This window comes from Paenibacillus sp. FSL R5-0701 (assembly GCF_037973995.1).
Classification (GTDB): domain Bacteria; phylum Bacillota; class Bacilli; order Paenibacillales; family Paenibacillaceae; genus Paenibacillus.
Genome location: NZ_CP150230.1, coordinates 4,957,522 through 5,015,192 on the forward strand (window position 1 = coordinate 4,957,522; position 57,671 = coordinate 5,015,192).

The following is a 57,671-nucleotide window of genomic DNA, read 5'->3' on the forward strand; positions in this document are numbered from 1 at the left end:
CGTCCTGAATGATCTCCACTGGTATCAGGATTATGGTATTACCCTCCATACAGGAACAACCGTAACCCGAATTGATTCGGATACCCATGAGGTTGTGACGGAGGATGGAACTTGCTTCCCTTATGACAAAATCATCATTGCGACAGGCTCTAACTCCTTTATTCTCCCAGTACCTGGACATGACAAAGAAGGTGTTGTCGGTTTCCGCGATATCGCCGATTGCAATGTCATGCTGGAAGCTGCTAAGCAGTATAAACGAGCGGCCGTTATCGGAGGCGGACTGCTAGGCCTTGAAGCTGCCAAAGGGTTGGTACAACTTGGCATGGAAGTTACCGTAGTGCACTTGATGCAGGATCTGATGGAGCGTCAGCTTGATCCGCAAGCTTCAGCCATGTTGAAGGCGGAACTCGAACGTCAGGGTATCCGGTTCAAAATGGGTGCGCAGACTTCCGAACTGCTGGGCGGCGAACGGGTTGAAGGGATACGTTTTGCAGATGATACGGTTCTGAATGTTGATTTTGTGGTCATGGCTGTAGGCATTAAACCCAATACGGCTGTAGCCCGCGAAAGCGGTATGGAAGTCAACCGGGGTATTGTCGTGGATGACTATATGCAGACTTCACTTGAGAATGTGTACTCGGTCGGGGAATGTACAGAGCACCGCGGGGTATGTTACGGCCTCGTTGCCCCATTGTTCGAACAAGGTATGATTCTGGCGAAACATATCTGCGGGGTTGAAACGGCTCCTTATGAAGGTTCTGTTGTATCTACGAAATTGAAAATTTCGGGTGTAGACGTCTTTTCAACCGGTGAATTCATCGACAGTCCGGAGCACACCGTCATTTCGCACAAAGATGACTGGAAACGGACTTACAAAAAAATTCTGCTTCGTGATAATAAAATGGTCGGCGCCGTGCTCTTCGGTGACATTACGGATTCTGCCGAATTGCAGAAGCTGATTAAACAACAGACCGAAATGACCGAAGAATTGTATGGTTCGCTCATGGGTACAGGCTGCGGTGGTCATAAGAAAGCAACCTCTGTTGAAACGATGCCCGAGGACGAGATCGTCTGTGGATGTAACGGGGTAACCAAAGGAACCATTGTGGATGTCATTACAAACCAGGGCCTTACTACTGTAGATGAAATCAAAGCCTGTACTGGTGCAACCCGCTCTTGCGGTGGTTGTAAACCGGTTGTGGAACAGATTCTGCAATATGTACTTGGAGACAGTTTCAGCAGTGGAGCCAAACAGGGAATATGCGGATGTACTTCCATGGGACGGGATGAGATTGTAGCCGAGATTCGTGCAAAGGGATTACAAACGACCAAAGAGGTCATGAATGTACTGGGTTGGAGTCAACCTGAAGGTTGTTCCAAATGTCGTCCGGCGATCAACTACTACCTTGGCATGATTGCACCAGATACACACGAAGATGAGAAAGAATCCCGTTTTGTTAACGAACGTATGAACGCGAATATTCAAAAGGATGGAACGTATACGGTTGTACCTCGGATGTATGGCGGGGTGACTACACCAGCGGACCTTAAACGAATCGCTGACGTATCAGTCAAATATGATGTGAAAGCAGTCAAAGTGACTGGGGGTCAGCGTCTCGACTTGATTGGTGTTAAAAAAGAAGATCTGACCAAAGTCTGGGCTGAACTGGATATGCCTTCAGGTTATGCTTACGCCAAATCGCTGCGTACGGTCAAAACATGTGTCGGCTCCCAATTCTGCCGATTCGGCACACAGGATTCCATGGCCATGGGCGCTCGCATCGAACGTAAATTCGAACGTCTGGATCTTCCAGCCAAGTTTAAATATGCTGTCAACGGTTGTCCGCGGAACTGTGCAGAAGCATGTACAAAAGATATCGGTATCGTTGGTAACGACGGCGGCTGGGAAATCTTCATCGGCGGTAACGGCGGTATTAAATCAAGACTTGCTGATTCCCTATGTAAAGTGAAAACGGATGAAGAGTTGATTGAACTGTGTGGAGCCATCATGCAATATTACCGCGAGACAGGTAACTATCTGGAACGGACGTCCGAGTGGGTGGAACGCATGGGGCTGGAGCATATTCGTTCGGTGGTTGTAGATAACCTTGAGGAACGTAAAGCGTTGATGCAGCGGATTGAATTTGCACTTGAGCATGTTGAAGAACCTTGGCAAAAAGCGATTCGCAATGAAGAAGGCCAAAGCAAAATGTTCCATGGTATCGAAGTATCGGCTCGTCCATAAGTAAGTTCGCAAGATTAATATTGCCGGAATGTTAAATATAGATAAGGAGTGGTTTAAGATGACGACCAAACAATCAGGCACCTACTTCCCTGCCGGAGTAGTTGAAGAATTCCTGCCACGAATCGGAAGAGTAGTTGAAATTAAGGATCAACAGCTTGCTGTCTTTCGTGCATCGGATGGAACCATCTTCGCTGCGGATAATCACAATCCCCACCCTAAGGGTGGGCCGCTGGCTGAAGGCATCGTGTCCGGGCATTATCTGTACGATCCACTGTATGATTGGAAAATCGACCTGACTACCGGTCTTGTGCAAGCACCGGACAACGGTCAAGTACAGATGTATCCGGTGAAAGTAGAGAACGGCCAAGTCTGGATTGAAATATAGCTCCATTGAAACGTTCAAAGATTGATGCAAAATAATGGGGGAAACCGTGATGTATACACCAAGTGTTGAGGGAATTATTGAAGCTGCGGTTAAAAAACGGGATCAAATGAACGCAAGCCTGCCACGGTATATGGTTGCAGCCTTGATGGCTGGTGCCTATGTAGGACTTGGCATCGTTCTGATCTTCAGTATCGGTGCTCCGCTCCTTGCGGCGCAGTCACCACTGCAAACCATGTTGATGGGCATGTCCTTCGGACTCGCGCTCACGCTGGTCATTTTTGCCGGATCGGAACTTTTTACAGGTAACAATATGTTCTTTACCATGAGTACACTGGCTGGCCGAACCACAGTGAACGAAACGTTGAAGAACTGGGGGCTCGTCTTTGTTGGTAACCTGCTCGGCGCAATTCTATTAAGTCTACTTATAGTCGGTAGCGGCCTGTTTAAAACGGCCACACCGGAACATCTGCTGTTTGTCGTCTCTGCCAAAAAGATGGCGGCGCCCGTATCCGAGTTATTTTTCCGAGGAATTCTCTGTAACTGGCTCGTCTGTCTGGCGATCTGGATGGCCGCTCGCTCCAAAGAAGATATCGCCAAACTTGTTCTTATCTGGTGGTGTCTGTACGCATTTATCGCAAGTGGTTATGAGCACAGTGTTGCCAATATGACTTTGCTGTCTTTATCCTGGTTGCTGCCAAACCACCCGGATACAATCACGATGGCAGGCTGGTTCCACAACATGATTCCGGTAACGCTTGGTAATATTATCGGGGGTGCCCTCTTTGTCGGCATGGCGTACTGGTACACTTCACCGGTACGAAAAAAGGCATAATAGTTGATCTATTGCACTTATCTACGTTAGGTAGCATAACATTTGCACAGATAAAGCCACGATGGATGACGGACTCACGTTCAGTCACCCATCGTGGCTTTCTGGCTTCATTTTACATTCAATGTATACATCGTTAATCCGTGGTTAATATAACTGAAGTATAGTCAGTGTATACGCCCACCTAACTTGTAAAGGATGATCTCTTCTTATGGGAATTCATACGTACTTCAGATCACTGAATGATCTTGAACGCATTATTCGGACCCCTGGCAAATTCAAGTTCGAAGAACATTGTGTATCCGCCCATTCCTGGAAAGTGGTTCAGTACGCCAAAACGTTGGCCGATATTGAAGAACAGCAAGGCGTAAGCATTGATTGGAAGAAGTTATACGAGATTACCAGCAGTCATGATTATGGCGAAATCTTCATCGGTGATATCAAAACACCAGTCAAACATTATTCACTGGAGCTGCGTTCGATGCTGCAAAAGGTGGAAGAAGGCATGGTTGAACATTTTATTAATGAAAATATTCCTGAAGAGTTCCAGCCTATTTTCCGCAGACAGCTGCGTGAGGGCAAAGACCAATCGGTTGAAGGACTGATTCTCGAAGTCGCAGACAAGATGGATCAGGTATATGAAGCCTTTGCTGAGCTCCAACGTGGCAATACGGAGAAAGAATTTATCGTTATGTACCGTTATGCCTTGGTCAAAATCAAAAATATCGACCTCCACTGTGTACAGTATTTCCTGGAACAGATTCTCCCCGACATGATCGAAGAAGGTATCCGCTCCCCGTTTGATATTCGCAAAATAACCGAAGAAGCTCTGGCCCAGTGATCAGCTCAAGTCAACATGGTGCTCATCATCCATGGACAGGGCTTTTTTTCGTTCCTGCAATTGCAGTCGGTACTCGCTAGGGTACATGCCCGTTTTGTTTTTGAAGATCCGGCTGAAATAGTGGGAGTCACTATACCCTACCGCTCCACCAATGGTCTTGATATCCATATTCTCGTGAGTGACGAGCATGCGCTTCGCTTCATTAATCCGCAGACCTGTCATATATTTCAGCGGTGTCTCCCCCGTCACCTTCTTGAAGCACTTTCCCAGATAGTCCACACTAAAATGCATCTGTCCCGCCATGTCCTGGAGTGTAATCTCATGCATGTAATTCTGCTTCAAATACAACTTAACAGCCTCTGCGATATCCTCCGGCTTCACCTGCTCATCCAGCACGGCACTGACATGGGCAAGCGAATCCACAGCGCTCCCAAGCTTCAATTCCATCGCATCCAGCAGTGTCCGAAGCTGATCTTCCGATAATGGTTTGAGCAGATAATCCTCCACCTTGTAACTGATCGCCTGCCGTGCATATTCGAATTCATGATAACCACTCAGAATGACAATTTTCACATGCGGATAGGCAAAATACAGATGTTTGGCAAGTTCCAATCCATTCATTACCGGCATCTGTATATCAGTTACAACCAGATCAGGTACGGAATGTTCAATCAGCTGTAACGCTTCCTGACCGTTCCGCGCTTCACCGATTACCTCGAACCGGGTGTCCAACTCTCTGAATTTGCGCGAGACATTCCGGCGAATCAGGGCTTCATCTTCCACAATAATCGTTCTATATTTGATTGTCATGGGTTCAGTCATGCTCCTTTCGAATGGAACCGCCTATGGTAATCTGGACACCGCCGGAAGGCTTGTTCGTAATCTGCATGTGGGCTGCTGTGCCATACCATAATTTCAATCGGACCCATATATTCTTGAGTCCCATGCCGTTAATTTCGAGGTCAGGCATACGCTCCCACTCCTGTGACTGTTCGATATAATGCATGGTCTTGGCAAGTGCCTCGGGTTCCATGCCAGGCCCGTTGTCTTCTACGTGGATCTGCCAGGTCTGCTGTACCGTATCCAACTCTCCAGTAATATTCAGTTTCCATGGAGGGGTATCACCCAGTCCATATTTCATGGCATTTTCGAGTAGTGGTTGTACCATTAACATTGGAACCTGAATATGTTGCATCTCATCCGGAATATGAAACTCATAGTGTAGATCATCCTCAAACCTAATCTTCATACACTCCAGATATCGCTCACAATAATCCAATTCTTGAGACAGGGGAACCCCATTCTTTCCCGGAGTAGAAATATAACGCAGCATAGACGCAATATTGGCGCAGAACGCGACAATCTGCTCATTCATGCCTTCTTCCGCCATGATGCTGATATTGGTGATGTTGTTATAGAGAAAATGCGGGTTCATCTGGGATTGCAGCGCCAGTAATCTCGCTTCTGTCTCCTGAGATTTCATCGCCAGCCTGTCCTGAAACGATTGCACAAGCTGTTGATTCAGCCGGATAAACGTATCATTCAGCTCATCCATCTCCCGAATAGAACCGGGATGCTCCAGCTTGAACAACTGACCGGAATCCTGACCCGATACCAGATCATTCTCACCCGTTTTCTGAATAATGCGCTGCAAACGATGCAGCGGCAAAGTAACCCTTTTGGAAATCAGATACGAGAGAACCAGAATCAGCACGAGAGTAGCTAACGTGGCACCGATAAACATCACAGCCATCCGGTTGAGACTTGCGAAAAGGGATTGTTTGGACTGCATGACAATAACGGTCCATCCCGTCTCCTGTGACGTCATGTACGTCATCATTTGTTTGGACTGACTCAAAGGATCAGTAATCTCCTGCATCGTATCAGGCGGAAATGAAAGATTTTGAATCAATTCCACATCATCGAAATGGCCTGCTTGAGAAACATCGGCATCCGAAGAAAGTGGATACAACCGTGTATTTTGTTCATCCACTACATAGATCCGAAGATCGTTGTTATTCGCCTGCAATTCATTCAAGTGCTGGAACAGGGTTCCGGCATCCTGCAAAATCTCAACGACACCCTGGCTGACATAATTGCCATCTTTGTATACCCGTGTTAGTGAAATGTAGGGTTGATCCGCTTTCCCCTCACCTGTTGGCATGGGTAAAGCTCCCCCCTCTAACAATTGGATTACCCGCCATCCACTCCGCTCCCAGGTTTCCTTGTACCACGGTCGCTGAGTCAGGTCTACCGACAGTTGACCGTTGAATGCACCCGCTCCCAGCATTTTGCCATTCACATCATAGATATTGGCCTGTTTGGCTGTATTGGAGCTGCTGATGATCGCAAGAATGACATCAATTAATGTGGTTGTATCCTTATACAATGCCGGATCACTCGTCATTGTCTGCTCGCTATTCTCCGCTGGTGCCAAGTAGTGACTGAAGTGTTCTTTGACCAGATTGGAGTACACGATATTCATGGAGAAGTTGTTCATTTTCACCACTTCCTGATCCAAGTTACTGACGATTGATACCCCCAGTTGTCTCTGTTGTTCTTCACTTCGATGACGGATGTCACTCGCGAGAAAAACATACAGGAGTCCTGCCACAATGAGCGAAAAAATAATGAATACCGCAGAGTAATAGGCAAACAGACTTTGCTGAAGCGTTCCAAATCGATATCGCAATCCCCACACACCTCGTCCTATGATGATATCTGTCACACCATTCGAAAATGTCCACCCAACAGAACGCTTTTGTCTATTGAGCACATCCGCTGTTCACAGTAAAGTTATCCACATAAGAATACGCTTACATTAAGCGTTTCGGCAAGTGACAATTTTCTTTATATTCCGGGAGGTTCAATGATGAGAAAACGATTTCTATTTTCGCTTGCAAGTGTGCTCCTGCTCTCCACCCTGCTGCTTGCCGGGTGCAACTCAGGGAAAAGTACGGAAGGTTCGGGTAAAGTGACACTCACGTTTGGAACAAGCCAATCCGGTATTCCACGTACAGGCATCATGCAGACGATGGCCAAGGAATATGAGCAGGAGACGGGTGTCAAAATCGACTTTCAGGTGGTACCTGACGCACAGTGGCGTGACCTGATCAAGGTGAAGCTGGCCTCTGGTGAAGCACCTGACATTTTCAATGTCGATGTGGACCCATTGAGCATGCCGGCTAACGTAAGACCAGAGGAAAATGCCATTGACCTGACCAATGAGGAATTCACAGGTCGGATGTCTGAAGAGATTTTGCCAACCGTCAGTCACAATGACAAGGTCTACGGGGTTTCTTTTGCGCCAACAAAAATCTGGTATGTGTACTATAACAAACGTATCTTTCAAGAGCTCGGTATAGAGCCTCCTACATCCTATGCCGAATTCAAGGTAATCAGCCAGAAAATTAAGGATAAAGACATTATCCCATTCTATCAGGCACCTGCCAGCGGGTGGTATCAGGTTCTGCCTTTGTTCGAAACGGGACCTAACTATGAGCAAACAACAGCAGGAACCTACGAGAAGCTGAACAATAATGAGATGAAAGTCGCAGATATGACGCAACTCAAGACGGTCATTGAACAATTGAAGGAATTTGCGGATCTCGGTTATTTCGGCAAAGACTTCTTGTCCAATACGGTAGAAGCGGGAATTGAAGCGTTTGGTCAGGAGAAGGCAGCGATGTTACTGCGGGTTCCAGGGACGGAAAAGGAAGTCTCCGAAGCGTATCCGACAATGAAAGACAATATGGGGTTCTTCGTCATGCCGTGGGGAGATAATCAGACGATTGGTGTGAATCCGGGCGGTTCAGCTGCGATGTTTGGTAACAAAAACAGTAAACATCCCGAAGAAGTGCTGAAATTCTTCCGCTGGATTACCGAGCATGATCATCTGCAACGTGTGTTCGATGAAGGTGAAGGCAATCTGACGATCTGCTGGCCGGAAATCGAACCAAAACTGACACAGGATTATATTGATTATGAGAAAAATCATGAAAAAGGTACGGTCATGCAGGCCGCTGTGAAATACATTGATCCACAATGGATGGATATTGGCAAAGACTTGTCAGGCATGTTCGCCGGCGCAATGACACCGGATCAGATTCTGCAAAATATTGATAAACGCCGTGCTGAACAAGCCAAAGTGCTGAAAGATGAGAAGTGGCAGTAACCACGCATATTTCAGATAAACACAAACGCACAACAGCGTTACATGCAGCGGGCATTTGCCCGTTTGTGTATTTTGGCAGGAAGGAAAGGTGTTACCGGTTATGAATGCAAACAAAATCTATCCCTGGTATTTCTCATCCGGAGCGATTGTATTATATCTGCTGTTCATCGTTGCTCCCGCCCTGCTGGGCATCTATTATTCCTTCACCGACTGGAACAGTTATAGTTCGGTGAAGAACTTTATCGGTCTGGAGCATTTCCGTACCATTCTCGCGGGTGATCCGACTTATCTTCTTTTTATCAAAAACACAGTCCTCTTCACCCTCGTGACATCCATCGCCAAGACGGTTCTCGGCTTGTTTCTGGCCCTGCTGCTGGTCAGCGGTGTAAAGGCCGCCAATCTGCATCGGATGATCATCTTCTCCCCGCAGGTGCTGTCGTTCCTGATTGTTGGACTTGTGTTCAAAAGTCTGCTCGACCCCAACAACGGGTTCGTTAACGTAACCCTACGTTCCATGGGACTGGACGTTCTCGCCCAGAACTGGCTGGGCTCCCTGACCTGGGCCATGCCATCCATTATGGCAGTGGATACGTGGAAAGGCATGGGGTATATCATGGTGCTGTTCATCGCCGGACTGCTCGCCATCCCCCGCGATTATTACGAGGCAGCGTCCATTGACGGTGCCGGGTTTGGGCAGAAGCTGTTCCGAATCACCATTCCGATGCTGATGCCAACGATCACCATCGCCACGGTACTCAATATTACGTATGGGCTGAGAGTATTCGATGCCGTATACGTGCTAACCAACGGTGGCCCTGGTAACGCAACAGATGTCATTAACACGGCCGTCTATTCCTCTTTTGCCAAAGGATATTGGGGACTCGGAAGTGCGCTATCTACCATTCTGTTTGTCATCATGGCGATCATCTCCTTTTTCATCATTCGTTTGATGAACCGAAAGGTGGAATACTGACATGAAATTGAGAAAAAGACTGGCTTCGATCGGGTTAAATGTACTCGCCTGGCTGCTCAGCATGGTGGTTCTGATTCCTTTTGTCGTCATTGTATTGAATTCATTCAAGTCGGACGCCGAGGCCAAAGTGCTTAAACTGACGTTGCCCGAGAAGTTTATTTTTGAAAATTACAAAATCGTCTATGAACAGGGACACTTGGGCGGTTCTTTTTTCAACAGTCTGCTGCATTCCGGGGCTTCTTCTCTGCTACTGGTATTTGTTGTGGCCTTCTCAGCCTTCACGTTATCACGCAACCATTCGAGGCTCAGCAAGTTCCTGTACTTCTTCCTGATTCTTGGTATCACCCTACCGCTTAACTACATTCCGCTGATGGAAGTCATGAAGTCCATGGGTATGATCAATTCACATGTCGGCATGATTCTGCTCTACACGGCCATGGGGATTCCAATCTCGCTGTTCATTACGTATGCGTTTGTGTCTAACATTCCGAAGGAGCTGGATGAAGCCGCGATCATGGACGGATGTAATGGGATCAAGCTGTTCCTGAGAATCATTGTACCTTTGTTAACCTCGGTGCTGGTAACGGTATTTGTTCTTAATTTCCTGAGTGTCTGGAATGAGTTTACTGCCCCACTCTATATGCTGAATACAGTGGAGATGTGGCCGATGACGCTGGCTGTATATAACTTCTTTGGACAATTCAGTGCCCAGTGGAATCTGGTTAGTGCCGATATCGTGCTCACATCATTGCCTGTGTTGATTGTGTTCCTCATAGGGCAAAAGTATATTGTGGGAGGACTAACTTCAGGAGCAGTTAAAGGGTAAGCTCCACCGACAATCCAAATTCACAAACGTATCTTGTCTAAGTACATCTGCCGACTCCTCAGCCCAAAAAGCCCTTGTCTGCTCATCGTGTGAATAACTTCTTCGTACACAAGAAGTATTGCACGCTGCTGCGGACAAGGGCTTACGCTGTTGGATTCGAATTAATCGTGCGCCAACCCGCCAACATCGGATGGGGCCGCTATATCTGGGCTCTGCTCCAGAGATTTGATCATTTTCAAGCGGGATGTGATTATTGCGATCAGAATAACAAACAGACCCGCGATGATAAACAGAAAGGCAATACCTCTGCCTGGCCCAGTTCCAATAATTTGACCAACAGACGAAGCCAGTGCTCCCCCCTCCATCAGCAACGGATTAAATACATGGTCGGCCAGAAATCCAGCCAAACTGTACGCAATAATAAACCCGAGTTGTGACAGAATACCAATGATTCCCCATACCCTGCCCTGCTTATCGTTGGCGATATTGTTTCGCACCAGCACATCTGCGCTCATATTGACAAACGGCAGTGATGACAGGAACAGGAAACCTGCGAAGATTATAAAATAAATGTTGGTGGATATCCCCAGAAGCGAGAAGGACAAACCGCACAAAATTAGACCCATCACAAGCACACTTGCGTATCTCTTTGTAATTGTAAATATGCCGATGCATAAGCTGCTAATCAGCATGCCGATGGCGCTAACAGACTGAAATGTTCCAAGTGTCTTTGCATCCGTGAATGACAGAAGCATCGGACCAATGAGTGTCTCCAGGAATCCCAGATAAAAGGTGACAAGAGAAATAATCACCACCAGCAACAATACTCCCTTGTTGGTTACAACTTCCCTCCAGCCCTCTTGAATATCGGTGATCCAGTTTTTTCCTTCTCGATCCTCTCGCTCCACCTTCATGCTCTTCCGAATAACCAGCACAGCCAGAATGGCAACCAGGAATGTCAGAATATTAATGACCAGAATGACTTCAATGGTTGTTATACTAAGCAGAATACCCGCAATGATGGGTGAAAACAGGAACTTCGAGGATTCAGCCAGTTGTACAAGACCGCTTCCTTTTGAGAATTGATCCTTATCCAGCAGGTCCGTAGCAGAAGCCTTATATGCCGGGCTCTGCAACGCGGAAAACACCGAACTAAAGGCCACTCCCACATAGATATGCCATAATTGGATATCACCTGTGAGCATAATGGACAGAATGAAAATCAAACCGGCTGCCGACCCCAGATCGCCGATAATCATCATCGTTCGACGGTCGAATCGGTCTGCCAGTACCCCTCCAATAGGTCGAAGCAGGATATTCGGCAGAAACGTGAATAAGGTGATCAATGCAACACTTGTTGCCGTATTCGTTTTTTCGAAGGCATACACCCCCAGGGAGAAGGCTGTAAGTCCAATTCCAATCATGGAGATGAGCTGACCGAACCATACTACCAGAAACTTTTTAAATGATTTTTGAACGGTATGTTCCATGGATGATACTCCTTTCTCGGCTAAGCTTGATTCGGAAAATAAAGACGAGTGACGTAGGCGAAGCTTCCTTGTTCTGCTCCCAGCACACGTTCCATAATATGTGTGAATGCTTCAACCTTTTTTTGGAGTTCTTCCTCCTCCCATTGAAAGATGCCTCGATCCAGCAAAAATTGTGAAGATACGAGCAGGAATTCGATGGATTCCTTTGGGTTAGGCGTATGAAATACCCCCTCCTGAATGCCCTGCTCTACCACCTCGGCCAAGATGGGACTTAATCGAATTACCGTCTCTACAAGACTCTTTTGGTGCATCTCCACATTATGAACACTGTGCAATTGCTCGATGAGATCATGTTTTCTGCCGTCAGGCTGATTCTGCGCCATCATGATGCGAAAAATTTTGTCATGGGCGTTTAGTTTGGGATCGGACACCACGTGCCTGGCCGATGCCTCCCCGCTCAGAATAAAACGCATGACGATGGCGTTCATAACCTCTTCCTTGGACTGAAAATAATAATAAAATGTACCCTTGGCAATGTTGCACGCCTGAAGGATATCCATAACCGTAGCTTTGGTATATCCTTTTGTCACAAACAGAATCTCGGCGGCATCCAAAATCTCATTCCTGCGTTCTTCCGGGTTTTTTATCAGTCTCATATCCTGGCCTCCGATACGTTCGACCGACTGTCGGTCTATTGTAGTCATGAGGTTCTTTTTTTAGAACCCCATTTCAGTCAACCATTGCGCCAAATGGCTTTCCCTTGTTTTTAGATCCTGACGCTCTCTTGCATATTTCCCAATATTTCTGTCTGCAACCAGCTTACCGTCCATCATAAACAGTACACGTTCCGATCTGGCAGCGACTTTCACATCATGGGTCACCAGCAGAATGGTTGTACCCGTTGCATTGATATCGCCCAGAATATCCATGATCTCATACGTTGATTTGGAATTCAGCGCCCCCGTTGGTTCATCGCCGAATAAAATATCTGGATTATTGATCAGCGCACGGCAGATGGCAATCCGTTGAAGCTGTCCGCCTGAGGCTTGGGTGATGTTATGCCCAGCAAGCTCATCAATCCCCATTTTTTTCATTAATGACATCGCCCGTGTATTAATCGTTTCTCTGCTGCTATTCTTGGCCAGATACGCGGAAAGTACAATATTGTCTAACAGATTCAGATTCTTGAGCAGATGAATATTTTGAAAGATGAATCCCATCTTGGTCAAACGTAGACTTGCCAGATCCCTCTCCTCAAACGCCGATATTTTTTTGCCATTAAAATAGACACTTCCAGCACTAATCTGATCCATGCCACTTATGTTGTACAGTAAGGTAGACTTGCCTGAGCCAGATGGCCCCATGATGGATACAAATTCTCCCTTTTTTAATTGAAGGTTGATATCTTTCAAGATGTTATGTTCTTCATTCTCGCCGATCGCTACGGATTTATTCACGTCTTTAGCCTCAAGTATAGTTGTCATCGTTGATCCTCCCTATTCGACAATCATTTTGGATATGCTTGTTTCCTTGATTGATTGGATGCTAATCCATGCTGTCAGTACAATCGTGCCCGCAAGTAACAATGGACACAAAATATATGCCTGTAACGGGTTAACAACAAAAACAATATTGGAAGCACCGAACGTCGACATAATGGCACTAACCAGCAATGGACCCAACGTATTGGACAATATCGTTCCAGTAACAACCCCTAAGATTAATATGAGAAGTGACATTACGACATACTTGAACTTGATTTTAGACAAGGCAAACCCAAGGCTTCTCAGTACAGCAATGTCGTTGTTGTCCTTGGCTACTAACATCTGAAGGAACAGTGCTGTAATTAAAATAGATATGAAGACACCGATGACCAAGGCCAGCATCGTCACCAATTTCAATTGTTGGATGGTTCCGCCTAACGTTTGATCCAAATAACCTTGAAGATCGGTTACTTTGGCTGGCGAGAAAGCCGTCTCATATTCAGCAATTTTGGTAGCCATGTCCCCACGATTATTCAGATCCAGACTAACCACGTACCACAACACACTATCCTTGTTGTAGGGCAATAAGGCCTTCGCCGTTTTCCCACCATTTGTAACATCCTGGTATATTCCGCTGACCGTCATCATCTGGTCCTTGCCATTAACCAGCAAAGTAAGTTGCTCACCAGTCTTCAGGCGCAGCTCGCTACTGTTTGCATCAGATAACGCAATTTCATTCTCGGTTGTTGGCGCATTACCGCTAACATAAGACAATGGGAAAATACTGAAATCCCCAGTTTCCACACTCAGATTGTCGTAACTTCCTTCCGCATTTTTAATCTTGAACTGGCTTGTTACCAATGGGGAATACGTTTTGATGTCTTTATCATTTTGGATCTGGGCAACCAGATTATCGTAACGCTGCTCCACATCGTCTGTGTGCCTCAAGTCAATGCGAATATCACTTTGTCCAACACCCATATAAGAGATAAAACTTGGCGCCTGCAAAGTGTTCAGGAAGTTGACCGGCACAATCATAATAAATGAACTGACTACAAAGACGAACAACAATAATCGGAACATCTTGATTCGCTGTATCACTTCCTTCAGACCAAGAAAGACAGGTACGGAAGACCAGCGGTTGCGGGACAAACTAAGCCGGTTTCGAATGATCTGTGTTTCTCCCAGGCTCCCGGTACGGAGAGCATCCACCGCGGAGATGGAACGAAAACGCCGCAGTACCGTTCGACAGAACAGAACAACCATGGCAAATATTATTCCAGCGGCTAATAACGGAATCGCGAAATGCAACAGGGTTGCAGGTGCTTTTCCCATGTACAACATGATGTTGGAAACAAATAGTCTGTTAACGCCAAGTGATGCAATGTAACCAAGCACGGATGCAAATCCGGCCATAAATACATACTTCATCAGATACAGTCTCTTAATATCCTTCTCTGCGATACCTATCGCTTTCATGACACTAATCTCACGATAATCCTCTTCGATGGTCGCAAGCATTGTGAATCGGATGCAGAGCATCGCAATCAGAATCAGCACAAGACTGACCAAAATAATAACGGCTGCAATAACTCCGTCGGTCATCGCATTCAATACCTGGAACAGCCCATAGGTTACGACTGGACCCGCGTTGGGAAGTCCGGCATTTTGGTAAGCCTGGGTAAATTCACTCGTCAGTCCGGGATCGGTCAACCGGAATTCGATGAGATACTCCATCTCTCCGATGCCCTGCTTCAATTCCTGTAAATTCCCATCACTCACAATAAAACGTTTGGAGTGCACAACCGATGGATTCATCTGAGCATCACGGACAAAATCAACGATGGTGTAAGAACGCTCAAATTGACCATTATCGATCCGAACCTGGTCGCCCACGCTCAATTTTTTTTGCTGCATGTAATATACCGGAACCGCGATCTCGCCATCGTTCACCTGAATAATCTCACTGTCCAGATTCAACAAATAGTCGAAACCCTGATTCTGTGTAACAAAGTCAATGTCCATAACGCTGTTCTTTTCGGACTCTGCTCCGAGAAACAGATTAGAGCCGTCAATGTTGACCATTTCCACAATCTGATGTTGCTGGACCATGGCATTTTCTTCAGCCCATGTGTTTACTTTGGCCTGATCGATTTCTCCGGCATGCATTTGTACAAAGTGTGGTGTTTTGGATTCAGAGAACAGATATTGGATGGAACTTGTCAGTTCCATAATCATTCGTGACCCCGAAGATACCAGCAAGGCGGCCAGCAGTACAAAAATAAATAACGCAGCCGTAATCCCTTTTTTTCTCGTTATATCGTTTCTCAGCATTCGTAGCAGCATAAACGAACATGGCTCCTCTCATCTACAAGTTGTTCCTATTTATCTGGAGTCATAAAGCTTGTCAGACAATGCGCCACCGTTGAAGGTTGATGCATCATGAACATGTGAGCACCCTCTTTGATGGTTTGAAGCTTCATGGATGTGCCAAAATATCGGCCCCATCTCAACGCGGATTGAAGGGTAACGGTACGATCCCGTTCTCCCCACAGATACAACACCGGCAATGAGAGCGGCTCATATTCAAGCGTTGCTGCAGATTCCAGCATCCTGAAATCCGCCCGGATGACGGGCAGAAAATAATTCAATAATTCTTTTTCATGTATCAGTTCTTGCGGGAGAGCTTCATAGGAAAACAGATGATCAATCAGATTTTCGTCTGACATCCGATCATAATTCTGCATCCCGCATTCGTCAGGCGTGTTGCAGGCTGATAACACAAGCCGCAGCGTTTTAGCTACATCTGGACGTTCCTGATATAAGCGCTGCGCAACGAAGTAGGCTGTAATCCCTCCCAGACTATGTCCAAATAACAGACTGCCAGGCTGTATAACATCCAGCAGCTTGCTGGTATACAGTTCTACGAGTTGCTGCATATGCTCCAGGGGTGTTTCGGTGTTCAGACCATGACCCGGGGACGTAAACGCCCAAATTTCCGTGTCAGGAAGGTACGGCACTAGGGGCTGAAAACTGTTGGAGTTGCCACCGAGATAAGGAAAACAGACCATCTGTCTGTTTCCCTCCCCCTTTTGTAGCTGCTCCAAGTAGATCGGTTCCATCACTTATCCACCACCATAACCAGGCTTACTTTCTTTCCAGAACATATGCAGGGAATGTCTGAAGTGAAGTATCCACATTTTTACGCTTGAAGATGACATGTATGACAATAGCCGATATTGCAAAAAAGAAGAATTGCATAATTTGAACTTGCGGATTAAAGTAGTACAAATCAATTTGACTTCCTGTGGCTACAAGCCAGAATGCAAGCAGATAAAACAGAAGTGTACCTTTGGTTGCATTGAAGATATAACTTTGGAACACGATAAATGCCATAAGCTGAACAACATAGTATATGTAAGTGGTTGAGGTGCCAAAAGAGGAAATCAAGTATCCCGGAAGCACCCATAATCCGAACAACAGGCCGGTAATCAGACCACTTGTTATATTATTTTTTAACTTCCCTTGCAAGAATGGAAGCAAAAATCCGATCCAGCCAAACAGCCCACCAATCAGCCCCGTCTCCTTGATCAGATTCACAATCCCCAACCAGATCATTTCAGGTACACTATATGTCAACTCAGGGACCGGTATGCCGAATAACAAGGAACCAAAGTGCATTGTTGATGCAAAGATGATGGAAATGCCAATAATGAGCGGTATCCAGAACAGGTCCTGTCTGCGCGGAACCAGCTTCATAAACATTCCTTTTAATGCTTCCGTTCCGCCCATCACATAACATGTAATTAATCCGGCAATGGAAGGTGAATACAGAGCAACGATCGCAAGTGGATGCATCAAGGTTAACTCACCTGTTATGGGTACAATAAAATCCGCAAAGAACAAGAACAAACTTGCGATTCCATAACATGTGCCAAAGGAAATTCCCAAAAACAAATACATATATTTGTTGGACGGGCTGGTTGCCGGACTTGTGACTGTACGAATGGATGCCTGATTAGCTGTAATCATAGTGCCGCCTCCTTCTCAGTCAACTTTCTCTCAATAAGATCATGCAAACGGTTAATCGTGCAGAAATTAGCCAAATCCAGATCTTCATTTGCTATCTCAATCTGGAATCTACGCTCTACAAAGTCCACCAAACGCATCGCAAAGAGCGAATTGACGAACCGCTGCTCAAAATAATTGTCATTATCATTAATTTGAGTGTCTTCATGATCCATGGTGAGGTTGTTCCCGATAAACTCCCGAATTTCCTGACGATAATCCACTGCCCTTCCCCCTTGTTATTGATGTTGCCCCTCGGGCACCAAAACCTCAATGTAATCTGGAAACTCTACAGCCTGTTGCAAATCATGATAAAACAGTACTCTTCCTTCCTGATCTGCAGATTGCTGCTTGAAACCGGCAAAGCGGTAGCTGATATTCATCATCCGGTTCCTTCCGGTATCCCTGAAGTCCGCAAGCATCTGTTTGCCCTGCTTCTGAGCTTCACGCATGATATACGTTAGCAGTACACTCCCTGCTCCCCTGGACAAATGGCATCCATACCGATATTAATGTTCTGCTGAATCCGCTGAACAGAGACGGACTTCGCATCCCAATGGATCTCGGGATACAGAAAATATTCGGCGATGCCCAGTTCGTTCAGTTTCGCCCAAGCCAGCTCTGCATCATTTTTACTGGCAACAGGATGCAAAATACCTCGCTGGTCCAGTTTTTCAATCACCTCCTTTAAGCCCGGCTTCAGTTGCACATCTGAAGATTCAAGCAAACCCCCATCCCATATGGTGTGGTCCAGATCCCAAACGATACATTTGATATCCTTGAGCTTTTCCTTGGTCATGCCACCCTTCATCTTAGTAGGCATAGAATCCTTGACCCGTCTTCCGCCCCCACTGTCCTGCATCAACCATTTTCTGCAACATCGGACAGCATCGGAATTTGGGGTCCTGATAGCTGTCGTACAATACTTTCAATGAATGCACGACCGTATCCAGACCAATCAGATCCGCCGTCTCCAGCGGCCCCATCTGATAATTGAAGCCCTTCTTCATAATGGCGTCCACCTGCTCGGGTGTAGCGATTCCATCCTGTACAATGTACGCCGCTTCATTCATTAACAAGTGCGAGAGGCGATTAGAAACAAACCCGGGCAGATCCTCTATGACAACTGGACTTTTATCAAGAGTTTCCAAAAACGCTACCATCTCATGTTCCGTACCCTGTGTTGTATGATGTCCTTTGATCACCTCCACCATGGATTTAACGGGAACCGGATTCATCAGATGCACTCCAATGACTCGACCTGGGTCAGGCAAAAATGAAGCGAGCTTTGTCACGGAAATACAGCTTGTATTTAGCGCAAATAAAGCATCCGGACGAACCTTGTGGGATAGTCGTGCGTAAACTTCCTTTTTCAACTCCAGGTTCTCGGTTACATTTTCAATAATGATACTTGCCTCTTCCACACCTTCATCTTGTGTCTGGAACGAGATTCGTTCCATGATTTGATCCAGGGGCACCTGACCGTACCCTTGCTTCAGAAAGCAAGCTGAACGATATTCACGACGTATAACATCAGGGGCATGTTCGATGACCGACGCCGAAATATCCTGCAAAATCACACGATAACCAGCCCTCGCGACATCCAGTGCTGTGGCGCATCCCATCACCCCTGCGCCAATGATTGCAATGAGTCGATTATGCATACCTAATCACCTCCTTATTGAGCTACCATCAGATCAGCTCGTCGTAGATCTCTTTCATTTCTGCAAGTGCTGCAGGGACACGCTCACTGAACCAGGCAACATCCTGCATATCAAGCAAGATATTCGGATACATCCGCGAGAGCGTAGATACCAGAATACCGTGCTCAGCAAGTTTGCTATTTAACAAAATATCAAAAGACATCAATTCAAACGTATAATCAGCCGTATCCGTAAGCGGCTCTGTGCAGCAGTGATAAGAAGCACAGCCAGACGGACCCTGAACAATTAAAGGCAGACCTACCTTCACTGCTTCCTGACAGAGTATGTCATGCATCATCTCAGCGTGGCGGTTCATGCTGTGCATCGCCTGTCCTCCATTGCGGCCCAACATTTCCAGCGTAGCTTTTACAGCAGCTGTACCTAATGGATAGCCATTAAACGTACCCGCATGAATTACTTTTTTGTCTACAAGCAACTTCATGATGTCCGCTCTGCCAACCAGGGCTGACACCGGAACTCCGCCACCGGCGATTGCCTTCCCAAGTGTAGTCAGATCAGGCGTTACACCGAATAACTGTTGGGCACCACCGAGCCCCATACGGAAACCTGTTATAATCTCATCGAAAATGAGCACGACCTGGTACTGATCACATAACTGTCTGACTTTTTGCAGATAACCCGGAGCAGGCATGACTCCGCCTCCATTTACACAAACCGGCTCCATGATTACTGCTGCAATGTCGTCTCCATGCTGGCGAAATAGTTCCTCCAGGCGGGGTGCGTCATTCCATGGTAAGAGGTAGGATTGAGATTCCATGGCATCCCTTGCCCTCCCCTTTGTTCCTTTCATGTCACCGGGATAGTCTGAAGGTACAGGCAGACCTGTACGTGCAGTCTTGCCACCCATAATATTGTCCGCATTGCCATGATAATGGCCTTCAAAACGTACAAAGCGATTTTTACCTGTCCACGCCCGGGCAAGACGAAGTGCATTCTGGACAATCTCCGTGCCTGATAACCCAAAACGAATCATCTCTGCTGAAGGTACATATTGATGGATCAGTTCCAGAGCCTCTGCATCCAGATCGCAATGACTTACGGAAAGAACACGGTCAATGGTATCCTTCAGACACTCGTTATACTCCTCGTTGCCGTGACCAACAATGAGGGCACCAAAGCGGGCATATAGATCCAAATACTCGTTGCCGTTCATGTCCGTCACTCTGCTTCGGGAAGCATGCTTGAAATGGAGCGGCGTCTCTTCCCAAGGAAGGTGAAAATTATAGTGCACACCGCCAGGCAGCCATTGTTTCACCCGCTGATTGTACTGCATCATCTCCGTAATCATCCCATATCTCCTCCCCCACTTGTCTGGTTTACTGCTTCATATCGATCCAGTAACCTGGACCGATCTTGCGGATCATCCAGCGAATAGGCTGCAGGCAAGCTCTTATTCTCAGCCAGCATATTTCTTACGCTCTGGCCTGGACCGATATCGATCCATACCGTCGCTCCCAGATTTTGAACGCGTGCCAATGCCTGATTCCAGTGAATGGGTTGCAAAAGCTGGCTGCTCAGCAGCTTAGGAATGTCCTCGGCTCCGCGAATGAACTCACCATGTACTGTTGAGCAGATGGGAAACACCGGTGCAGAGAAGGAAATCCCTGCAAGCATCTCTTCAAGCTCAGGCTGAATGAACTGCATCAACTCGCTATGATAAGGTGCATCTGCCTTCATTGGCATCATGCGAAAAGGAATGAACTCCCCACCGTAGCCATCCACCTGATCATCCAGCAGTTGAAGACCCTTCGCAGTACCTGCGACGACAAACTGTCCTGGTGAATTATAACCGGAGATCGTCACATACTCGTTCTGACGAATATTCTCGACTAATTCTTCAAGCGCTTCTTGGGTTATATCAACAGCAATGCCCGCTCTTCCTTTTTGCTCCTGAATGGAGCGATGCATCAACGCACCACGCTGAGCTGTAAAACGGATTCCATCAGCAAATCGCAATGCTCCCGCCGCTACTAAAGCCGAAATCTCCCCCAAACTGTGACCTACTGCATAATCTGGAGTCATTCCTGTCCGGCGAACAAATGAGTCAAATAAAACGTAGCTTGCTGTCAGTACAGCAGGTTGAGCATATTCAGAGACCGTCAATTGATCCAGGGTCCCTTCCATAACCAGTGCCTTCAAATCAAATCCGATCACCTCGCTCGCTTCCGCAAAGATCTGATTCGCCTCCGGCTCACTGTCCAACAACTCACTGCACATTCCGATATACTGGCTTCCCTGGCCGGGAAATAGCGCACAGAACGTCATACGCTACCGCCACGCTTGTAATAGGCTTTTAATCCGTAATGCGAGATCATCTCCTGCTGCATCTGAGAGGAACCTTCAATAATCTCCAGAATTTTGGCTTCCTTATACAGCCTGGCAACAGGATATTGGTTACTAATTCCGTTCGCACCATGAACCTGTAGCGCATCACTTGCAACTTCAACAGCAACTTTGGACGTAAAATATTTGGCGATCGTTGTCTCCATGGCGGCCTGCGGGTCCTTGGCTTCTCTCAGCTCGGCTGCCCGTAAACATAATGCTCGTGCTGCATGGACTTTTGTCACCGCATCTCCAATCATGCCGCGAATCAGCTGAAAATGACTCAGCTTCTGGTCAAATTGCTTCCGCTTCCTTGAGTAAGTCACCATGGCATCCAGCGCTTCCTGCGCAATCGCCAGCCCTGCCCAGGCAATGCTATATCTGCCTTGGTCCAGCGCCCCGGTTACGATGTACTCAAAACCTTCATTCAGACGTCCAATAATGTGATTCTTTGGTACACGCACCTCATGGAGATCAATCTCAGCTATACCTGTCTCTCCCGCAACCATGACACCTTCAATAGGTTGGGTCTGTACACCCTCAAACTGGCGTTCGACCCAAAAAGCAGTGCTTCGTCCCTGATTCGAGGCAATAATGATAAACACATCTGCCAGATGTCCAAACGTAATCCACTTCTTTTTCCCATTCAAAACATAACAGTCCGATTCTTCTCTCCACTCGGTCTTTACACTTTTGGCATCTGAACCAACTTCCGGTTCAGTCAGGCCAAAGGCAGCAATCCATTCTCCCTTCACCAACTTGGGCAGCCAGGACGATTTTTGCTCAGGCGTTCCGAAACGTACCAAAGTTTCACTTACAAGTGAAGTATGTACCGTTAACAAGCTGCGAACGGCTGGAAGAGCCTTGCCAAATACTTCAGTCAACAGCCCGTACGCCTTAGGGCCGAGACCCATGCCGCCATATTCAGCCGGGATCGAGGCAGCCAAGTAACCTTTTTCAGCCATGGCACGGATCAATGTTCTGGGAATGGCTTGCTGTTCTTGAATCTGTTGAGCATAAGGACGAATTTCACGGGCAGCAAACAATTCAGCTTCATGAATAATCTCTTGCTCTACATCCACTTCAATCATTCGGCAACCCCCTCTTGAAGAAGAGATTCATTCAGATAGGCGGCGAACTCGGCAATTGTTTTGTATTCAAACAACGCAACCGGACTGATGTCAACTTGAAGATGCTTACGCGCACGATTAATGATCTTGAGCGCCTGCACAGATGAGACACCAATTTTCAAAAAATTCATCTCTTCATCGATGTCCTCTGGCTCCTGATTCAACGCTGCAGCAATCTCGCTTTTGAGAAAAAGCTCAATTTCTTCTTTTGTCATATCATGACCTCCGTTCCCTGATTCACATCTATCCAATGTACATACGGCTCGAATGGATGCGCTGGCAGATGTACAATCTGGCCAGAGCCATTCGGATGTAACTGTTCCCAATCCAGCGCAGCACCACGTACATAAAGCTGTCCCAGTAATAAAGCAAGCTGATCCTCCATGGTAAGTGTCGGCTCGGCAGACAGGCGGATGAAGCTCTCCTTGCCACTGTATTCAAGCTGCTGCACTGTCTGATCTGCAGCAATCATAATTACAATGTCGGCGTTTGCCATCTTGCCAGGTGTGTCTTGCAGACTCTCTAACGTCACTCTGTTGTTCACTGGAATGGATTGGCTTGTATGAGCGCTGTGATGTTCCTCGCCATCCAGATGTAAACTGGATACAAGCTTCTCTCCTGCAGCTATTCCTCGAATCTCCTGAATGGAAGGGACCAGACGTACAAGTGTCTCAAGCAAGGTCACCCAGTAGTTCAAGGTTGATACCATATCTTCATTAGAATCGTCTGGCCTAATTACTTGACGTGCATGAGCTTCATCTTCTCTGCCAATCTCATGCCCCCCAACCACAATACTGACACGAGCAGCTCGGTTTCTAGGCTTGAAGCCAAATTCCATCTCTTCGATGTTCCACTCTCCGGTTGAGCTGACAGTCACTGCTGCACGATACCGATAATGTTTTCTATATCTGTTCCGAGTAAAACAAAGATCCTCTGGTGTCAGGTCCGCATGTTTCTTCACATATCGCTCCGTGTTATCAATCAGCTTTTTTAGAGCCTGCTCTGATTTCGCAGAGAACGTTAACAACTGGCCACGTGCCGGGGCAGCTGCACGGACAGGGGCTTTCCATTCCTCCAGCACAATGTGGGCATTCGTACCTCCCAGGCCAAATGAACTGATGCCGGCCTTCCGTGTTTTCCCTACAGGTACATCCCACGATCTATGCTCGCTAACGATATGGAACGGCGATTGCTCCAGTCGGAGGGCCGGATTCGGATTATCCATATGCAGACTTGGTGCCAGTTCCCTATGCTGCATACTGAGCAGAACCTTGGCAAGACTGGCTCCACTGGAGGCTGCAAATAAATGTCCAATATTGGTTTTGACTGAACCTAATCCAATCGAATTGTCGCTTGGATATCCCTTTTCCCGGAACAGTCGGAGCAAGGCATTCACCTCAATTGGATCTCCAATCCTTGTCCCCGATCCATGTGCTTCAATATAAGAGACCTCGCTCGGGTTTAGATTGGCATCGCGATAAGCTGCACGGAGTACCTCATATTGCCCCTGAGGGTTGGGTGCCATAATGCCAAGTGAATATCCGTCGTTATTCACCGCTGTCCCGCGAATCACACCATAAACATGCTTATTGTTGCGAACTGCCTCTGTTAGCGGCTCCAGATATACAACAACAGCACCTTCCCCCAGGACTGAACCATCTGCTTCCCGATCAAATACCTTCGTATGTTGAGTGGAAGAACAGATTCCAGCATTGCGTGATAGTTGATGAACATGCGGTGTAGCCAAAATGTTCGCTCCACCTACAACTGCCCCAGAGATACGCTTGTCCTGAATGGCCGCCACAGCTTGCGTCAGTGCGACCAGAAAAGAAGAACATGCCGTATCTATGGACAGTGCCGGCCCTGTAAAATTGTACATATGTGAAATGGAGGCCGCTGCAATATTGGACATATTGCCTACCATAGCGTGAGAATGAACAGCCTTTCCAAGACTCCGGTTCATATAATCAATAACCAGATCGAAGTATGTGCTTGGATTAATCCCTACATACACACCCACATCACGCTTATCCTCATGGTCCACGAGCATACCCGCATCCTCCAGCGCCTCATGAGCAACTTCCAGCAGCTTGCGATGCTGCGGATCCATAAATGCAGCTTGTTCAGACGGGATTTCAAAGAACTCATGATCAAACGTATCCGGTTGCTTCAGCTCTCCAATCCAGTCATCCCAACCGGGTTGCTTGGAACGTGTTGCACGCTCTAAGCTAACCCGGTCAACACTATCTACCCCGTTAACCAGATTGCTCCAGAACTGCTCTTGGCTGTCGGCATCAGGCAGACGCAGAGACAGCCCGGTAATAGCAATAGCACGATGTACATTCAGGTGATTATCTGTGGTTTCAGCTTGTTCAAAGTCCTTTGTTTCTGCTGGAAGCTCCTGGAGATATTCCACCATTTCACGTACGGTACTGCAAAAAACAAGCAGTTCTTGTCCTAATTCACGCCCCATATGTGCAGACAGCTTGTCTAGTAATTGATAGGAGAGGATGGAATTGCCTCCAAGTGCGAGAAAAGAAGTATCCATCTCAATCTTTCCTGCGGGCAATTGAAGAATTTCGGCCCAGGCTTTACGTACGGTATACTCCAAAGAGGATGCGGAAACCGTCTCGTGTTGTTGTTGAGTGTTTTCGCGAATCAGCTCTTCAATGGCCTCGATGTCCTTGGTAAATACTCCACGCTCATATTCGTTTCTCAGCATGAAGCGCTGGACCTTGCCACTCGTGGTTTTGGGAATAACCTTGATTGGGAGAACATGAGTGATCTCAATACCCAATCCAGCCCTCATACGTTGGATCAGATCCTGTCGTACCTCCAGAAACTGTGGAGCGCTCGATTTGTATTTAACAAATACAAGCAGCTCCTCTACTTGTTTGAGGCTGTTAAAGTGCCCGACTACCGTCAGATTCCCTCTCGGAATGCTGCTATTCTGGTACAAAATTTCTTCAAGATCATGCGCATAATGGTTCTGTCCCCGAATAAACACAATGTCCTTGATCCGTCCGCTTACAACCAGGGAGCCATCAGCCATATAACCCAAGTCTCCAGTGCGAAGCCACCCATCCACATACATTTCACGATTGATCTCCGGGAGACTGTAATATCCGGAGGTTACCGATTCCCCACGGATCTGGATTTCGCCAACGACCCGCTCATCCAGCACTTCACCCTGTTCATCCGCAATCCGGATTTGAATCCCTGTCATGGGATATCCTTCATGAACAAATTCGATCACATCCGAAGTATGGCTATCACTGCTAAGCAGCTGTACTGGCACAGCCAGTCCTTCCTGCACCAGCCGCGAACGCGAAATACGTTCAATTCGCGGCTCTTCCCCCAGTCTGGAGGTACATACACCTACTGTCGCTTCTGCCATGCCATACGCAGGAAACATCATATTGGAACGATAGCCACAAGAGCTGAATTTTTTGACAAATCGCTCGATAACAGACGTTGATATAGGCTCTGCACCATTCAAGGTCATACGCAGTGAAGACAGATCAAGCGTTGAGAGCTTGGAATCCGGGATCTTCTGAACCATCCATTCGAAACCGAAATTGGTACAGCAAAACCATTTTCCCTGATGCTCCGTAATCTTGCGCAAGAACAGATAAGGCGACCGTACGAAGGTATAAGGTGACATCACCATGATGTTGGCTCCACTCAGGACGGGTGTCAGATGCTGTCCAAATATCCCCATATCATGCGTATGCGGCAACCAGGTAAACACATTATCTCCTTCTTCAGCTCCAAGAAAAGTCTTGCATGCAATACTGTTGGCGATAATATTGTGATTTGTTAACTGCACACCTTTGGGAATTCCCGTGCTTCCTGATGAGAATTGCAGGAACACAATGTCATCAGGAGAGGTTGGGCATAGATCAGCCATCTGCTGGCCTGCTTGAAGCTGGTTCACGCTAATCAACATAAGACCTTTGAATACCGGACTTTCCGCAAGCTGTTTATACTTGGGCATGTAGGCTTCCTCGACGATAACGACTGGACGCCCGAGTACCTCCCACACTTTCGTGAATTTCTCCAGACCGGCTGAGCCTGGTTCCCAGGCAGCCGGAGGACTGACAGGGGCGACAATAATGCCCCCCAGCATACAAGCCCAAAATGTACGGTAAAATTCCTGTGACTGGTCAATTTCCAAAATAACAACCTGTCCTTGTTGAATGCCTTGCTCCTGAAGAGACTGCAGGTACTTGCGCGCCTGCATCAGTAATTCAGGATATGATTCAAACTGTTCGTCACCTGAAGAGCTGATATAGGTCATTCCCTTTTCTGGATGAGTATCTGCAATGTAGATTAGCATCTCAGCCACTGTTGAATAATGTTCTGGCACAATCAGCTCGGGTCCTCGCTGTATGGATTTACTGGACATGTTGCACCTCCATTGCCTCATTGTGAACTACCACTCTCACATCGCTACCAAGCTTGTCATCAATCAGCTGTTTCATACGTTTGATATCCAGACCAGCCTGACAGGCCAGATGTACGTACAGACACTCTTCGTCGTAGCGAATAACCCATTCGAATTGGGCGAGTCCCGAATTCGAATCTTGGTCATCCGACGACTGAGACGACATTGGGATCGCTTCGCTGCTGGAGATGAAGCCTTGATAATTAAATAGAATCATCTGATGCGTCTCCTGTTCTGCTTGCCTGTAGGCAGTTCCCAATTGTTCCTGTATGCCATCATATTGTGCCGAGAGGGAAGAATCATGTGTAAGTGCCATAAAGTTAATGCTGTGTTGCTTCGTAAATTCCAGACGTTCCAACAGATCTTCCTGTGTGAATTCACTGTCTACCAGCACTGGAATCAGATCTAGGAATTCTCCCACATAATCATAGTAGGATTCTTCGCCATACTCCCTTCCGTAATGCACCAGGGCTATTGGCAATTGGCTTATGTTCAGATAAGCCGCAATGATGTTGGCAAAAGTTTCAAAGCATGTCCACCAAACATCTGCAGGCTCCTTCCCTGCAAGGGACAACTCGACAGTCATCGCTGAAGGCGACAATCTTTCTGTTTCCTTCAACTTGTTCATGACGATAGTGTTACATGTATTCCATGCCTGAAGTGAAAATTGTTTCTTCAGTTCATCTTCTGATACCCCTATGGGGCCTTGAGACAGAAAATTTACATAATCCTCATAATTTCGTACTTGGTACAGAAGATCACTCTCGATCTCTATACCTTGCGGTCTATATAATGCCTTCGATTCAAGTTGCTGCTTGATGATCTGGGCACTCATACCATCAAACGCAAGGTGATCAAAACTCCAAATCAGCGTATGCTCTGTTGCTCCTGTACGCAAAATACACAGACGCCAAGGTAGTTCATTCAACGTATACGTTTTGTGTAACAGAGACTGAACCAGTTTGTACTCCAACTGCTCAATCGTAGCCGAAGCATAATGACGAATATCAAGATAGGGGATAAGCTGTTGCAGCATGTCCGCCGCTAACGATATATCACATGGATGCCAATACAATTGTTCTTCCTCATATATCATGCTGTGCAGCAACTGATGCCGGGATATCACCCCAAGAATCAGGTGTTTTACAGCTTGTTCATTCAATTCGCCTTCCAGCGTTGTTGTAAATCCGCTTGCTCGTGAAGTCGTAGAAGCATGTGCTTGTTGAATTGGAGATAGTGGGAATTGACCCATAGGGGTCATGCCCGCCATAAAAGATGAAACCTGATTGCAGCTGTTTAAGACATGCAGGACCAGGCTGTCCAGTTGTTTCTCATGAAGTGTTATGTCCTGTGGTATGACTATCGGGGACTGAATATGCAGGCTATCTTCGGACCAAACTGACGCCGGAGGATTAATATCTACCAATTTGGCAAGTCCTCTAACTGTCGGATATTGGAATAATTCGTTCACATTGATGGAAATTCCTTCTTTTGCCAAAATTTGAGTGAATGCAATCGCTTTGAGCGAATGCCCCCCATTTTGAAAGAAGTGATCTTCCACACCAATGCCTGGATTACCCAGGATCTGTCGCATGGCGGCAAGAATGACACGCTCTGTTTTTGCCCGAGGTGAACTCACTTCCAGAGACCTCTGCTGCTCTTCAACCAAATGCTCGGACAATGCTCTTCGGTCCACTTTGCCATTGGCATTAATCGGAAGATGATCCATTCGAATAATTCGTGCAGGCACCATGTACTCTGGCAGCTGCTGATGAAGTTCTCTTCGAATATACTCCACATCTGCTCCAGTATCGGTTGTATAAAAAGCGGCAATGTATAGACTTTCTGATGGTTCTGTAACTGTCATGACAAAGGCATCACGAACTCCCGAAAGACGCTCCATGCAATTGCCTATCTCCGATAACTCAATGCGGAAACCTCTAATCTTGACCTGGAAATCCGAACGTTCAATAAAAATCAGACTGCCGTCAGCCAGACGTTTGACGATGTCACCTGTCCGATACATTCGTTCTCCCTTGCGGAAGGGATCATCAAGAAAGTGTTTTCGGGTAAGATCCTCACGGTTAAGATATCCAATACCTACCGCATCCCCACTGATATACAGTTCACCTGGAACGTTCGGTGGCACAGGCTTCAGCTCATCATCCAGAACATACAAGGCTGTGTTAGACAGGGGATAACCTATAGGCAGCGAGCCAGTATAAGGCTCTATTTGCTGTAATAAGTGGTAGGAGGCAAAAAAGGTCGCTTCCGTTGGCCCATATCCATTTAACAGCCTGCCCGGCCCCACGCATGCAAGCGCTTTGTTGGCATGACTCACCGATGCAGCTTCACCACCAAACATCACTCTACGCACATTCCTCAAGCAATCAGCATCCCAATCCACCAGCATATTAAACAAGGATGTCGGAATATAAAATACTGAAATCCGTTGCTGTCGGATGACATCCGCCAAACGAGCCATATCCAAGATGGTCTCTTTTGAGATTAATACAAGAGTAGCGCCGTTTATTAATGAAGCAAAAATATCGAAAATGGAACCGTCAAACGCATAGTTAGAAATTTGCAGGATACGATCCTCTGGCACGACAGTGACAAAATTGCTATTTTTCATGACTTTGGTCACATTGCGATGACTCATCACAGTCCCTTTTGGAGTTCCTGTTGACCCTGATGTATAAATGATATAAGCCGGGTCAAGAGCAGTCTTGTTCATATGTTCAACGGGCTCCTGCATGTCTCCTGAATCAAATGCTGCCAGTTCATCTGCCGGCACGATACAAGGAACTACAGATTGCCATGTGGAGGCATACGCCGTTTCAGTCAATAACACAGCCGCATCGCAATCTTGCAAAATAAATTCAATTCTCGATGGCGGCGAAGCCGGGTCGATCGGAACATAACTGCACCCCACTTGGAGTGTAGCAAGAATACTGATCATCTGGATCGGTCCACGGTCCAGAATGAGAGCAATACTGGAGCCTGATTTTACCCCTTGTCCAAGCAACCTGAACGCCAGCCACTGAACACGTTCATACAGATCTGCATAGCTCCACTCATCGTCTTCCCAGACCAATGCTGTCTTCTGTGGATGCATATGAACTTGTTCCTCGAATAATTGGGAGATGGTCGCATCTCGCGGATACTGGGCGGCATTATCGTTGACTCCGTACAGCAGCCAGTCCTCTTCCTCCGGTGTAGTGAGCTTAATCTGTCCAATTCGTTCATTATCCCCTGTTGTGATCTGAGACAGGATATACCGGAATTTATCCAGCATCCGTTCCATGGACTCCGCTTTAAACAAATCCGAGCGATAGTCAAGTTCAACCGTGTAACATTGCTTATGCTCGACCAGTGTCCAAGTCAGATCAAATTTGGCATCCACCTTACCTTCGACCCATGGTTCAAGCATCAGTTCCCCGGCTTCAGGATCATCGGTCCCCATATTAATGTAATTTAGAACCACATCAAATAGGGGGTTGCGGCTTAAATCACCGAATAGACCAAGTTGTTCTACCAGTGCTTCATAAGGATAATGCTGATGCTCATAACAGGATAACAGCTTGCCACGCATCTTATTCAAATACGCCTCTGTGGACCATTCTCTGTCCATGCTGGTGCGAATGGCAAGCATGTTCACGAACATACCCATAACGTTATTGAGTTCTGGCTTCTCACGCCCCGCAACCGCTGTACCAACGACCAGATCGTCTTGACCCGTATACTTCCAGATTAATAGATTCAAAGTTGCCATGAACAACATGTAGGGTGTAAGCCCTTGTTGAGTACAGAAATCATTGACCTGTGTACTTAACGACTCACCAAGTTCAATGGAACGTCTGTCTCCTCTGTAGGATGACGCCCCATGTCTTGGGAAGTCTGTAAGCAATTCAACAGGTGCAGGCATGTCCTTGAATTCCCGTATCCAAAACTCGGCGTCTTCAACAGATTGTCCATGTGACGCAGCTTCATCACGCCATTCCGCATAATCCTTATACTGAATATCAAGAGATTGCAATGTTTCTCCTCTGTACATACGAGCGAAATCCTGCATCAGGATAGCAATGGAACTCTGATCCGAAATGATATGATGCATGTCGATGAATAAGATGTGTTCCTCTTGAGAAAGGCGAATCAGCTTAACACGAACCAATGGTGCGCAGGTCAGATCAAAAGGCTTGATCCATTCCATGACCTGCTCTAACCCTGCCGTTTCTAATTCCAGCAACTCCACAACGCTTGGAACCTGATCCTCAACAACCTGGAAAAGCTCACCATCAATCATTTCGAACCTGGTACGGAATGCTTCATGTCTCTCTACCAGTGCATCCATTATTAATCTGAATTGGGCAGGGTCAAGTTTTCCTCTTACCATATAAGAGCTGGCGAGATTGTACGCCGTACTCTCACCTTTCATCCACTCATGTACCACATACATTCTTCGCTGTGCAGAAGTGGTCTTGTATTTCTCTTTCTTAGTAACAGGCAAAATTGAATTCACTGAATCAGAGTCGCTTGTAGCCTGATGTTCAGCAATCCATTGAACCATGTGTTCAAATACAGAATGATTAAAAACCTCTTCCAGCCCCAAATTTAATCCAAACATTTCTTTAATCCTCGACGCCAAGGAAATCGCTTTTAAAGAATGACCTCCAAGTTCAAAGAAATCATCTTCAAGGCTGACTGCTCCATTACCAAGCAACTCCTGCCACAATTGCGACAATATATGCCTTATCTCATCATCAGTCCGTTGAACCCTGACTTTCCCAGCTGGAGATTGGTCTAATGCTGTGATAGAACCCGCTGCAACCTGTGACATACCTGCAAGCTGATACAACGCAACATCATGTTGATGAACAATGGGATCAAAGGAATACGTCGGCAGGGAGATTTTTTGCCTGCGCCCCGTTCCGTTTAACTGTTCCCAATCCAACTCCATGCCAGAGCACCAGCAAAAAGCAAGTACTTTCATTAAATACACGTCTGCCTCAAGCAAACTCTGACGATCTCCAGTAAGAGCAATGACGTTTGGCTCTGATAATGAATCCGGGACTATTTGGTCTGTATCCTGCTGTTGATTCGAAACGATCCACAGCGTATGCCCAGCAGATTCAGAAAGCGTCTTGCGATTTAGCAGCGTAAACAGGAAATTTGGAGATAACAGTGGTGCAATGCTCGACGCAAGGTCTGTTACAGTTGCATCTGTCATCCTTCCTGTCATAGCATCTGACAATGCTCCTTCTTCTAGTGACCAATGCTCCCAATTGTATAGAAGCCCCACGGCATGTACTGGATCAAGTGCATCACTAATGACCAACCCCACCAGTTCGCCAACGCCTTGTCCACAGACAGCATCCGGCTTGATACCAAGCTGCATCACGGTTTGATAAAGAGCATATTGCACAACAAAGCACTGCATGCGCTCAAGCCTTGAATCGGTTAACGATCGCCCTATGCCTTGGCGAATGGCATACTGTTCCTTGGACTCAAAGAGGTTCAGTATCTCTTCAAAGTGCTGTTTAAATATCTCTGAGACCTGGCTGCGATACACAGAAGCATATAGTTCCCGAATCTTGCGAGCTTCCCAACTTGCATTCCCGCTAAGGTAAAACATGACCTTAGGCTTCCCATTCATCACACTTGCCTGTGTCTCGAACTCTATAGACTGCTCACTTGGCGGAATATAACCGTCCACAACGATCAGTGCTTTACGATGAATGAATCTGCTTCTTCCCTTTTGCAGAGTCCACGCAGCATTGGGCAACTGCTCCGGCAATGCATGGATCGCCTGTAGAACCGAATCGTACGTGCGTTCCAGCGCAGATTCACTCTTGGCCGAGAAGGGCAGCAGAAGCAAAGATTCATAACTCGCTTGGCTCTCTTGGACGGGTGGTTGCTCCAGAATGACGTGAGCATTGGTCCCCCCGATCCCAAACGAACTGACACCCGCTCGCAGGATACCCTTCGCCTCTTCTAATGGCTGTGGCTCCTTGTTGATATAGAAGGGACTATGCTCCAGCTCCAACATCGGATTCGTCCGATTCATGTGAATCTGTGGCGGAACCACCCGGTGATAAAGCGTCAGTACGGTTTTAATAAAACCGGCGACACCTGCTGCCGCATCAAGATGTCCAATATTGGCTTTCACAGAACCTAGAGCACAATAATTTCTACGATCTGTTCCCCATGACTGCCTGAGCGCTTCGATTTCAATCGGGTCACCCAATTTGGTTCCTGTTCCATGCGCCTCCAGATAGGAGATCTCTTTTGGAGATACTCCCGAACGATGCAGGGCAGATTGAATAACCTTGACCTGCCCGGCCACACTCGGTGCCGTATATCCAATTTTGTCCATGCCATCATTATTAATCGCTGAACCTTTAATGACTGCATAGATATGATCTCCATCTCTCTGCGCGTCGCGGAGTGACTTGAGCACAACCATTCCGCATCCATTACCAGACACAGTACCAGATGCCTGCTCATCAAACGGTCTGCAATGACCATCCTTGGAATAAATCATGCCTTCATGCCAGTGATAACCTTCTTTGAGCGGATAGGAGATAGAGACACCTCCCGCAAGTGCCACATCACACTCTCCCCGAATCAAAGATTCAGCAGCTTGGTGGATAGCGACCAAAGAAGTCGAACATGCGGTCTGGACTGCCATACTCGGCCCTCTCAGATTTAATTTGTGAGATACTCGGGTTGTAATATAGTCCTTTTCATTTAAAGTCATGGCTTCAAAAGCCTGTAGCAAATTACCGGAACGACCTAGAAATTGCACCATCCATGGTAAGCTCAGTCCACTTCCGGCAAACAATCCTATAGATCCCTCATAACTGTAAGGATCACATCCGGCATGCTCAAGCGCCTCCCATGAGCACTGATGCAGCAGCCGTATTTGCGGATCCATCATATTGGATTCCTGATGCGGATATTCGAAAAATCCGGAGTCAAAATACTCAGTGTCTTGCAGTACACCTTTGGCCCGTACATAATCGGGATGTTTGAAGTCTTCCGGTCGTACACCCGCAGCGGTTAGATCATCTTCATCCAGACGGGTGATACCGTCCTTACCTGCCATTAGGTTATCCCAGAACTCCTCAATATTTCTTGAGCCGGGAAAATGCCCTGCCATGCCAATGACTGCGATATCCGACGAAGAAGGAATTCTGCTACTGTGTTCTGAGGCAAACTGGATACTCTGTTCCGGTCTGCTCTGATCTGGTCTGCTCTGTTCCACTTTGCTGTGTTCAACTGTGCTCATCACATACTCTTTGGGAGCTGTTGTCGGGTCCGGGTTCGTAACAGGATATCCAGCCGAAGCGATATGCCCGCTCTCCTCTTGTTGTGTAACTGTCGGCAGCATCTGCTCAGCCACCAGATGACTGACCAGTGATGCAATGGAGGAATGCTCAAACAATTGCACCAGCGGAACGCTTTTATCCAGATAGGCATTCAGGCGATTATTGATCAGAATAAGCCCCAGCGAGTTGCCTCCGATGTCAAAAAAGTGATCATGGATATTAACCGTATCCAGATTCAATATTTCCTTCCACGCTGCAATAAGCATCTGCTCCAGATCAACTTTTGCCCGCTCGATTCCTTGAATCGATGAGCCATAAACCAGAGCCGGGTTATCCCTCTCTCCCGTTTCAAAATCAGCCAAACGAAGGGCATTGCGATTCAGTTTGCCATTAGGCAGCACAGGCAGATTTTCCAGACGAATCAAGCGAGAAGGCATCATGTACTGTGGAAGCCGCTGCTTTAACCAGCTCCGAAGCTGTACGTCTTCATCTTCCATAACGGACGGTCCAATCCCAGGCTTCAGACTGTAGAAAAGGATTAATTGCAATGAATGTGGCTCGGCCCCTTCTACCTTAACGACAGCTTCTCTTACACGTTCATAATTCATCGCTGCCTGCTCAATCTCGTTCAGTTCAATCCGGTAGCCACGAATTTTCACCTGCTGATCTAACCGTCCCATTAACTCAACATCCCCATCCGGCAGTATACGGGCCAGATCGCCAGTTCGGTACAAACGGCCTCCCAAAACATTGGAGTTTGCAATGAATCGGGCATCGGTCTCAGCAGCGTTGTGCAGATAACCGCGGGATAATCCTTTTCCTGCAATGCACAGCTCTCCATAACTGCCAGGTGGCAGTATTTCACCTTCATCATTCAGAATATAAATCTCTGTATTGGTAATGGGCTTGCCAATGGTAATCGCGGCTGTATCATTCAATTCTTTGGTTGTTGACCAGATTGTAGTTTCCGTTGGTCCATACATGTTAAAGACTCGAGCAGGTGTAAGCCGCTTCAGATCGGTGAGAAGTCCCACAGGGACATTTTCCCCTCCGGTAAGAACACACCGCAGATTGCCCAGCGTCTGAGCGAATTCCGGATTTTCGACAAATGCCTTAATGCGTGAGACCGTGCTAAGAATGTGTGTAACACCATGTTCACGTATTCGACGGGAAGCAAGAGCCGGGTCAAGTTGCTCCTGCTCATTGGCCAGATACAACGAATATCCGGTGCATAATGGTGTCCACACTTCAAATCCGAAAATATCAAAAGATATGGTCGTCACACTGATGATGCGATCTGTCTCATGTGCAAAAATATGTCGGTGCCTGATGTCCTCAACAAAATTGACCATCGCCTCATGAGTAATCATCACCCCTTTGGGACGCCCCGTTGATCCTGAGGTAAAAATCACACAGGACAGGTCCGAAGACAGGAAGCTTCTGTCCGGGTTAACGGATGCGCGCACATCCTGGGAAGTTGAATCATACACAAATCGCTCTCCGCTAAAAGTCACTGTTCCTTCTGCATCAGGCGTACACAGCAATACGTTCATTCGGCTATCTTCGATCATATTCACGATGCGCTGCGGCGGAAAAGCAGGGTCCAGAGGCATATAAGCCGCCCCAGCTTTCAGCACCGCCAACAGCATAATGATCAGCGATTCATCTCGTCTGGATAATATGCCTACAGGTTCATCCCGGCGTACACCTTGATCAATCAGCTTCCAAGCCAGCGTATTAGCTTTTTCATTAAGCTGCCTGTAGGTAAAAGCGGCTCCGGATGATACAAGGAGAGCTTTCTTGTCTGGTGTGAGTTCTGCCTGCAGCTCGAACAGCCGATGCAGACCCACCGCAGGATTGTAATCCAGACGTGGACCAACAAGACGATGGACTGGGTGCTCTTGAGAACGTTCGTTTCTCTCAAACAGTTCGCTCAGATACAGATTGGGCTGTTGTACAACCTCTTGGCAGAGTCCGATAAACTCCTGCATCATCCCTTCAACTGTGTCCCGGCGGAACAGATCCAGCGAGTATTCGATATATCCTTCAATCACCTGCTTCTCCCTGTTTTCTTGACAGGTCAATAACAGATCATAAGTAGAGGTACCCGTCTCCACCGGAAAAGAACTGAATTGCAAACCATGAAGTTCAAGTCCATGCAAATCCATGTTCTGATAATCAAAACAAACATCAAATACCGGACTTCGGTTCAACCCACGTGCCACGCCCAGTTGTGCCACAAGCTCATTAAACGGATACTCCTGATACGCAAAAGCATCCAGTGTATGTTGTTTAAGTTCGCTTAAAAAATCAGTGTATGTACGATCAAACGTTGGAAAATTCCGCATCGCAATCATATTGACAAACATGCCTACCGTCTCTTTCCACTCCTCTTGCATCCTTCCTGCAACAGGCGTTCCTACCACAATGTCCTGCTGACCTGAGCGGTGTGCGAGAAGAAGATTCCACACACTTAGCATTACCATATACATGGATGCTTCCGATGAGGAAGCCAGCTCGTGCAAGTGTTGTGTTAACGAACGATTCAATGTGAAATGGAGACGCCCCCCTTGCATGGATCTCTGTGATGGACGCTCATGGTCAAGCGGAAGCTGCAGCACAGGTAAAGAAGGGCCAAGATGGTCCAGCCAGTACGTTTGATGTGAATTGTATTCATTTGAAGCGAGACGCTGCTGCTGCCATACCGCGTAATCTTTGTACTGCAATCGAACTGCATGCTCTTTGCCAAAATATAAATCATTGAAGTCACGAGTGATGATTTCGACAGATGTACCATCTGCGATAATATGGTGAATATCAAAGAATAACAGGTGCTTGCGCTCGTCTATCTTAATCAGTTCAACCCGCATAAGCGGAGCACTCCCCAGATCAAAAGGACGAATCAATGTCTCGATCATCGCAGGCAACTCTTGCTCATCTGCCACATGCTGCTCTGCATAGCCCATACTTAAGCGAACCGAATGTTGGATGATCTGAACGATCTGACCACCCCGTATCTCAAACGATGTTCTGAGCGCATCATGATGCTGCATCAACTTCTGCAAAGCAGCCTCAACTCTTATACGGTCCAATTCACCTTCAATAATGGTTGCAGACGGTAGGTTGTAGGCCGTATTGCCTGGATCAAGCATCGCTTGTGTGAACATTCGCATCTGTGCAGAAGAGATTGGATACGCATCCATAGTGGGTGCAGATTGAATGGTCTGTTGGTCCACTTTTGGTTTCGCCATGACATAGAGATGCTCCGCCAGTTGAATAGGCGTTGAATGATTGAAAACATCTGCTACCTCAGGCTGAATTCCTAAATGAGACCGGATCCATGCAGACAAGCTGACTGCTTTGAGAGAATCTCCTCCGACCGCAAAGAAATTAACCTCTTCATCTAGATCGTCGATGCCAAAAATCGTTCGATATGCGTCCAGGACAATCTGTTTCAGTTGGTCTGAACCGCCAGTATAAACTGTCCCTTTTATTAGAGTAGAGCCACTTCCCTTACCCTGCTCTGCATGCTGCCTATCATCCCCGGTACCCATTCCTTCCACTGCTGATGAGCCAGAAAGAGAAACACCGACAGGATAGGATTGTTTGTTGAAAACATAAGTAGGCAGAGAGCATTTGCGTCGTACCGTCTGCCCTTTGAGCACCTTCCAGTCCGGTTCAATGCCTTCGCACCATAACTCCGCAAGTCTGCGGTTCACATAGATACTGTCCTGCTCCGTCTCCCTTACGTGACGTAGCATATTCAGTACCGTCTGGGAATCTCTTGATAGACTGTGCTGTCTGGCAAAGGAGCTTAGCGTTCGTCCTGCACCTACTTCAATTAATACAGCCCGTTCATCCTTCAACACTTCAGCCAGGTTTGATTCAAACAACACCGGCTGTAAAATATGACGGGACCAATAGTCAGGTTGTGTGATTTCATCTCCAAGCGCCCATGTTCCACTGGTATTGGACAGTAATGGGATCTGTGGCGTATGAAGTGAATGCTCTGCTAAATAACGTCTAAATTCCTCCGCGGCCTGATTCATCATTGGCGTATGGAATGCATGGGAAGTCTTCACACGAATGCACTTCCAGCCCAGTCCTTCAGCCTTGGCTTCCATCCGTGAAATGGCTTCAGCTGTCCCACCAATCACACTGGAACCTGTAGTATTCACCAGGGCAAGCCACATGTCTTCCTCCAGTTGTGACTTCACCTGCTGTGCATCCGCCATAACGGCAAGCATGACCCCGGGTTGTTGTTGCTGCATCAGACGTCCGCGAAGTCGAACTAACTTGACAGCATCTCCAAGTTCGAATACACCCGCTACCGCCGCGGCAGCCAATTCACCAATGCTATGCCCGATCATGCCATCTGGCTTGATGCCCAGATCCAGCAGCGACTTGGCCAGCGCATAACTTGTCATGAACAGTGCGAATTGGCTGTACTCCGTCTGGTTTATTCGCTCAGGCTGCTGATCCCCGTATACAACGGAAAGCATATCTTCTCGTTCTTCAGCGGGCAGAAGGTCCAATATGTCCTGAATATAACTTCTGAAGATTGGAGCCAGGCCGGCTTGCTCTGTAGATCTGTATAGTTCTGCACCCATTCCCTGATACTGACTGCCCTGTCCGGGGAACATAAAGTATACGGGACGGGTCTCTTGAGCTGATTGGTATACGCGTGCTTTCCCCAGCTGCTGTAACAGCTTGTCCGGATTATCCTTCCATGTCTTATCCAGAATGAGTGCCTTACGATACGCAAAAATAGATCTACCTGATTGCAAGGTCCACGCTGCGTTCGACACAGATAGCTCCGGCTGCTGGGTCAGATGTTCCATAATCCGTTCAGCGGTGCGGTTCAGCGAGTACTCTGTTTTGGCGGAAAAAAGCAATATATTTACGTCATCATCCGGACTGCACTTCTCCATCTCGGGAGCCTCCTCCAATACCATGTGAGCGTTCGTGCCCCCCACACCAAATGAATTGATCCCTGCGCGCATGACTCCAACATGGCCCTGTTTCCAGTCCACACCTTGTGCATTAACTTTAAAAGGCGTATTCAAAAAATCAATTTTGGGATTAGGCTGCTCATAATTCGCTGTTCCAGGGATATAACCTTGTCCAAGACTGAGCGCTACCTTGATTAAACCAACCACACCTGCGGCTGTATCCATATGTCCCACATTGCCCTTGACCGAACCCAGATAACAAAATTGCTTTTGGTCGGAAGCAAAGGCCCGAGTTAACGAGTTTACTTCAATTGGATCGCCAAGCAACGTTCCCGTACCATGTGCTTCGATATAACTCACCGTTTCGGGGTCTACTCCGGCTACCTTATAAGCATCCTGAATGACTTCAGCCTGTCCGCTTACGCTTGGAGCAAGAAAACTGAGTTTCTCTTGTCCGTCATTGTTAATTGCTGAGCCTTTGATGACCCCGTAGATATGATCTCCATCCCGCAGAGCATCGGTTACCCGCTTCAACACCACAATTCCCATACCATTGGAGAAGACGGTTCCACTGGCTGCCGCGTCAAATGGACGACAGTGTCCATCTGTGGAGAACATCATGCCATCCTCAAATATGTAACCCCCTTCATTGGGCAACTCCACGGTAATTCCACCAGCCACGGCCACATCACATTCTCCAACGATCAAAGATTGACATGCCAGATGAGGTGTAACCAATGAAGTAGAACATCCCGTCAGAGCGGTATAGGCCGGCCCTTTTAAGTTCAGCTTATAAGCCATTCGGGTAGCGAGAAAATGATTGGTGCTGAGGGTAAATGCTTCGTATTTACTGCTATAGTTAGCATCGTTAAAAAGTACTTGACGGTACCATTCGAAGTCATCGGACCCGCCAAGGAACACCCCCACCTTACCCGCTTCATCCGTTCTGCAGCCCGCATCCTCCAGCGCTTCCCATATTCCCTGATACAAAAGTCTGAATTGGGGAGACATCATTTTGGCTTCACCGGGAGTATAATCAAAGAACCCTGCGTCAAACTCATCGATGCCGTTGGCACGTCCTTTTGCCTTGACATAACGAGGTGAACGCAGCAGCGCTTCCTCCACGCCAAGCTCCCTCAATTCATCATCACTATAAAAGTGAATGCTTTCCCGCCGTTCAACAAGGTTACTCCAGAACTCCCTTATATCCTCAGCACCCGGCACATTCACCGCCATGCCCACAATTGCAATGTCCTCACGCATAATGCCGTCTTTTCGTTGAAACAATTGTTCCCTTTCAGTCGGTATCCGAACTCCCTCATCTTTTGGTCCTAGCGCTGCAAATTGACGCAATGTCGGGCACTCGAAAAAACGAGGAACAGGGAACTCCACATCGGTATAATGCTTAAGTTTATTGTGAGCCTGAATGACAGAAAATGAATTTCCGCCCAATTCGAAGAAATGGTCATCGCGCCCTACTCTCTCAACACCGAGCACTTCGGCCCACACTTCGGCTATAACCTTCTCAAGCTCAGAAGACGGGGCGGTATAGAACGTACTGGAAGCGTGAGCATGCGTGATATCTGCCATGAGTGCCTTCCGGTCAATCTTCCCACTGCTATTCAATGGAAATTCGGATTTATGTACAAAAACGGATGGTATCATATATGCCGGTAACAAACGAGACAGATGCTCTCTCAATTCGACAGAAGGCAGCTCCTGCTCTGACAGATAGTAGGCATACAGCAAACCGGACCTACCTTCAAATGATTTCATGACTACCACGGTCTGAATGACACCTGGATAGGATGACAGGGTATTCTCAATTTCGCCTGTCTCCAGTCTGGCTCCCTGAATTTTAACCTGAAAATCAATACGTCCCAGATATTCGATCGTACCGCTTGGGAGTGAACGTACCAGATCACCTGTGCGGTACATGTACCTGAAATGCTCTGCGTCCTGTCCTTCCTGAAAGAAAGGATTAGGGACAAACTTCTCTCGGGTCATCTGTTCCAGATTCAGATATCCACGTGCAAGCCCAACACCGCTAAGACAGAGCTCCCCTGGAATACCTAACGGCTGAAGCTCATCATGATTTCCGACGACATACCATCTGGACTCATTGAGCGGGTAGCCAATCGGTACATTGCCCAAGCCTTCGTAATGGCTTAACGGATAATGAGAAACCCATATGGTGCATTCGGTTGGACCATAAACATTTTCAAGACTTGCTCTAATGCCTAACCTGTTAAATTTCTCAATGATGTCTGGTGTGACTGCCTCTCCGCCAACAAACATCCATTTCAGCGTTTCCAATGCTGACAGATCGGGGCGAAGCTCCATCGTTTCCAGAAAAAGACGGAATAACGTTGGAACAAAATTGATGTGCGTAACCTTATGTGATGCCACCGTAGACACAATACGAGCAGGGTCTTTTTCTGCTCCAGGCTCAAGAATACTTAGTGCGCCTTCACCCATGAACCAGCCGAAAAGTTCCGTGGCCGACACATCAAAGGTATATGCCGTTTTCAGCAAGTAAACATCCTTCGCCTGCATTGGAAAACGATGCTCCAGATCAAGCAGTGTATTGACTACGCTATGATTTTCAACCATGACTCCTTTTGGCTTGCCTGTTGATCCGGACGTGTACATGATATAGGCAAGGCTATGCGGATTCAGCGCCTCTTCGAGGTTTGAGACATCCCCCGTATAGGCCTGATCGCCCTCAACGTAGATGTACTGGACATCCAGAGTCTCGTCATCTTTTTCGGGCTGCATAGCCAGCACGATGGATATGTCTGCATCCGATATAATATAGGCCTTTCTGGACAAAGGATAGGAAGGGTCTACAGGTACAAAAGCACATCCGGCTTTTAATACAGCCAATAGGGCAATGACCATATCCGAGGAACGTGGCATCTGCACGCCAACTGCCGCGTTATCACTTTTTTTACTCGCAACGATCTGCCTAGCCAATTGGTTCGCTTTTGCGTTGACCTGCGCATAGGTCTGATGCTGCTTGCCTTCCATTAGAGCTACCCGCTCCGGGAAACGTGCTACTTTATCGTGAAATATATCCATAATATGTTGTGGAGTGTAGGGAAAATAAGAAGTTTGATTGAATCGGTACAGTAAGTTTTCTTTCTCATCCTGCATCAGGAGACTGAACTCACTGATTTTTTGATCAGAATTGGTTACTAGTTGATTCAGCAAGTATAGAAATCGTTGGCCCAATCGCTCCATTGAATCTTCACGAAACAAGCTCGGTTTATATTGCAGCTTCAACTGAGCACCTTGCGGTAAACGACTCAACACCACCATTAGATCTCCTGGAAACGTAACCTTATCCTGATCCAGAATACGAGTTCCGAGCATATCTTCCTCATAGGAATCATACACAAAGGAGATATCAAACAACGATGGTGATCCGGGTTGAGCCTGTAACATGCTGTCTCTGACAATGAGGTTATTGGGATATCCGATGTTCCTGTACGTATCCATCCAGGTTGTGGCTACTTGTTGCAGCAGAGGTTTTAGAGTTGATTCGAGGTCAATATGGAATCGCATAGGCAACATATGGACAAAACATCCAATCGTTTCTTCCAAGTCCATACCGGGACGATGAGAATATGGGGAGGCAAAGGTGATATCGTCTGTACCGACATATTTACTCATAAGAATGCCAAAGGCACCCATAAAGAACATAAAAACGGTTACTTCATTATCTTTGGACATCTGTGTAATATCAGCCATTAACGATTCCGAAATATCAAATCGCAGTTCATGACCAATCCCTTCTTGTACAGAACCTGCTGGAAAGTCGTGCTTTAGAGAAAGAGGTTCCGCTCCCTTCATTTTGTTTAACCAGTATTTCCGCTCTTTGGAGTACTTGTTTTCGTGCAGTTTCTTGTTCTCTGCCTCAACATAAGAGATGAATCCTTCATCCAGCTTGACATCCACAGGCTGATCTTCAAGAAGACACGTATATGACTGGATAAGTTTGTTTCTCATCAGTTCAAGCGATATGCCATCACATATTAAATGATGAATACATAAGGTCAGAATATATCGGCTTTTATCCATCTGAACAATCATTATACGGAACAGAGGACCTTTCTCCAGCTCAAAAGGTGTCCCGATGCATTCATCCACCAGTGCTTCTAACTGTTGTTCCTTTGGATTATCCTGGTTCTCGCTACTTAGGTCCCACAAGACAAGTGAATAATCCATATCTTCATGAACGGATAACACGGGTACATCATTTTGAATCTCAATCCGAGTACGCAGCACCACTTGCTCATACATAAGCAATTCGATGGCCCGGCGAAATATCTCCATTTGAAGATGATTAAATTGCATTGAAGCTGAGATGTTATACGAAGCGGGATCATTCACCAGACAATCAAAATAGATTCCCTTTTGTGTTTCGGAAAGTTCAACAGTTTTTTGTACCATCACGACCACACCTCATCGTTTAATTGAGATTCAAGCTGTGTAAGGCAAAAAATCAATTACAGCTTAGTGCATTACCCAGATTCCGCCAGCCAATACGGAGAGAACCGTGATAAACGTTTGATACACCACATCCATAATGAGATTCCCGATACTGTCTCCATCTGCCTTGCGATTTTTAATCATGACATAAGTATGTGACCAAAGACCACTTAATCCGTATATGTACATCGTTACCAATACACCAACCCAAAAGTTCCCCTGGAACCAGATGGCCATAATCCCCATAACTCCAAGCCCTACCTGGGAAAAACCGTATTTAACCTGAAATGGTCCACCAGGCCATCCTAACATTTTGGCTGTCTGATCCGCTCTGGCAATGTTGACAACATAACCAATCACTCCAACCAATCCAAACGTAACCACAAACTGATGAAGCAGCAATACTCTGCTAATCTCGCTCATTTCTCCGGGAAAACCTAACACATATAGGTGTACTCCCCCTGAAATTAGACCTAACAACCATAGAACCAAAAACCACATGCTTGTCCCACTCCCGCCGTTTGTTATTTGGAATCATTTGTAACTAAATGTACAATCTTGTAGATACACACATTATATAATCGCTTTTACTTTTGTCAATTCATACATAATTTTCTATTTTGTCGAAGCTTTTGTCATTTTTATTCTTCTATACGCAAACAAGAAAACCATATAGTTCCATTTAACTTGAAAATAATAGGAATTTAGCCCTATTATTACATTAAAAGGTTTGAATTCTACTTCTTTTTTAACGCTTCAAAAGAACCACAACTCATTTATTTGACATGGGTGATAGTTCAATTATCATCTGTTTGATCATCTACGATTACAGGATAACAGCAACGATCAATTAACCTATGATATAAAAGAATTGACATTCGATCTCTTTGTAACTATTATAGTTACAACGGTGGTGATTATCGCATGAGACAAATCAGCAGTCGCTTTTCCATTGCGGTTCATACCCTGTCCCTGATCGCTGTTATGCCCAATGAATGTACCGGAGATGTGATCGCGCAGAGTGTGAATACTAATCCCGTGATTATTCGGCGGATTATGTCCAAGCTGAAACAGGCTGGTCTGATTGACGTCAGACCCGGTGTGGGCGGTGCTTCCTTGTTGAAAGATCCGGCTGAGATTACCCTTCTTGATGTATATCGAGCGCTTGAGGTGGTGGAAGATGGGGAATTGTTTAACTTTCACAAACATCCGAATCCGAAATGTCCGGTCGGCAACATGATTGAACACACCTTGCGTGCCGAACTCATTGAGGCTCAGACAGCCATGGAACAGCGCTTGAATCGTGTAACCATACAGCAGATGATGGATCAGATTCATGTCTCTGAATAAAAAAGCTCATTGCGAGCTTTTTTTAACCCTTTCGTTGTAATCAAACCTGTTATAACAATTTTGATTACATCCATATGCAAACAAAACACATATCATAGGAGGAAAAGAAAATGAAAATTTTGGTTACTGGCGCCACAGGTCATTTGGGTTCACTGGTTGTAGAGGCATTGTTAAAAAACAATTCTGCCAAGGATGTGGCAGTAAGTGTGCGTAATCCAGAGAAAGCGGAAGGACTCCGCACTCAAGGCGTTGACGTACGTCACGGTGATTTCGATCAACCGGAGATTTTAGAGCAAGCTTTTGCTGGTGTAGACCGTCTGTTGCTCATCTCGACTGATGGTGACAATGAAACGCGAATTCGCCAACATCAGGCTGCCATTGACGCTGCCAAGAACGCAGGCGTGGGATTCATCGCTTATACAAGCGTTGTGAATGCAGAGAAAAATACCCTTTCCCTGGCGGAAGTTCACCGCGCTACAGAAAAAGCTATTCGTGAATCCGGCATTCCGTATTCCTTCCTGCGTAACAACTGGTACCTGGAAAATGAAGCAGGCAGTGTGCAAGCAGCTACGCAAGGTGCGCCTTGGGTTCATGCCACCAACAACAGCCAAGTAGGCTGGGCTACCCGCAGTGACTACGCCCATGCTGCAGCAGCTGTACTCGCAGGAGAAGGACATGAGAATACTGTGTATGAATTGTCCGGCAAGCTACGCACGCAAGCTGAACTGGCTGCCATTGTTGGTGAAGTGCTTGGACAAGAAATCAACGTGCAGAACGTGGACGATGCCGCTTACGCTGAAATCATGAAAGGCGCAGGTCTACCGGACTTTGTCGTATCGATGCTTGTTGATATGCAAAGTGCCATCCGTGAAGGCGCATTGGCTGTAGAAAGTGATACTTTAGAGAAATTGCTTGGCCGTCCGGCTCAACCACTTAGCGAAGGTATTAAATTAATTGTAGGCAAGTAAGTTTTGGATATGAGAAAGGGACACACCAACAAATGTTGGATGCGTCCCTTTTTGGTGTAGTTAAAGATCAATACAATGATATACACGTTGAACGGATGACTGTACACTCCCCGTTGATTGCGACTGCTGTAATTCAAGATAGGTGTTTATGCTTTCCACAACCGTTCATCACTCATTGCTCAAGAATATAACGTGCGGGAATATGATCGGCCAGCCAGATATTTTCGTTTCCATGATAAAAGAGGATGCCATCCATGGCCGCTTGAGCAGCATTGATTTTCAAAATGACAGGCTGATCATCCCGTCTTCGTCCCACCTGATTGGCCGTATCGATATCTGCGGACAGATGTACATATTGCCTTTGTCGCGGCTGTAAGCCATGTTCCATAATAGAATGCACTGCGCGTGCCGGGGTCCCATGGTACAGGGTTTCCGGTGGCTCAGCAGATATCTTCGATATCTTATGCGGTGTCGAATGTCCATACAATGCCCGGATGCGGCCTGTACGGATTTCATGTCTCTTTTTGTCCGAGGCTTGAATCATCTGCTCCAGATCGGCTTGCGTGACTTCCTTCCATTGCGGACTTTCATGTAAAGCCACCAGCAATTGCGAGATTTCCACCCAACCCTCTTCATCCAGTTCCAGTTCATACTCCCATGGTGCATGTCGCAGAGCGTATGAGAGTTCCTTGCTTAATTTCATCAGATCCAATGCAATCATCTCCCACATCTAATAAAACCGTCTATTTTTGCGATTGAACCGCTGTTAAAATCTCCTGAATGTTACGTTCCAATCCTTCATCATCTTCCTGATTGAATTGGCGGTGTCCATCAATCCCACGTTGGATAATCGTATTCATCACCGGATGAACCTCACGATCGGAAGCTACCCGAATCAGATCGTCGGCAAAGTCGACGGCCTGCTGCTCACTGTAGTTAAACGGCTTAATCAGCATCCGGATACTTAGTGCATGCGCTTGTGGCTCCGCCAGCTGATCCCTGTTCGTAATACCATACACCGCACCAAACCCAAAAGCAGCCATCACCTGACGCTCCAGTTCCGTCGTTTGTTCCAATGGCGTGCCCATCAGCTCACATATTTTGTCCACCATCTGCTCCAGCTCATTTGCCGCCGCAGCCAGAATTACGTCATTAATATCGTCAGCGTTGATAAATTCAGTCATATTTTTTTTCTCCATTTCTGCACCGTATTTGATCCATTCTCTCAGACTCTATGAGAACATTGTATCGGAGTTGGGGTGTACGTTTCAAATTCATCTACGAATAAAGGCGAAGTGAATGCTCCCGAAGCAGTTTTCTTACAGAAAGCTTCTAGGTCTGCTTCTTCAGTGCATGAAGATCTTTATGTATGCGTGGGGCAACTTGGTAAATGTTCATATGCGTCACTGTTAATACCAACGTGATTCATCGTTTGGCGCAGCTCCGATACAAACTCCATAAAATACACTTCAGGACTACGGCTTGCGGCATAATACTGCAAGTCATAATCGTATTTTAACCTCGAAAATACATCATGCAGATCGTCAACCAGTATCTTTTTCATATCCTCTCTCGTAATAGCTGGGTCCATGCTGCACTCGTTGGCCAGGGTCTGCATTGTCTCCTTGAGCGCCTGCTGATCGTATAACGGGTTAGACAACAGATGCTGCAAATCATACAAGTCTTTAAACCTGGGCCTCACTATCGTTTGATGCAGCTTCCATGCAATTTGGATGGAGAGTGGTACAGTGTAAGGAACGACAAAAGCTTCACCAACCATGGGTTGGTAGGATAGAGTAACAGGCTTCTCATCCAAGTCGAGGTTAAAAGATATATCAAGATGCAGTTCATCCTCATACTCATTTTCATTCCTTGGTTCACTATCAATATAAAAGGCAAGCTCCGTGTTCACCGTAGGAAAATCATCCGCCATCGCGTAGTCTATTCTTCTCCAGAAGGCATTCTCCCGAAAGCTTCGGAATATGATACCGTCATTCAGGTCCATCTCCGTTACCCGGATCATCCAGTCTGTAAATACTGCATTGGCCTGATCCTCAGTCTCAATTCGACCTGTATACAGAAAGTCGATGTCATCCACATAACGAATATTGGGATTCTCCAAATACTGTCTTGTTAATAAGCTTCCTTTTAATACAAATGGACTATTCACTAGAGAAGCGCGTTTTAATAGAGCTTCTAACACAACAATGAATCTCTCATCCTCATTTAGGAGGTGCATTTTTTTATTTTTTTCTGACACTCGTTCTCCTCCTCCATTCATCGTACTCAACATCCAATTAGATCCATCCACGATCCAGTTCTTCCCGGCTGTCATAGATGCACAGTTCATATTGCTGTTTTAACAGTTCGATCTTGTTCATTTGCAAAATGTCATGAATTTCTCCCACTCTACGATAAAAATGTTCTGCACTCTCATATTCCCGGACGGTTACGAATCTAACTTTCCCATCCGCATTCAGCGAGTTCCGTGAGATATGTCCGCCTGAGTCGGCGCATAACTGCTTCAACCTGCCCACATCATCAACATATACTTTACCGTGCCATTCAAAATAAGGCTTCGACTGCGCCAGCATCGGCTGATCAAAATACGTTTCTTCCTTAGCCGGAATTTCCACCTTCGTCCGAACAACTGTGAATCCGTTATCCCGAAACTTGGCGGCAACCTCTTCAATAACATTCTTCACTTCTTCGTAATTCGCGCTATGTACAATGCCTGTAATCATTGGCTGATTAATATATTCACCTTGGTCCAATACGATCAACACGGGCTTCACGTTCTCTTCATTACAGATGTTGATAAAGGTCTCTTTCTTGTTCCGCTTCAGATCACGCATGGTTACATGATATTCAAATTCCATCAGGTCACTTCCTTACTGGTTTTTGTCATCTCCATTGGCAAGGTACAACATTAATTACTAACTTACTACCTATGACTAGAGGGAGCTTAATCATAGCATATCAAAAAATCTGATAAGTTTTGTGCCACATTTGTGTTAAAGGAGAATGCTCTTCCGACTCTCATGAAACCAAATAAAAGCTCATTCCTACTCATAATTCAAGTAAGAAAGATCTTCTGAGAAGCTTATCCTTTTGTTCATGTATTGTACGATCTTGTATTAGTATTGTAAGTTGTTTAATAATCCGAATAAATCCATAAATTAATCAATATGCCCATTGTCAAGTGCATCCAAGGTTTCATCACTTATATCAAGTGGTTCCCTTTTAACTCGATTTGCAAGCGAAAGAAAATCAGTAGCACCAGCTACATTCAAATAACCTGCCCTTATAAAGAAATGGCCACCTCTTTCATATAGCTTTATTACTGGCTCAAACAAATCTTTATTATCAATAGCAATTTTATTTCCTTCATCAATGAGTGCGTTTAACTCTAAATAACTGGTAACAATTTCTCTAACATAACTATTATGTATCTCCTTTAGTATCTGTAATTCATCAACACTTACTTGTGACTTAGTTATTGAATTTGAAATGATAATAAAAGGATACCTACACGGACCAGAATAATATTGAAAAAATATTGATGCTCTTCTTAAGTATTCTTTACTCAAGTGAACATGTGATCTTGCTTGCTTATTTCCAATACAACCCCAATCTATTGCAGCAATACGCTTAATTGCCTGATTAAAATTTCCCATCAATTATTTCGCTCCATCTTTTGTATTTTTTATTGTCCAAGAACTTTTTTTGAATAATATTCGTATGCTCCTGGGAATTTAAATGAAGGTTTGATCAGGAGCTACATCATGTGCACCAGGAGGATCGTTTAAATACCATTTTCACTTTATTCGAATTTAAATTTATTCCCCTCAATTGTTATTTGATTTCCTTACTCAATATTTACCTTCATATTAAAATTTGTGATTCATCTTTTTTTATACTTCCGATTGATTTAGGGTGTTACATCTACGACTAAATTTAATAAAAAGGCAAGAAAACAAAAAACAGCTCAATTATGCTGTTAAATAACTAAATTGGACCTATAACGTATAACACAATTACTTTACATTAGCTTTTTTCTACAGCTATTTATTTTGACTATTTAAATAATTCTTTACGAACTGTTTATTCTTTTCTTTTTCAGGAAGTAATCCTAAATATTTATACTCAAAAATCATTTGTCTTTGAGTTGGGGTTACAGTTGAAGCTATTACATCTTCATAATCATAATAAATTTTCAACTTACCAGGATGCTTTAAAGTTAAGGTTAAATTTGTCCACGTCTCTTGATCATTGTCTATAAAAATTTGTCTTAATTGTTTAAATTTTGTTTGTAATTCTAATAATAAGTTATCATAAGTTTTTTCAATCAGTCTATATTTTTCAGGAATATCATGAGAGTATATAAACTCCTCATTCTCAGAAGTGTTGAAATAAAAGTATACCTCTCTGGATCCATCTAGTATTTCGGCGTACAAATAAATCTCATTCCAGTTATCACTAGGTATCATACTTAGAATATGCTCTGCTATCATGGGATAAAGAGGATCCATCTGTTGCTCCATTATTCCTCTAACCTCCAATTTAATTCTCTATTGTAATTTTCTTTGTCCTACTCCATCTATCGAGTACTCTACTATCAAACTATCATTGATTAAACACATTTACATAAATATTCAAAATATGGGGATCGTTCTAACACCAATTCTAGTACTTGTTTTCTATTTTCCACTTTGAACAAAACCTCCGTTTACCAAAGATTAAAATTGCTGGGTTTGAATACCCATTTTCCTCCTTCATCCACATAGCCCCATTCTCCATTAAATGTAACACAGCCAAGGTTATTGTAAAAAGAATCAGCTGTTGTAAATATATTTTTAATAATATAATTTCCATTTTTGTTAATGTATCCATACATATCCTTACTTTCAACTGGTGCTAAATTATTTTGAAATTCACCTACACTTTGAAATTTATCTTTGATAACCCTACTCCCCAAGTGATCTATAAATCCCCATTTTCCATTTGCTTTTAATTTGAATCCTCCTAATCCTTCGGAAAAACTTGAAACTTGATAATACTCAGGTTGTATAAGAAACTCCCCTTGTTGATTAATAAAGCCATAGAATTCACCGTCCACTGAGGCTTCAGCTAATCCCTCTGAAAAATTGGATACTGAATTAAATTGATAATCAATTTTCAGCTCACCTCTATCATTTATAAAACCAAATTTTGTCCCTTGCTTTACTAAAGCCAATCCATTTGAAAATGTACCCATAACATCAAAAATTGGATCTATAATAATTTCACCAGATACCCCAAAAATACCTACTTTCTTGTTTTTCTCCGCTATAACTGAAAACCCCGGATTTATTCCATGTATTCTATCAAAGATTGGTTCTATTACAAACTCTCCTTGCTTATTAATACATCCATACTTTCCTTTATAATAAACCAATGCTAAGCCATGTTCGAAGTCCCCTAGAAAGTCGGCACTCAATTCAATTACCCATTCGTTTTCAGTATTTATATATCCTTCCTTATCATCGAACGTCCAAACATATGCTAAACCTTCACAAAAATTGTTTACAGCCTTATAAGAAGGCTCAATTATAATGTCACCTTGTTTATTAATAAAACCATACTTCTCATTTATTTTAATTTTATAAAGATTATTATCCTTCATTTTATAAATTCTCCCATTAATCTTCTTTTTCACTGCTAATACTTCATAACTAAAAAGCAGACTTGGCAAAGAACGTCCATCTAAAGCTCTTCTACCTTTGTCTTTCAGGGAATATATGTATAACATACGGATTAAACCCCATTATGCTGCAACTTCTAAGTGATACCATGTTTTCCCGTATGGTTGTTTTCCTCTTAGAATTGAAACAGTCTAATGATTAAGATAAACTAGGTATTTTCTTGCCGGGCTTCTTACAAGCATTCGTACAGAACCATCTAAACGGACGTTAAAACACTTACACGACTTTGACTTTGTGAAACATTACTTTATGTTCATACTGTTTCCTTAAAAACTTTCCCTAGCTGCTCACAGCTACAATTCTATGCTCTGATAATGAACAGCTTGAATGACCTGTTTTGTAGACTCCCAGCGATAGTGCCCTGCTTTGTCTGAGGGTTAAGGTAAGGTACAGAAAAATCTAGGATAAATTTAACTTATTACTTCTTTAATTCGAATAGATAGATCTCTCTTCTCATCTTCTGTTAATTTTTCACCTCATCATTTAAATCAAATTCTTCCAAATCATTTTCAAATTCTAAAATCTGTTCGTTTTCCTTAATTTCATATTTAATTAGTATTTCAACAAGTATAGTTTTTACCAGGATTTTCACTAAGTTCGTGTGAATTTATATTGTTTTATTTATTTCTGTTTGGTCCAATGAATTTCACACCAGATATAAATTAAGCCTATTCCTCCGTAGAAATGTCCAAGTTGGAATAGGCTGGCAGGCTATGATTTTCGTTCATTGTTCATACTGCAATTTATTCGATAGGCCCCATAAATTGAGTGATTAAATAAATATGCTCAATAAGTTTAACTTTGCTTAAACTCTCAATTCTTTCATATCCACCAAGTCCAAGAATTGGAACATATCCGAAACATTCATCAAATTTTATTTCACCATATTTTTCAATTGCTTCAGTAAAAGGTAACCAATCTAGCTCTTCTTCTAAAAAACTCTCATCGTTTATATCTTCAAGGAAGAAATCAAATCCAGCAGCTATTACATTTACCGTACCTTTCCGATAATTAAGTAGGTTTAAGTATCTTCCTTTTTCCCAAACAATTAGATCTCCCATAGATGTAGTAAACAATGGAATTGAATCCTCATGTCTAACGTACAGGTCTACTAATATTCCCTTGAAATCATCAGGATTTATTATTTTCAAATAACCATTCAGGATACTTCCAAAGCCGTATTCACTCCAAATATCGGTAATTTCTGTAGGAATTAATCCTTTATAATTTTCGATAACTGTATCCGATGCTTTCTCTTCTAACACAAAAAACTGGAACGCAGTTGGCTTATCTGACATACAAGTCACCTCAGTACTTTAATTTAATATTTAGAAAGGTTGATTCTCTTTCTTCTTTGGTCATGTTACTTGCAATTCCCCTCATTTTTTTTGTTTCTAAATCTGCTTGTCTGATTGGTACAGGGAGTCTACTTTCCTTATTAATTAACGCTAATGTAAGGTCTGTAGCAGTATCGATATTTATCCAATTACCACAGGAGACGAAAATGGGCTTTACACTTTTATGTGTTCGTAATGCTCTCCCATAGATTTTGTTATTTATCACAATATCAGAGAAAGCCCCTTCTTCTTCATCAGGCATAATAAAATCAACCCCGTCAATTTTCAAGTAGCTTTTTGCAATACCTATTGTTGGTTTATTTAAATAAAAGGAAGCATGCGTTGCAATCCCCATATTCCTAGGGTGTAAGTACCCATTTCCATCAAACATAACGATATCTGGTTCATTAATTAAGGTGTTAAATGTTTTTAAAATTAATGGTAATTCTCTGAAAGATAAATATCCTGGTATATACGGGACCGCAATTTCATCTGTCATAGATTTCGTCTCTATAACATTTTTCGTCATAAAATCCACGACACATATACAACAAACTTCAATTGTCGTTTCATTTTCCTCCCAATATGCCAGGTCAATACCTGCAATCAGCAGAATATTTTCTTTGTGGAAATCATTTTCTAATTTTATTTTCCGAGTTAAATCATACTGAATTTTATCAAATTCATCTATTATTTTATTCATTAACTTATTTTGCACGCGCATCATATTTTTCGATCATTTTCTTTTCAAATTCACTTGGCTCTAATTTTTCATTAATTAGTACCCCTTCTATATCCCACTCTCTATATGTTATGGCAAATCCATATTTGTAATTCGCGATTGATTTATGATTACCATTCTCAAACCAAGAGATAAATTCTCCTGTTATTACACCTTTGCTCATTTTCTGGAAGCTTGAAATTCTGCCAGATTCATAATAGTTCACATAGTCTCCATCAGCCAATCCATTTTATAGTAAGAGTAATATGCTAAATTCCCATTATCGTATCTTTCATATAAAAGACCAGATATAGGTTTCCCTCCATCCTCTATCGGTTTATCAAAAACTTCTTGCCCACTATTTCCAGAAAAACAAACATCATCAGTAAATTCTATACCTGTTAACAATACATCTTCCATTCGCAAAATATTAACATCAATCATTTAATATCATCCACTCATTTAGATTATTTGGGTAAATCAGATTCTATTTTAAAATCCCGTAAAATATAATTACAGTGCGGACATGTTTGGAATGGTATATCGATGACTGGCTTTGATGAGCCTCCAGGTTTTATCACATATATTAAGATATCATCAATAGTAGCACTCGGATTATCCAATAATGCCTTATTAGCTGCATACACCTCAGCATGCGATCCTGAACCATGTGTATACAAACTATAGGAATCATAAATGTCGTCTGGCATATTTTCTATTCTAAAATGTACCTTATGAGATGGACTTTTTTTAAAGTGTCCATCTCATAAGGTACACTTTAGTTTGGATTTTTTGGATAATAAAGGGGGATAAAAAACCACAATACAGCGTTTAGCTCGCATTGTGGCGTTGTTGTTTGTATCATTCTAAATACAGATCGTTGAAAAAACAAATTTATCTATAAATTTTGAAGTTTAGTTAAGACTTCCTTGATTCGCATAGAAAGATCCAACTTTTCATTTTCTGACAATTGTTCCCCCACATCATTCATATCAAAATGCTCTAATTCATTTTTTATTTTCAAAAACTCCCCTTTAGCATTAATTCTATATCTGATAAGTAGTTCTGCAAGTGTTGTTCTAACAACTATTTTTTCACTTAATGTACTCCTACATTCACGCTCGAATCGTTCCATTATTTCCTCAACAAGCTCAATTGCATCTTTCTTCTCATTGAATAAAATCCCAAAGTAATTTTTAACTTCCTTTTCTATTTCAAAGTAGTAATATCTTGTATTCGGACTATAATCTACAGGTATACTTTCAATTCCATCAAGCACCATATCTCTTCGTTCTAATATGTCCTGATAGTCATCTGGAGCTATTTCATGTTGTAACTTATTTAAATCTAGAGAATTTAATGCATCAATTATCTTTTGTTTCGATTTGACAAAAATTTTCGAATGTGTTAAATGAATTCTCCCTTCCGCAATAGACAATACTGCTTTTTCCATTTCACCTCTTTTATCCATACCGAAGTATGCCTCACATGTGCAAGCAAGAGCTTCAGGACCACTCATTCCCTCACTTTTAAAATAAAAATAGTTTTCATAAAAAGCTCCAAATAAAGCCTCATAGTTTCGTTTCACTTTATGTCCTCCCAATAAATTTCTTATGGCTCAACTATCTTATCACCATTATGGATTACCTCAATATCAATATTGGGATAATCTTTGTGAAACTTTTCTATAATTCTACTACAACTTCCACATGTATCTAATTCGGTAAATAATTTAATTTTTCCACGAGCTTTTGATGGATCTGGCAATTTATCAAGTCTAGAGGCCAAATCATTGAGAATTTTATACTCAGTATCATTGTCTCTTAATCTTACATTACCACTCCTATCTGGTGCTTCATTAGCCTCGTACTTTGGTTTTGTTGGTTTTAATGAATAATCAGCATAGGTCTTTTCCTTATTATCCCCGTTCAAACTACTATGAGAATAAAATTAATTCTTGTCAATTCCTTCAATTTCTACCTTCGCATACGCAAAATTTAGATCACCTTTAATCCTATTAGAAAGCTTACTTCTTAACACTTTAACTTTATCAATAATAAAACCTTCTGTTTCTAAATCAATTACTCTTGTTAGGAATACTTTTCCATGACTTACATTTGGAACTTTATCCGTCCCCTCAGCCTCTGATTCACCTTTTTGCCTTTCTTCCTCTTTTTTCTTTTTATCATCTTTACCTTTTCCTTTTTTCTTCGATGAATCTTGTTTCCACTGATTATGACTGTTGGGAATCTGATTATCTTTCTTGTTAGTGCTAGATGAATTTGTTCCTTCACCCTTGCTCGACTTTTCCCTGTACCTGTATGTGATCCTGTAGTATCCGGTTCTCCGGATGTTTGGGTCTTCTTACTGGTATTCGGAGTTGGATCCTCTATCTTTCCACTCTTGATGGTCCTGTTTCTTCACCATTCCCAGGCTTCTTCCCTGTACCTGAACTTGAACCCGTACTATCCGTTTCACCCGATGATTTGGACTTCTTACTGCTGCTCGGGGTCTGATTCGGTTTATTGCCATTGCTGGAGGAACTGGTTCCTGCCCGTCGCTTGACTTATTCCCAGCGCTCCATTCTTACTTAGTTTTAAGGTTAATCAGAATCTTATCGTCTCTATTACTTAGAACAATTATTCAATAAAAAAAAGACTCATCCCCCTCGTTGATTAGGTTGGAATAAGCCTTTGAAATCAAAATCCTTCGAATTCATACTTAGTTTGATTTATTTTAATTTGACTTTTAGACAACTAGTCTTCTTCTACCACTTAGAATTTATCGTTATAACATTTTAATTATTTTATCCTTAACATTTTCGTCAAATAGAGCCCCCTCCACAATAGCCCCTTTCCAAACTACATTTTCAAGATTCGCACCTATAAAATTAGCGTCTGTAAAATTCCCATTACAAAGTGTCGCTCCAGAGAAGTCCCCCTCGATAAAATTAGCATTACAAGCATTGACTTCAGACAAGTTTGCATTCAAGAATGTCCCATTTTCAAAGTTTCCATTTGATAGATTAGATTTACTTAAATCCGTACCAGAAAAACTCACCTGACTAGCGTTGATATCAGATAAATTTGCATTACGAAAATCCGAATTAATGAAAGTTGATCCAATTAATTCTCCTTGAGATAAATTCACTTCGCCAAAACATGCTTCTGAAGACATGCTTATGTTTATTTTTGCATATTTCATATTTGCCTTATAGAAGTTCGCTCTACTAAAGGAACAATCTGCAATATCCGTTCCCTCTAAACTGGAGTTATTAAAGTCAGCTTGTTCAAAATCACAATCCAAGAAAGAGGCTTCATTTAATGAAGATGCTTTTAATAAAACCCTTTTTGCAATAACTCCATCCGCCATAACATGTGATAAATCCAAGAAAGTTAGATCCATATCGCTAATATCTAATCCATCAATGACCTCATCATTGGATTTTGATCTATTGAAAACTTCTATAATCCTTGTTCTTTCATCTCTATTTTGAACCATTCACTTCCACCTCTCAAATATCATATTCATCTTCTTAGATATTCCTTCCAAACCATATTCGGATGGAACGACACCCCCATCCGATCTTCATCAAAACATGGGATAGCGAAAACTTGGGATGGTTCCAAGTATTTCATTACACGTAACCAGTTATCAATTAACCTATCTTCTTCAGTTTCAAATGACCCATTGAATATATCAATACCGATGCCACCCCAGTTAAGTTTAGAAACTACACCTGGACTATTAAGTAAAACTTCCCGATCAATCATATCTAATATATAAGAGCCAAAATATGTTCGCGATCCCACCCCTAAAGGTCCATTTTGAAGAAA

General features: G+C 44.5%; 42 protein-coding genes and 1 pseudogene (2 of these 43 only partly in view). 9 read left to right on the forward strand and 34 right to left on the reverse strand.

Translation table 11 applies throughout. The features are described from left to right. The 4 genes from nirB to MKZ13_RS21955 all read left to right on the forward strand — a co-directional run. Positions 1-2,245, forward strand: the 3' portion of a protein-coding gene (gene nirB, locus MKZ13_RS21940; protein WP_339178131.1) for a nitrite reductase large subunit NirB. 185 nt of this gene lie to the left of the window's left edge; the window shows 2,245 of its 2,430 coding nt (coding positions 186-2,430); the start codon falls outside the window, past its left edge; it ends in the stop codon at positions 2,243-2,245. A 58-nt stretch (positions 2,246-2,303) separates the two neighbouring features. Next, the gene (nirD, locus tag MKZ13_RS21945; RefSeq protein ID WP_076214275.1) at positions 2,304-2,630 is read left to right on the forward strand and encodes a nitrite reductase small subunit NirD; all 327 of its coding nucleotides are present in this window, start codon (positions 2,304-2,306) and stop codon (positions 2,628-2,630) included. A gap of 49 nt (positions 2,631-2,679) precedes the next feature. Next, entirely contained in the window at positions 2,680-3,462 is a 783-nt protein-coding gene (locus tag MKZ13_RS21950; protein ID WP_133385581.1) for a formate/nitrite transporter family protein, read from the forward strand. Positions 3,463-3,670: 208 nt separating this feature from the next. Next, the gene (locus tag MKZ13_RS21955) at positions 3,671-4,300 is read left to right on the forward strand and encodes a YfbR-like 5'-deoxynucleotidase (RefSeq protein ID WP_221821926.1); all 630 of its coding nucleotides are present in this window, start codon (positions 3,671-3,673) and stop codon (positions 4,298-4,300) included. Here MKZ13_RS21955 and MKZ13_RS21960 read toward each other — a convergent pair whose 3' ends face one another. After that, positions 4,301-5,110 carry a response regulator gene (locus MKZ13_RS21960; RefSeq protein WP_221821924.1) on the reverse strand — a complete coding sequence of 270 codons (810 nt, stop codon included), beginning with the start codon at positions 5,108-5,110 and terminating at the stop codon, positions 4,301-4,303. It abuts the gene before it with no gap. 4 nt (positions 5,111-5,114) lie between these two features. After that, positions 5,115-7,028, reverse strand: coding sequence for a histidine kinase (locus MKZ13_RS21965; protein WP_339178138.1), 1,914 nt, complete (start codon positions 7,026-7,028; stop codon positions 5,115-5,117). 144 nt (positions 7,029-7,172) lie between these two features. Between MKZ13_RS21965 and MKZ13_RS21970 the strand changes: the two genes are divergently transcribed. The 3 genes from MKZ13_RS21970 (at position 7,173) to MKZ13_RS21980 (ending at position 10,273) form a co-directional block, all read left to right on the forward strand. Beyond that, positions 7,173-8,474 (forward strand): ABC transporter substrate-binding protein, encoded by a 1,302-nt coding sequence (locus MKZ13_RS21970; protein WP_339178141.1) that lies wholly within the window; start codon positions 7,173-7,175, stop codon positions 8,472-8,474. Between the two features lie 100 nt (positions 8,475-8,574). Beyond that, positions 8,575-9,447, forward strand: coding sequence for a sugar ABC transporter permease (locus MKZ13_RS21975; RefSeq protein ID WP_339178143.1), 873 nt, complete (start codon positions 8,575-8,577; stop codon positions 9,445-9,447). A 1-nt stretch (position 9,448) separates the two neighbouring features. Next, the gene (locus MKZ13_RS21980; protein WP_339178144.1) at positions 9,449-10,273 is read left to right on the forward strand and encodes a carbohydrate ABC transporter permease; all 825 of its coding nucleotides are present in this window, start codon (positions 9,449-9,451) and stop codon (positions 10,271-10,273) included. Positions 10,274-10,434: 161 nt separating this feature from the next. Here MKZ13_RS21980 and MKZ13_RS21985 read toward each other — a convergent pair whose 3' ends face one another. The 17 genes from MKZ13_RS21985 to MKZ13_RS22065 form a co-directional block, all read right to left on the reverse strand. Further along, positions 10,435-11,763: an MFS transporter gene (locus MKZ13_RS21985; RefSeq protein WP_036615192.1), complete on the reverse strand. Its 1,329-nt coding sequence runs from the start codon at positions 11,761-11,763 to the stop codon at positions 10,435-10,437. Between the two features lie 20 nt (positions 11,764-11,783). Further along, complete coding sequence (locus MKZ13_RS21990; protein WP_339178147.1) at positions 11,784-12,419, reverse strand: TetR/AcrR family transcriptional regulator; 636 nt, start codon at positions 12,417-12,419, stop codon at positions 11,784-11,786. 60 nt (positions 12,420-12,479) lie between these two features. After that, positions 12,480-13,247: an ABC transporter ATP-binding protein gene (locus tag MKZ13_RS21995; RefSeq protein ID WP_047843824.1), complete on the reverse strand. Its 768-nt coding sequence runs from the start codon at positions 13,245-13,247 to the stop codon at positions 12,480-12,482. A 12-nt stretch (positions 13,248-13,259) separates the two neighbouring features. Beyond that, positions 13,260-15,593 (reverse strand): FtsX-like permease family protein, encoded by a 2,334-nt coding sequence (locus MKZ13_RS22000; protein WP_339178149.1) that lies wholly within the window; start codon positions 15,591-15,593, stop codon positions 13,260-13,262. Between the two features lie 35 nt (positions 15,594-15,628). Further along, positions 15,629-16,369 carry an alpha/beta fold hydrolase gene (locus MKZ13_RS22005; RefSeq protein WP_339178150.1) on the reverse strand — a complete coding sequence of 247 codons (741 nt, stop codon included), beginning with the start codon at positions 16,367-16,369 and terminating at the stop codon, positions 15,629-15,631. Between the two features lie 25 nt (positions 16,370-16,394). Continuing rightward, positions 16,395-17,279 (reverse strand): hypothetical protein, encoded by an 885-nt coding sequence (locus MKZ13_RS22010; protein WP_339178151.1) that lies wholly within the window; start codon positions 17,277-17,279, stop codon positions 16,395-16,397. After that, complete coding sequence (locus MKZ13_RS22015; RefSeq protein WP_017687156.1) at positions 17,276-17,539, reverse strand: acyl carrier protein; 264 nt, start codon at positions 17,537-17,539, stop codon at positions 17,276-17,278. The genes MKZ13_RS22010 and MKZ13_RS22015 overlap by 4 nt, the downstream gene beginning before the upstream one ends. A gap of 15 nt (positions 17,540-17,554) precedes the next feature. Beyond that, the gene (locus tag MKZ13_RS22020; RefSeq protein WP_339178153.1) at positions 17,555-17,767 is read right to left on the reverse strand and encodes a hypothetical protein; all 213 of its coding nucleotides are present in this window, start codon (positions 17,765-17,767) and stop codon (positions 17,555-17,557) included. Positions 17,768-17,775: 8 nt separating this feature from the next. Beyond that, on the reverse strand, positions 17,776-18,138 hold the full coding sequence (locus MKZ13_RS22025) for a hypothetical protein (protein WP_339178156.1): 363 nt from the start codon (positions 18,136-18,138) through the stop codon (positions 17,776-17,778). Beyond that, positions 18,128-18,979, reverse strand: a complete 852-nt coding sequence (locus tag MKZ13_RS22030) for a 3-hydroxyacyl-CoA dehydrogenase family protein (RefSeq protein ID WP_100526999.1) — start codon at positions 18,977-18,979, stop codon at positions 18,128-18,130. Before MKZ13_RS22030 ends, MKZ13_RS22025 begins: the two co-directional genes overlap by 11 nt. A 28-nt stretch (positions 18,980-19,007) precedes the next feature. Next, a complete protein-coding gene (locus tag MKZ13_RS22035) occupies positions 19,008-20,327 on the reverse strand; it encodes an aminotransferase class III-fold pyridoxal phosphate-dependent enzyme (RefSeq protein WP_339178158.1) in 1,320 nt (439 codons plus the stop codon). Beyond that, on the reverse strand, positions 20,324-21,304 hold the full coding sequence (locus MKZ13_RS22040; protein ID WP_339178160.1) for an ACP S-malonyltransferase: 981 nt from the start codon (positions 21,302-21,304) through the stop codon (positions 20,324-20,326). Before MKZ13_RS22040 ends, MKZ13_RS22035 begins: the two co-directional genes overlap by 4 nt. Beyond that, entirely contained in the window at positions 21,301-22,452 is a 1,152-nt protein-coding gene (locus tag MKZ13_RS22045; protein ID WP_100526996.1) for an acyl-CoA dehydrogenase family protein, read from the reverse strand. Before MKZ13_RS22045 ends, MKZ13_RS22040 begins: the two co-directional genes overlap by 4 nt. After that, positions 22,449-22,706 (reverse strand): acyl carrier protein, encoded by a 258-nt coding sequence (locus tag MKZ13_RS22050; protein ID WP_036668520.1) that lies wholly within the window; start codon positions 22,704-22,706, stop codon positions 22,449-22,451. The genes MKZ13_RS22045 and MKZ13_RS22050 overlap by 4 nt, the downstream gene beginning before the upstream one ends. Beyond that, complete coding sequence (locus MKZ13_RS22055; RefSeq protein ID WP_339178165.1) at positions 22,703-26,899, reverse strand: beta-ketoacyl synthase N-terminal-like domain-containing protein; 4,197 nt, start codon at positions 26,897-26,899, stop codon at positions 22,703-22,705. The genes MKZ13_RS22050 and MKZ13_RS22055 overlap by 4 nt, the downstream gene beginning before the upstream one ends. Continuing rightward, positions 26,889-43,676: an amino acid adenylation domain-containing protein gene (locus MKZ13_RS22060; RefSeq protein ID WP_339185432.1), complete on the reverse strand. Its 16,788-nt coding sequence runs from the start codon at positions 43,674-43,676 to the stop codon at positions 26,889-26,891. The genes MKZ13_RS22055 and MKZ13_RS22060 overlap by 11 nt, the downstream gene beginning before the upstream one ends. A gap of 63 nt (positions 43,677-43,739) precedes the next feature. Then, on the reverse strand, positions 43,740-44,216 hold the full coding sequence (locus MKZ13_RS22065; protein WP_026080959.1) for a DUF6790 family protein: 477 nt from the start codon (positions 44,214-44,216) through the stop codon (positions 43,740-43,742). A gap of 423 nt (positions 44,217-44,639) precedes the next feature. On the opposite strand from MKZ13_RS22065, the gene MKZ13_RS22070 reads away from it, so the two are divergent. Next, on the forward strand, positions 44,640-45,065 hold the full coding sequence (locus tag MKZ13_RS22070; RefSeq protein WP_150364426.1) for an Rrf2 family transcriptional regulator: 426 nt from the start codon (positions 44,640-44,642) through the stop codon (positions 45,063-45,065). Between the two features lie 110 nt (positions 45,066-45,175). Beyond that, complete coding sequence (locus tag MKZ13_RS22075; RefSeq protein ID WP_339178171.1) at positions 45,176-46,033, forward strand: SDR family oxidoreductase; 858 nt, start codon at positions 45,176-45,178, stop codon at positions 46,031-46,033. A 172-nt stretch (positions 46,034-46,205) separates the two neighbouring features. On the opposite strand, the gene MKZ13_RS22080 is transcribed toward MKZ13_RS22075, so the two are convergent. The 15 genes and pseudogenes from MKZ13_RS22080 to MKZ13_RS22150 all read right to left on the reverse strand — a co-directional run. After that, the gene (locus tag MKZ13_RS22080) at positions 46,206-46,745 is read right to left on the reverse strand and encodes an RNA 2'-phosphotransferase (protein WP_339178173.1); all 540 of its coding nucleotides are present in this window, start codon (positions 46,743-46,745) and stop codon (positions 46,206-46,208) included. A gap of 31 nt (positions 46,746-46,776) precedes the next feature. Then, on the reverse strand, positions 46,777-47,217 hold the full coding sequence (gene imm48 / locus MKZ13_RS22085) for an Imm48 family immunity protein (RefSeq protein ID WP_339178176.1): 441 nt from the start codon (positions 47,215-47,217) through the stop codon (positions 46,777-46,779). A gap of 179 nt (positions 47,218-47,396) precedes the next feature. Continuing rightward, on the reverse strand, positions 47,397-48,293 hold the full coding sequence (locus tag MKZ13_RS22090) for a nucleotidyl transferase AbiEii/AbiGii toxin family protein (protein WP_339178178.1): 897 nt from the start codon (positions 48,291-48,293) through the stop codon (positions 47,397-47,399). Positions 48,294-48,330: 37 nt separating this feature from the next. Further along, on the reverse strand, positions 48,331-48,912 hold the full coding sequence (locus MKZ13_RS22095) for a hypothetical protein (protein WP_339178180.1): 582 nt from the start codon (positions 48,910-48,912) through the stop codon (positions 48,331-48,333). Positions 48,913-49,212: 300 nt separating this feature from the next. Continuing rightward, positions 49,213-49,710 carry a hypothetical protein gene (locus tag MKZ13_RS22100; protein ID WP_339178182.1) on the reverse strand — a complete coding sequence of 166 codons (498 nt, stop codon included), beginning with the start codon at positions 49,708-49,710 and terminating at the stop codon, positions 49,213-49,215. Positions 49,711-50,097: 387 nt separating this feature from the next. Next, the gene (locus MKZ13_RS22105; RefSeq protein ID WP_339178185.1) at positions 50,098-50,577 is read right to left on the reverse strand and encodes an antitoxin YezG family protein; all 480 of its coding nucleotides are present in this window, start codon (positions 50,575-50,577) and stop codon (positions 50,098-50,100) included. Positions 50,578-50,762: 185 nt separating this feature from the next. Then, positions 50,763-51,824: a WG repeat-containing protein gene (locus MKZ13_RS22110; protein WP_339178188.1), complete on the reverse strand. Its 1,062-nt coding sequence runs from the start codon at positions 51,822-51,824 to the stop codon at positions 50,763-50,765. Between the two features lie 696 nt (positions 51,825-52,520). Then, positions 52,521-53,075, reverse strand: coding sequence for a T6SS immunity protein Tdi1 domain-containing protein (locus MKZ13_RS22115; RefSeq protein ID WP_339178191.1), 555 nt, complete (start codon positions 53,073-53,075; stop codon positions 52,521-52,523). A 10-nt stretch (positions 53,076-53,085) separates the two neighbouring features. After that, the gene (locus tag MKZ13_RS22120) at positions 53,086-53,841 is read right to left on the reverse strand and encodes an endonuclease V (protein ID WP_339178194.1); all 756 of its coding nucleotides are present in this window, start codon (positions 53,839-53,841) and stop codon (positions 53,086-53,088) included. Then, positions 53,822-54,019: a hypothetical protein gene (locus MKZ13_RS22125; RefSeq protein ID WP_339178197.1), complete on the reverse strand. Its 198-nt coding sequence runs from the start codon at positions 54,017-54,019 to the stop codon at positions 53,822-53,824. Before MKZ13_RS22125 ends, MKZ13_RS22120 begins: the two co-directional genes overlap by 20 nt. 38 nt (positions 54,020-54,057) lie before the next feature. Beyond that, complete coding sequence (locus MKZ13_RS22130) at positions 54,058-54,255, reverse strand: hypothetical protein (protein ID WP_339178200.1); 198 nt, start codon at positions 54,253-54,255, stop codon at positions 54,058-54,060. A 478-nt stretch (positions 54,256-54,733) separates the two neighbouring features. Next, a complete protein-coding gene (locus tag MKZ13_RS22135) occupies positions 54,734-55,423 on the reverse strand; it encodes an Imm3 family immunity protein (protein ID WP_339178202.1) in 690 nt (229 codons plus the stop codon). Positions 55,424-55,446: 23 nt separating this feature from the next. Next, positions 55,447-55,773, reverse strand: a pseudogene (locus MKZ13_RS22140) (deaminase domain-containing protein); the annotation flags it as partial. A gap of 849 nt (positions 55,774-56,622) precedes the next feature. Further along, positions 56,623-57,336 carry a pentapeptide repeat-containing protein gene (locus MKZ13_RS22145; RefSeq protein WP_339178205.1) on the reverse strand — a complete coding sequence of 238 codons (714 nt, stop codon included), beginning with the start codon at positions 57,334-57,336 and terminating at the stop codon, positions 56,623-56,625. Between the two features lie 26 nt (positions 57,337-57,362). Beyond that, positions 57,363-57,671, reverse strand: the 3' portion of a protein-coding gene (locus MKZ13_RS22150; protein ID WP_339178206.1) for a hypothetical protein. The gene runs 471 nt beyond the window's last position; 309 of the gene's 780 nt are visible here — the last part of the coding sequence; its start codon lies beyond the right edge, outside the window — the gene reads right to left on this strand; it ends in the stop codon at positions 57,363-57,365.

Bases quoted from the DNA above. Each gene is read 5' to 3' on its own strand.
- MKZ13_RS22025 (WP_339178156.1), bottom strand. From the start codon at position 18,138: ATGCCTACTAAGATGAAGGGTGGCATGACCAAGGAAAAGCTCAAGGAT.
- nirD (WP_076214275.1), top strand. From the start codon at position 2,304: ATGACGACCAAACAATCAGGCACCTACTTCCCTGCCGGAGTAGTTGAA.
- MKZ13_RS22000 (WP_339178149.1), bottom strand. From the start codon at position 15,593: ATGCTGCTACGAATGCTGAGAAACGATATAACGAGAAAAAAAGGGATT.
- MKZ13_RS22115 (WP_339178191.1), bottom strand. From the start codon at position 53,075: ATGTCAGATAAGCCAACTGCGTTCCAGTTTTTTGTGTTAGAAGAGAAA.
- MKZ13_RS22100 (WP_339178182.1), bottom strand. From the start codon at position 49,710: ATGGGAAATTTTAATCAGGCAATTAAGCGTATTGCTGCAATAGATTGG.
- MKZ13_RS22005 (WP_339178150.1), bottom strand. From the start codon at position 16,369: ATGGAACCGATCTACTTGGAGCAGCTACAAAAGGGGGAGGGAAACAGA.
- MKZ13_RS22095 (WP_339178180.1), bottom strand. From the start codon at position 48,912: ATGGAATTTGAATATCATGTAACCATGCGTGATCTGAAGCGGAACAAG.
- MKZ13_RS21960 (WP_221821924.1), bottom strand. From the start codon at position 5,110: ATGACAATCAAATATAGAACGATTATTGTGGAAGATGAAGCCCTGATT.
- MKZ13_RS22020 (WP_339178153.1), bottom strand. From the start codon at position 17,767: ATGCGTGAAGCTCAGAAGCAGGGCAAACAGATGCTTGCGGACTTCAGG.
- MKZ13_RS22050 (WP_036668520.1), bottom strand. From the start codon at position 22,706: ATGACAAAAGAAGAAATTGAGCTTTTTCTCAAAAGCGAGATTGCTGCA.
- MKZ13_RS21990 (WP_339178147.1), bottom strand. From the start codon at position 12,419: ATGAGACTGATAAAAAACCCGGAAGAACGCAGGAATGAGATTTTGGAT.
- MKZ13_RS22125 (WP_339178197.1), bottom strand. From the start codon at position 54,019: ATGAGCAAAGGTGTAATAACAGGAGAATTTATCTCTTGGTTTGAGAAT.
- MKZ13_RS22065 (WP_026080959.1), bottom strand. From the start codon at position 44,216: ATGTGGTTTTTGGTTCTATGGTTGTTAGGTCTAATTTCAGGGGGAGTA.
- MKZ13_RS22120 (WP_339178194.1), bottom strand. From the start codon at position 53,841: ATGATGCGCGTGCAAAATAAGTTAATGAATAAAATAATAGATGAATTT.
- MKZ13_RS21955 (WP_221821926.1), top strand. From the start codon at position 3,671: ATGGGAATTCATACGTACTTCAGATCACTGAATGATCTTGAACGCATT.
- MKZ13_RS22145 (WP_339178205.1), bottom strand. From the start codon at position 57,336: ATGGTTCAAAATAGAGATGAAAGAACAAGGATTATAGAAGTTTTCAAT.
- MKZ13_RS22060 (WP_339185432.1), bottom strand. From the start codon at position 43,676: ATGGTACAAAAAACTGTTGAACTTTCCGAAACACAAAAGGGAATCTAT.
- MKZ13_RS22040 (WP_339178160.1), bottom strand. From the start codon at position 21,304: ATGACGTTCTGTGCGCTATTTCCCGGCCAGGGAAGCCAGTATATCGGA.
- MKZ13_RS22105 (WP_339178185.1), bottom strand. From the start codon at position 50,577: ATGGAGCAACAGATGGATCCTCTTTATCCCATGATAGCAGAGCATATT.
- MKZ13_RS22035 (WP_339178158.1), bottom strand. From the start codon at position 20,327: ATGATTACGGAGATGATGCAGTACAATCAGCGGGTGAAACAATGGCTG.
- MKZ13_RS21950 (WP_133385581.1), top strand. From the start codon at position 2,680: ATGTATACACCAAGTGTTGAGGGAATTATTGAAGCTGCGGTTAAAAAA.
- MKZ13_RS21980 (WP_339178144.1), top strand. From the start codon at position 9,449: ATGAAATTGAGAAAAAGACTGGCTTCGATCGGGTTAAATGTACTCGCC.
- MKZ13_RS22110 (WP_339178188.1), bottom strand. From the start codon at position 51,824: ATGTTATACATATATTCCCTGAAAGACAAAGGTAGAAGAGCTTTAGAT.
- MKZ13_RS22130 (WP_339178200.1), bottom strand. From the start codon at position 54,255: ATGGAAGATGTATTGTTAACAGGTATAGAATTTACTGATGATGTTTGT.
- MKZ13_RS21970 (WP_339178141.1), top strand. From the start codon at position 7,173: ATGAGAAAACGATTTCTATTTTCGCTTGCAAGTGTGCTCCTGCTCTCC.
- MKZ13_RS21995 (WP_047843824.1), bottom strand. From the start codon at position 13,247: ATGACAACTATACTTGAGGCTAAAGACGTGAATAAATCCGTAGCGATC.
- MKZ13_RS22030 (WP_100526999.1), bottom strand. From the start codon at position 18,979: ATGCATAATCGACTCATTGCAATCATTGGCGCAGGGGTGATGGGATGC.
- MKZ13_RS22075 (WP_339178171.1), top strand. From the start codon at position 45,176: ATGAAAATTTTGGTTACTGGCGCCACAGGTCATTTGGGTTCACTGGTT.
- MKZ13_RS22055 (WP_339178165.1), bottom strand. From the start codon at position 26,899: ATGTCCAGTAAATCCATACAGCGAGGACCCGAGCTGATTGTGCCAGAA.
- MKZ13_RS21975 (WP_339178143.1), top strand. From the start codon at position 8,575: ATGAATGCAAACAAAATCTATCCCTGGTATTTCTCATCCGGAGCGATT.
- MKZ13_RS22070 (WP_150364426.1), top strand. From the start codon at position 44,640: ATGAGACAAATCAGCAGTCGCTTTTCCATTGCGGTTCATACCCTGTCC.
- MKZ13_RS22010 (WP_339178151.1), bottom strand. From the start codon at position 17,279: ATGATTACAGCTAATCAGGCATCCATTCGTACAGTCACAAGTCCGGCA.
- imm48 (WP_339178176.1), bottom strand. From the start codon at position 47,217: ATGACTGAATTTATCAACGCTGACGATATTAATGACGTAATTCTGGCT.
- MKZ13_RS21985 (WP_036615192.1), bottom strand. From the start codon at position 11,763: ATGGAACATACCGTTCAAAAATCATTTAAAAAGTTTCTGGTAGTATGG.
- MKZ13_RS22045 (WP_100526996.1), bottom strand. From the start codon at position 22,452: ATGATTGAAGTGGATGTAGAGCAAGAGATTATTCATGAAGCTGAATTG.